35 protein-coding genes, 1 tRNA gene and 1 pseudogene (1 of these 37 running past the window's edge) are annotated in these 47,614 nt (G+C 58.2%); 30 read left to right on the top strand and 7 right to left on the bottom strand.

All coding sequences use genetic code 11. The annotated features are described in order from the left end of the window. Positions 1–300: 300 nt before the first annotated feature. From HMPREF2884_RS08110 to HMPREF2884_RS08010, 23 genes and pseudogenes are all read left to right on the top strand, one after another. Positions 301–1,422 carry a tetratricopeptide repeat protein gene (locus HMPREF2884_RS08110; RefSeq protein ID WP_070616650.1) on the top strand — a complete coding sequence of 374 codons (1,122 nt, stop codon included), beginning with the start codon at positions 301–303 and terminating at the stop codon, positions 1,420–1,422. A 189-nt stretch (positions 1,423–1,611) separates the two neighbouring features. Further along, positions 1,612–2,649 carry an HAD-IIA family hydrolase gene (locus HMPREF2884_RS08105; RefSeq protein WP_070616648.1) on the top strand — a complete coding sequence of 346 codons (1,038 nt, stop codon included), beginning with the start codon at positions 1,612–1,614 and terminating at the stop codon, positions 2,647–2,649. Continuing rightward, positions 2,642–2,809, top strand: coding sequence for a hypothetical protein (locus HMPREF2884_RS08100; protein ID WP_005506658.1), 168 nt, complete (start codon positions 2,642–2,644; stop codon positions 2,807–2,809). The genes HMPREF2884_RS08105 and HMPREF2884_RS08100 overlap by 8 nt, the downstream gene beginning before the upstream one ends. 90 nt (positions 2,810–2,899) lie before the next feature. Further along, a complete protein-coding gene (locus HMPREF2884_RS08095) occupies positions 2,900–3,628 on the top strand; it encodes a TlyA family RNA methyltransferase (RefSeq protein WP_070616645.1) in 729 nt (242 codons plus the stop codon). A 217-nt stretch (positions 3,629–3,845) separates the two neighbouring features. Next, positions 3,846–4,166: pseudogene (gene merR, locus HMPREF2884_RS09050) on the top strand (Hg(II)-responsive transcriptional regulator); the annotation flags it as partial. Between the two features lie 35 nt (positions 4,167–4,201). After that, a complete protein-coding gene (gene merA / locus HMPREF2884_RS09045) occupies positions 4,202–5,860 on the top strand; it encodes a mercury(II) reductase (protein ID WP_083309159.1) in 1,659 nt (552 codons plus the stop codon). A 312-nt stretch (positions 5,861–6,172) separates the two neighbouring features. Continuing rightward, positions 6,173–7,180, top strand: coding sequence for an NAD kinase (locus HMPREF2884_RS08090; protein ID WP_141752166.1), 1,008 nt, complete (start codon positions 6,173–6,175; stop codon positions 7,178–7,180). Between the two features lie 19 nt (positions 7,181–7,199). After that, entirely contained in the window at positions 7,200–8,918 is a 1,719-nt protein-coding gene (gene recN / locus HMPREF2884_RS08085) for a DNA repair protein RecN (RefSeq protein ID WP_005507692.1), read from the top strand. A 362-nt stretch (positions 8,919–9,280) separates the two neighbouring features. Next, complete coding sequence (locus HMPREF2884_RS08080) at positions 9,281–10,975, top strand: CTP synthase (RefSeq protein ID WP_005506644.1); 1,695 nt, start codon at positions 9,281–9,283, stop codon at positions 10,973–10,975. Between the two features lie 145 nt (positions 10,976–11,120). After that, positions 11,121–11,795 carry an NUDIX domain-containing protein gene (locus HMPREF2884_RS08075; RefSeq protein ID WP_070616643.1) on the top strand — a complete coding sequence of 225 codons (675 nt, stop codon included), beginning with the start codon at positions 11,121–11,123 and terminating at the stop codon, positions 11,793–11,795. Between the two features lie 86 nt (positions 11,796–11,881). Next, positions 11,882–13,216: a site-specific tyrosine recombinase XerD gene (locus HMPREF2884_RS08070; protein WP_070616641.1), complete on the top strand. Its 1,335-nt coding sequence runs from the start codon at positions 11,882–11,884 to the stop codon at positions 13,214–13,216. 94 nt (positions 13,217–13,310) lie between these two features. Next, on the top strand, positions 13,311–14,171 hold the full coding sequence (locus tag HMPREF2884_RS08065; protein ID WP_005506637.1) for a ParA family protein: 861 nt from the start codon (positions 13,311–13,313) through the stop codon (positions 14,169–14,171). Between the two features lie 192 nt (positions 14,172–14,363). Then, on the top strand, positions 14,364–15,371 hold the full coding sequence (locus HMPREF2884_RS08060; protein ID WP_070616639.1) for a segregation and condensation protein A: 1,008 nt from the start codon (positions 14,364–14,366) through the stop codon (positions 15,369–15,371). Then, entirely contained in the window at positions 15,364–16,440 is a 1,077-nt protein-coding gene (gene scpB, locus HMPREF2884_RS09040) for an SMC-Scp complex subunit ScpB (RefSeq protein ID WP_083309686.1), read from the top strand. The genes HMPREF2884_RS08060 and scpB overlap by 8 nt, the downstream gene beginning before the upstream one ends. An 81-nt stretch (positions 16,441–16,521) precedes the next feature. Next, a complete protein-coding gene (locus HMPREF2884_RS08050; RefSeq protein ID WP_070616637.1) occupies positions 16,522–17,682 on the top strand; it encodes a pseudouridine synthase in 1,161 nt (386 codons plus the stop codon). Positions 17,683–17,700: 18 nt separating this feature from the next. Beyond that, complete coding sequence (locus HMPREF2884_RS08045) at positions 17,701–18,870, top strand: prephenate dehydrogenase (protein WP_005507700.1); 1,170 nt, start codon at positions 17,701–17,703, stop codon at positions 18,868–18,870. A 54-nt stretch (positions 18,871–18,924) separates the two neighbouring features. After that, the gene (gene cmk / locus HMPREF2884_RS09310; protein ID WP_049358673.1) at positions 18,925–19,617 is read left to right on the top strand and encodes a (d)CMP kinase; all 693 of its coding nucleotides are present in this window, start codon (positions 18,925–18,927) and stop codon (positions 19,615–19,617) included. A 111-nt stretch (positions 19,618–19,728) separates the two neighbouring features. Further along, positions 19,729–21,309 carry a ribosome biogenesis GTPase Der gene (gene der / locus HMPREF2884_RS08035; protein WP_049353025.1) on the top strand — a complete coding sequence of 527 codons (1,581 nt, stop codon included), beginning with the start codon at positions 19,729–19,731 and terminating at the stop codon, positions 21,307–21,309. A 247-nt stretch (positions 21,310–21,556) separates the two neighbouring features. Continuing rightward, positions 21,557–21,630, top strand: a tRNA-Pro gene (locus HMPREF2884_RS08030). Between the two features lie 580 nt (positions 21,631–22,210). Continuing rightward, positions 22,211–23,848 carry an L-lactate permease gene (locus HMPREF2884_RS08025; RefSeq protein ID WP_070616635.1) on the top strand — a complete coding sequence of 546 codons (1,638 nt, stop codon included), beginning with the start codon at positions 22,211–22,213 and terminating at the stop codon, positions 23,846–23,848. 466 nt (positions 23,849–24,314) lie between these two features. Further along, positions 24,315–25,937, top strand: a complete 1,623-nt coding sequence (locus HMPREF2884_RS08020) for an L-lactate permease (protein ID WP_070616633.1) — start codon at positions 24,315–24,317, stop codon at positions 25,935–25,937. A gap of 577 nt (positions 25,938–26,514) precedes the next feature. Beyond that, complete coding sequence (locus HMPREF2884_RS08015; RefSeq protein ID WP_070616632.1) at positions 26,515–28,137, top strand: L-lactate permease; 1,623 nt, start codon at positions 26,515–26,517, stop codon at positions 28,135–28,137. Positions 28,138–28,412: 275 nt separating this feature from the next. Further along, on the top strand, positions 28,413–28,802 hold the full coding sequence (locus HMPREF2884_RS08010; RefSeq protein ID WP_070616630.1) for a DUF1304 domain-containing protein: 390 nt from the start codon (positions 28,413–28,415) through the stop codon (positions 28,800–28,802). 121 nt (positions 28,803–28,923) lie between these two features. On the opposite strand, the gene HMPREF2884_RS08005 is transcribed toward HMPREF2884_RS08010, so the two are convergent. Then, positions 28,924–29,712, bottom strand: a complete 789-nt coding sequence (locus HMPREF2884_RS08005; protein WP_070600460.1) for a DNA-3-methyladenine glycosylase I — start codon at positions 29,710–29,712, stop codon at positions 28,924–28,926. Between the two features lie 215 nt (positions 29,713–29,927). Then, positions 29,928–30,539 (bottom strand): methylated-DNA--[protein]-cysteine S-methyltransferase, encoded by a 612-nt coding sequence (locus HMPREF2884_RS08000; RefSeq protein ID WP_070600458.1) that lies wholly within the window; start codon positions 30,537–30,539, stop codon positions 29,928–29,930. 337 nt (positions 30,540–30,876) lie between these two features. Here HMPREF2884_RS08000 and HMPREF2884_RS07995 point away from each other — a divergent pair, with 337 nt between their 5' ends. Continuing rightward, on the top strand, positions 30,877–31,494 hold the full coding sequence (locus tag HMPREF2884_RS07995; RefSeq protein WP_070616628.1) for a hypothetical protein: 618 nt from the start codon (positions 30,877–30,879) through the stop codon (positions 31,492–31,494). Between the two features lie 94 nt (positions 31,495–31,588). Here HMPREF2884_RS07995 and HMPREF2884_RS07990 read toward each other — a convergent pair whose 3' ends face one another. From HMPREF2884_RS07990 to HMPREF2884_RS07975, 4 genes are all read right to left on the bottom strand, one after another. Next, entirely contained in the window at positions 31,589–31,894 is a 306-nt protein-coding gene (locus tag HMPREF2884_RS07990) for an N-acyl-D-glutamate deacylase (RefSeq protein WP_246827951.1), read from the bottom strand. A gap of 667 nt (positions 31,895–32,561) precedes the next feature. Beyond that, on the bottom strand, positions 32,562–34,118 hold the full coding sequence (glpK, locus tag HMPREF2884_RS07985; RefSeq protein WP_070616624.1) for a glycerol kinase GlpK: 1,557 nt from the start codon (positions 34,116–34,118) through the stop codon (positions 32,562–32,564). Positions 34,119–34,160: 42 nt separating this feature from the next. Further along, positions 34,161–34,958 carry an MIP/aquaporin family protein gene (locus HMPREF2884_RS07980; protein WP_005507711.1) on the bottom strand — a complete coding sequence of 266 codons (798 nt, stop codon included), beginning with the start codon at positions 34,956–34,958 and terminating at the stop codon, positions 34,161–34,163. A 346-nt stretch (positions 34,959–35,304) separates the two neighbouring features. Beyond that, positions 35,305–37,050 carry a glycerol-3-phosphate dehydrogenase/oxidase gene (locus HMPREF2884_RS07975; RefSeq protein WP_049354899.1) on the bottom strand — a complete coding sequence of 582 codons (1,746 nt, stop codon included), beginning with the start codon at positions 37,048–37,050 and terminating at the stop codon, positions 35,305–35,307. A 122-nt stretch (positions 37,051–37,172) separates the two neighbouring features. Here HMPREF2884_RS07975 and HMPREF2884_RS07970 point away from each other — a divergent pair, with 122 nt between their 5' ends. The 3 genes from HMPREF2884_RS07970 to HMPREF2884_RS07960 all read left to right on the top strand — a co-directional run bounded on the left by HMPREF2884_RS07970 (position 37,173) and on the right by HMPREF2884_RS07960 (position 40,573). Next, on the top strand, positions 37,173–38,120 hold the full coding sequence (locus HMPREF2884_RS07970) for a sugar-binding transcriptional regulator (protein WP_070616621.1): 948 nt from the start codon (positions 37,173–37,175) through the stop codon (positions 38,118–38,120). 261 nt (positions 38,121–38,381) lie between these two features. Then, positions 38,382–39,758, top strand: coding sequence for a hypothetical protein (locus HMPREF2884_RS07965; protein ID WP_005506593.1), 1,377 nt, complete (start codon positions 38,382–38,384; stop codon positions 39,756–39,758). A gap of 11 nt (positions 39,759–39,769) precedes the next feature. Continuing rightward, positions 39,770–40,573, top strand: coding sequence for a transcriptional initiation protein Tat (locus tag HMPREF2884_RS07960; protein ID WP_070616619.1), 804 nt, complete (start codon positions 39,770–39,772; stop codon positions 40,571–40,573). A 180-nt stretch (positions 40,574–40,753) separates the two neighbouring features. On the opposite strand, the gene HMPREF2884_RS07955 is transcribed toward HMPREF2884_RS07960, so the two are convergent. Continuing rightward, positions 40,754–41,680 (bottom strand): LysR family transcriptional regulator, encoded by a 927-nt coding sequence (locus tag HMPREF2884_RS07955; RefSeq protein WP_049354895.1) that lies wholly within the window; start codon positions 41,678–41,680, stop codon positions 40,754–40,756. Positions 41,681–42,193: 513 nt separating this feature from the next. Between HMPREF2884_RS07955 and HMPREF2884_RS07950 the strand changes: the two genes are divergently transcribed. The 3 genes from HMPREF2884_RS07950 to HMPREF2884_RS07940 form a co-directional block, all read left to right on the top strand. Beyond that, positions 42,194–45,685, top strand: a complete 3,492-nt coding sequence (locus tag HMPREF2884_RS07950; RefSeq protein ID WP_070616617.1) for a bifunctional proline dehydrogenase/L-glutamate gamma-semialdehyde dehydrogenase — start codon at positions 42,194–42,196, stop codon at positions 45,683–45,685. Between the two features lie 334 nt (positions 45,686–46,019). Further along, positions 46,020–46,412 (top strand): glycine cleavage system protein GcvH, encoded by a 393-nt coding sequence (gcvH, locus tag HMPREF2884_RS07945; protein WP_005507722.1) that lies wholly within the window; start codon positions 46,020–46,022, stop codon positions 46,410–46,412. 608 nt (positions 46,413–47,020) lie between these two features. Further along, positions 47,021–47,614: the 5' portion of a transcriptional regulator FtsR gene (locus HMPREF2884_RS07940; RefSeq protein WP_005507723.1), read on the top strand. 180 nt of this gene lie beyond the right edge of the window; 594 of the gene's 774 nt are visible here — the first part of the coding sequence; it begins with the start codon at positions 47,021–47,023; its stop codon lies beyond the right edge, outside the window.

The raw sequence follows: 47,614 nt of genomic DNA, 5'->3' as shown, positions 1-47,614 counted from the left end.
TACTGCACTTTTGTGGGTGTGGGAGAGTAGGTTATTGCCGCTTTATTATTCAATAGCCCCGGCTTCGCCGGGGCTATTTTTGTTTGGGGAGGCCGTTAGGCCTCCCCATTTGTCTTTAACATCCCATCAGTACGGGTGCACGGAAGGTGCTCTCTATACTAGAATGGTATGGCTTATGTTTAGGCATTAGCGGGTGTATCTAAAGCACCCCTCATAGAGTTGATGCCTCAGGCAGCGGTTCGCCCGAATCGACTGCATACCCTACCCGCCCACACTGGCGGATACCTCCCAAGGAGATTCATGTCTGAGACCCCCCGTCACGAGTCTAACGGCTCCGGCCCCCGCCAGCACCGCAAGAACAGCGGAGGAAAGGACTTCCGCTCCAAGAAGGGCGGCAAGAACTTTGGCGGCAAGGGCGGTTTCAAGCGTAACGACCGCGGAGGCAAGAAGTTCGACGGCCGTCGCTCCGACTCCCGTTCCAAGGCACCTCGCTCTAACGGTCCCGAGGCTGAAGCACCTCGCGAAGAAGTACGCAGCATTGGTGGCCGTGCAGGCTACCGTCCCGCAAAGCCCAAGGCGCCGGAAATTGATGACGACATCACCGGTCGCGAGCTGGACGGCGCAACCTTCCGTCAGCTGCGCGCCCTGGAACCGCGCAACGCAGAAACCGTCGCAAAGCACCTCGCCATGGCTGGTCGCTACCTCGACATCGACCCCGAATTCGCGCTGGAACACGCCGTCGCAGCATCCCGCAGCGCAGGCCGTATCGCCGCAGTACGCGAAGCCGTTGGCGTCGCCGCATACGTTGCAGAAGACTTCGAACTGGCACTGCGCGAACTGCGCACCCACCGCCGTATTAGCGGTGCCGTAGACCACCTGGCACTGCTGGTGGACTGCGAACGTGCGCTCGGCCGCCTGCCCAAGGCAACGGAAATGATTGCAGAATTCAAGAAGGAAGAACTGCCCGCCAACGTGCGCGTAGAACTCGCCATCGTTGAATCCGGCATCCTCAGCGATCAGGGAAAGAAGTCTGAAGCTGTCGTAGCGCTGCAGATTCCTCAGCTGAACCCCAAGCGTGCCTTCGAGTACAGCCCCCGTCTGTTCAGCGCATACTCCGACGCGCTGGCTAACGCAGGCCGTAACCAGGAAGCAGAACGCTGGGCACGCCTCGCATTCATGGCAGAAGCAGCACTGGGCCAGGGCAATTTCGCAGAACCTGAAATCTTCGATATGTTCGGTGAAGCAGGCCTCTTCGAACAGGAAGAGAAGTCCGTAGAACTCACTGAAACCGCAGAAGAAGCTGAAGAGACCGCAGAGGCTTCCGCGGAAGAGGACGCAAACGAAGCTCAGGAAGAGGTAGCTGAGGACGAGAAGACCGAAGCTCCCAAGACTGAAGAAGCAGAAGAAGTCTCCGCAGAATAAGACTGCAGAGAATCTAAGAATTCTAAAATATTTGACCTAAGTGTCAGCGTGAAACCGCTGGACGCCACACCCAAGCAGGGGAGAGCGTCCAGCGGTTTTCCACATAATCACCCGAAGGCACCAACGCTAGAATGTCTAACAGGTACGATTAATAGCGACAACCGCCAGAGACCCCGAGAGGAACACTCTATGACCACGAACGCACTCCTATCCCGCTACGATGCCCTCCTCTCCGATCTGGACGGCGTGGTCTACGCGGGTCCCTTCGCCATCGAAGGCGCACCCGAAGCGCTCAACCGTGCCGAAGAAGAACTCAACGTACCGGTCATCTTCGTCACCAACAACGCATCGCGCTCCGTAGAATCCGTAGCAGAGCACCTGCGTGAACTGGGTGTGCACACCCGAGCAGAACGAGTCGTCAGCTCCGCACAGGCAGGCGCCGCACTGCTCGCACAGCATGTACCCGCAGGCTCCAAAGTACTCATCACCGGCACCGAAGCACTTGCCGATTGCGTTCGTGCAGTAGGCCTCGAAACCGTACGTAAGGAAGAAGAAGGCCCCGTAGCCGTCATCCAGGGTTTCGACCCCAAGATCGGCTGGGAAGACCTTGCGGAAGCCGCCTACACCCTCGCAAACCCCGACATCCTCTGGATTGCCACCAATACCGACCAGAGCATCCCCAAGGAACGAGGCCAGGCACCCGGTAACGGCACCCTCGTAGCAGCCGTGGCAAGCGCAACCCGCCGCACCCCGCTTGTCGCGGGCAAGCCCGAAGCGCCCATCTTCCACACCGCAGCGCAGGCTGTGAACTCCAGCCGCCCCGTCATCGTGGGTGACCGCCTGGACACCGACATTCTCGGTGCAAACAATGCAAAGATGGACGGCGCCCTCGTCCTCACCGGCGTACAGACCTACCAGGACGTCATCGAGGCCGTGCCGAACCAGCGTCCGACCTATATTCTGCGCACCCTCGAGGACTTCTTCGCGCCCTACCCCGAAATTGAGGTGCTCTACGAAGGGTACGAAGTCATCGCAACCGGCCCCACCTGGCAGGCACGAGTTCGCGGTGAAAACCTGAGCCTGACCGGCCCCGAGATTGAAGACACCGAAGCATTCGCGGGCAGCGAGAGCGAAGCCGAAGCATGGCGCGTAGCCTGCGCAGCATGGTGGGCAGCAAACCCCGAACAGGGCGCACGCCCCAACATCCAGGGGATCCCCGGTGCCTAAAGAACCGGAGACTAATAGCACGGCAGAGGAAACCGCTGAGCTTGATGCAGAATTCGAGCGCCAACTCGCGGCGACCCTCGCCATGGACCCCGTAGAGCGTGTCAAGCGCCTCGAAACGATGAGCGAGCAACTGGAGAAGGACCTCGAAAACCTCTCCTAGTTCGCAGCAGTGATCCCTCAGAACAGCAATGCTCTGAGGAGCACTAGATAACCCGTCACCAGACGACGACAGAAAGAAGACAAGGACACCGTGCGCCTCGATAAATACCTGGTCGAAGCCGGATTCGTGAGCTCCCGAACCCTCGCCGCAAAACTCATCGCGGCAGGAGACGTGCAAGTCAACGGCAAGGTTGCGCGCAAAGCGTCCATGCTTGTGGGCCCGGAGGACACCCTCTACGTGCGCCAGAGCGAGCTGACCGAATACGTCAGCCGCGCAGGCCACAAACTCGCAGGTGCCCTCGACGCGTTCCCCGATATCGAGGTAGAAGGCAAGCGTTGCCTGGATGCGGGAGCATCCACCGGAGGCTTTACCGACGTGCTGCTTCGCCGAGGAGCAGCCCACGTAGCCGCCGTTGACGTAGGACACGGGCAGCTCGTGGACACGCTACGCGAAGAACCGCGAGTTGGCGTGTACGAAGGACTCAACGTTCGCTACATGAAGCCCGAAGACATTGGTGGGCAGGTCGAACTGACGGTTTCTGACCTCTCGTTCATCTCACTGACCCTGGTCATGGAGGCGCTAGCGAACGCCACCGAAACCGGCGGCGACCTGGTGCTCATGGTCAAACCGCAGTTCGAGGTCGGCAAGCACCGCATTGGACGCGGGGGAGTGGTGCACGAAGAATCTGCCCGCCGTGAAGCAGTGGAAAAAGTTCAGGCATCTGCGGTGAGCCACGGGTTGCGTGTGATGGGTATGGAACCCAGCCCGCTCCCCGGACAGGACGGCAACGTAGAGTACTTCCTATGGTGCAAAAAATAAAGGGTCTTCGGAATATATAGTGGAATTACTTTCTTAATAGTTTAAAAACAACTGGTGTTTAAATCGGATTTTCTGGTGGGATGTTAGGATAATCAATAGTATTATATAAAAGTATCAATCACATACGAGTGATACTTTGGGAAAAAATAAAATAGTCCAATTTACTTGACCGTGTACTATGGTACATGGTTTATAATATTCAGGGGGGTGAAATAAGATGATTTATCGCATTAGTGAGTTTGCAGATAAATGTGGAGTTAATAAAGAAACGATCAGATATTACGAGCGAAAAAATTTATTACAAGAACCTCACCGAACGGAAGCTGGTTATCGGATATATTCATATGATGACGTTAAGCGTGTTGGGTTTATTAAACGAATACAGGAACTTGGTTTCTCTTTAAGCGAGATTTATAAATTACTTGGTGTTGTAGATAAAGATGAAGTTCGTTGTCAAGATATATTCGAATTTGTTTCTAAAAAACAAAAGGAAGTGCGAAAACAAATAGATGATTTGAAACGAATTGAAACTATGTTATAATAGAAAAATTAACAAACGAAAGGAGCTTTTTTATGAATAAATTTAAGGTAAACATTTCAGGAATGACTTGTACGGGTTGTGAAAAACACGTAGAATCAGCACTTGAAAAGATAGGTGCTAAAAATATTGAGTCTAGTTATCGTCGTGGTGAAGCAGTATTTGAACTGTCCGATGATATTGAGGTTGAAAGTGCAATAAAGGCGATTGCTGACGCAAATTATCACCCGGGCGAAGCAGAAGAAATACAAGTGCAATCGGAAAAAAGGACAGATGTAAGTTTAAATGATGAAGGTAACTATGATTATGATTACATCATCATCGGTTCTGGTGGAGCTGCCTTTTCATCTGCCATTGAAGCCGTTACTTTGAACGCAAAAGTGGCTATGATTGAGCGTGGAACGGTGGGTGGAACTTGCGTTAATGTCGGATGCGTTCCTTCTAAGACCTTATTAAGAGCAGGGGAAATCAATCATCTAGCAAAAAATAATCCATTTGTAGGATTACACACTTCGGCTTCAAATGTTGATTTAGCGCCATTAGTAAAACAAAAGAATGATTTAGTAACCGAGATGCGAAATGAAAAATATGTGAATTTAATTGATGATTATGGTTTTGAATTAATAAAAGGTGAAGCAAAATTCGTAAATGAAAATACAGTTGAAGTAAATGGCAATCAAATCACAGCCAAAAGATTTTTAATAGCTACAGGTGCTTCTTCAACTGCACCTAATATTCCCGGATTAGATGAAGTAGATTATTTAACAAGCACTAGCTTATTGGAATTAAAGAAGGTTCCAAATCGTCTTACCGTAATTGGTTCAGGATATATCGGCATGGAATTAGGACAACTATTTCATAACCTCGGGTCAGAAGTCACTTTGATTCAAAGAAGCGAGCGTCTATTAAAAGAATACGATCCTGAAATTTCAGAAGCCATTACTAAGGCCTTAACAGAACAGGGAATTAATTTAGTAACAGGTGCAACCTATGAACGAGTTGAGCAAGATGGAGACATTAAAAAAGTTCATGTTGAGATAAATGGTAAAAAGCGAATTATTGAAGCAGAACAATTGCTAATTGCCACTGGAAGAAAACCAAATACAGAATCATTAAACTTACATGCAGCAGGCGTTGAAGTTGGTTCCCGTGGTGAAATTGTCATTGATGATTATCTTAAAACGACCAATTCCCGAATTTATTCAGCTGGAGATGTCACTCTCGGTCCCCAATTTGTTTATGTAGCTGCTTATGAAGGTGGACTTGCTGCTCGTAATGCAATCGGAGGACTAAATCAAAAGGTCAATTTAGAAGTGGTTCCAGGCGTTACGTTTACTTCTCCATCGATTGCAACGGTTGGTTTAACGGAGCAACAGGCAAAAGAAAAAGGATATGAAGTGAAAACATCGGTATTGCCGTTGGATGCTGTTCCAAGAGCGCTCGTTAATCGGGAAACAACAGGTGTTTTCAAATTAGTGGCAGACGCGAAAACATTGAAAGTGTTAGGGGCGCATGTAGTGGCAGAAAACGCAGGAGACGTAATTTATGCAGCAACATTAGCTGTGAAATTCGGTTTAACTGTTGGAGATCTGAGAGAAACGATGTGTCCATATCTAACAATGGCAGAAGGATTGAAGCTGGCTGTCCTAACTTTTGACAAAGATGTTTCGAAATTATCTTGCTGTGCAGGCTAAGGGAACTTTTTTACAACTCCCTATTCAACGGTGTCGAAAGTAAATATAGTGCCGAAAATAAATAGTGCTAAGGCAGTCTGAGAGAAACCGCTCGGTAACGCAGGACGCGTTGAGGGCGGGGCTTTCTCAGGCTGCCGCGCTATTCGCAGGTATTTTTACAGGTATTTTAGAGATACCCCAGCCGTACGCTATTCGAAATAATTTTCTAAAAATATAGCTCTTTAGAAAATCTTCGAGAACATATTCGGTATGATAGGTGTAGATACACCATCTCAACATCCCGATCTCAACACCCGATGGGAGAGAGTCGTTATGGCAGAACACGAAAGCCACGCACCGCAGGAAGCAACCGCGCAGGTAGCTACCGCAGGTGCGCGTCATGGTTCCGAAGACTCGGTGGAACAACGTCACCGTAAGATTCTCGTCTTCGCCCACGTGGGGCGCAAAGAAGCACGAGATGCCGCCCGACAGGCATGCACCCAGCTCTACGAAGCGGGACTCGCACCCGTCATGACTCGCTCCGATCTGGAGACCCTGAGTGAAAACTGGGACGAGCCCGTCCCCGTGCAGGTCGTCCACGAATCCGTGGCGCTCATCGATATTGAACTCGGCGTGGTGCTCGGTGGTGACGGTTCGATTCTTCGCGCCGCAGAAATGGTGCGCCGAACCAGTGTTCCGCTCATCGGTGTGAACCTGGGGCACGTCGGCTTCCTCGCCGAATCCGAAGAGAGCGACCTGACCGAAACCGTTCGCTGCATCGTCAACAACGAATACACCGTTGAAGAACGCATGGCAATCGACGTGGAAGTCTGGAACGACGGCAAGCGCGTGCACAGCGACTGGGCGCTGAACGAAGCTAGCGTCGAAAAGGGCAACCGCGAAAAAATGATTGAAGTCATTATTGAGGTGGACTGCCGCCCGCTCAGCAGCTTCGGCTGCGACGGCGTGGTCATGGGAACCCCCACCGGCTCGACCGCCTACGCTTTCTCCGGCGGCGGCCCGGTCGTCTGGCCCGAAGTTGAAGCAATTCTCATGGTGCCGCTCTCGGCTCACGCGCTCTTCGCGCGCCCGCTGGTAGCAGCGCCGACCTCCACCCTGGCGGTAGAAATGATGCCCGGAAACGGTGCCTCCGGCGTGCTCTGGTGCGATGGCCGCCGAACCGTAGAGCTGGACCCCGGCTCCCGTATTGAGGTGCGACGCTCCGAAAAGTCGGTGCTGCTCGCCCGTATCCACCCGGCTCCCTTCTCTGAGCGACTGGTGCGTAAATTTGAGCTTCCGATCCGTGGCTGGCGTGGCCCGCAGGACACCGAGAAGCACTAAAGAAAAGGAATGAACGTTCGTGATTGAGGAAATCCATATTCGAGACCTCGGCATCATCACCGATGCGAGGCTCCCCCTCGAACCCGGATTCTCCGTGCTGACCGGTGAAACCGGCGCAGGTAAAACCATGGTCGTCACCGCCCTCGGTATGCTCCTGGGCGCCCGATCCGACGCCTCCAGCGTGCGCAACGGTGCTAAGAGCGCCCTCGCCGAAGCAGTGATTCGCCTGCCCCACGGGCACCGCGCCCTCGAGCTTGCCGAAGAAGCCGGCGGTACCGCCGAAGACATCGACGAACAGACCTCCGAGCTGCTGCTGGCACGCACCGTCAACGCCTCGGGACGCTCCCGTGCCCACGTCGGCGGTTGCTCCGCACCCATCGGGACCCTGTCTCAGATTGGTCAGACTCTTGTTGCAGTCCACGGCCAGTCCGATCAGCTGCGCCTCAAATCAGCGGCAGAGCAGCGCCAGTCCCTCGACCTGTACGCCGGTGAAGAGCTCTCCAACCTGCTGGAGAAGTACCGCGAAAACTACGAGCGATACCGCGCCGCCGCCGCAGAGCTGAAGGAAGTACGCGAAAACTCGCGCGCACGAGCCCTCGAAGCGCAGACCCTGCAGGGAGCCCTCGAAGAAATCAGTGCCGTCAACCCGCAGGAGGGCGAAGAAGAAGAGCTCAAAGCCGAAATGGTGAAGCTCATGAACGTTGAAGCGCTACGCATTGCCTCGGCAACCGCCTCCGCGGCGCTCAGCGGTAGTGAATACTCTACCGGCGACGAGCAGAGCGTCATGAGCCTGCTCGATGCAAGCCGCTCCGCGCTCCAGGCGCAGGCAGACGCTGATGAAGAGCTTGCTTCTCTCGCCGCGCGCGTCAATGAACTGTTGATTCTTGCCACCGATATCTCCTCGGATCTGTCCTCCTACATGGCCTCCCTGGATGTTGAAGGCCCCGAACGTCTGGCGCAGGTGCAGACTCGCCGCGCCCAGCTGGCGACCCTCACCCGCAAATACGGTGCCGACATCGCCGAGGTTCTCGAATGGGCCGAAGAATCCCGTGCACGCCTTGAGACCCTGGTGGACGACCCGCAGCGACAGGAAACCCTGGAAACCGAGCTGGTACAGCTACGCAAGGTGCTCGGCGCCCAGGCAGAAGAGCTGACCGCCCTGCGCCGTGCCGCCGCACAGAAACTGGCAGACGCCGTCAGTGAGGAGCTCACCGCTCTTGCCATGCCGAACGCCTCCCTGGTCGTGGAAGTTGCTGAAGCCGAAAAGTTCTCGGTGCACGGCCGAGACACCGTGACCTTCATGCTGGCGCCCCACCGAACCGCCGTGCCGCGCCCGCTCGGTAAGGGCGCCTCCGGCGGCGAGCTCTCCCGCGTAATGCTCGCCCTGGAGGTAGTGCTTGCCGAAGTAGACCCCGTACCCACCTTCATCTTCGACGAGGTGGACTCCGGCGTGGGCGGTAAGGCCGCTATCGAAATCGGTCGCCGCCTCGCCATGCTCGCCCGACACGTGCAGGTTCTGGTGGTCACCCACCTGCCGCAGGTTGCAGCCTTCGCGGACCAGCACATCCTCGTGCTGAAAAACGATGACGCGTCCCTCTCAAAGGTCAAGGTACTTTCCGAAGAGGAACGCGTGGTGGAACTGGCGCGAATGCTCTCCGGGCACGATCAATCAGAATCGGCGCGAGAGCATGCCCGAGAGCTACTGGCAGCCGGTCGAGAAGTGCCGCAGGGGCGCTGAAACTGACGGCAAGCCGGCGGCAAGCCGGCGGCAAACCGGCAGAGAAAAGTATGAGGAAAGTGCTGGCAAAAGCGCCGAAAGGTGGCATCTTTCGCACCAAAGACCATCAAAGGGGCTGAAGTGTGCGAGCGTGCCTCAGAAAGTTGCCAGTACAGCCCGCGCCGGTGACCAATAGCGGTGCATGGATCCCAGAGGATGTGAGATACTCTGTGAATGCTCCTAGACCTGCTTCTACACGGCGCGGCGGGAATAATAAATCCCCAGCTCCGTTTACAGTGGTGATAAGGACAAATAGGGGAGGGAAAGCCGCCTGAGAGAATCCTCTCGCGGCAAAACCCTCTGCTTGGATAGCAGACAAGAAAATGGTAGGCTTGAATTCCGTGGTGAATGAAAAAAATAACGCTCTGAACGCGTCCTCTAACGACAAGGTAACCCGCCAGATTTTCGTGACCGGCGGCGTTGCATCTTCTCTCGGTAAGGGCCTGTCGGCCTCTTCCCTCGGTCAGCTTCTTCGCGCACGTGGCCTCTCTGTGACCATGCAGAAGTTCGACCCCTACCTGAACGTCGACCCCGGTACGATGAACCCTTTCCAGCACGGTGAAGTCTTTGTCACTGACGACGGTGCTGAAACCGACCTCGACATCGGACACTACGAGCGCTTCCTGGACGAAAACCTCGACCAGTCCGCTAACGTGACCACCGGTCAGGTCTACTCCTCCGTCATCGCAAAGGAACGCCGCGGCGAATACCTCGGCGACACCGTCCAGGTCATCCCTCACATTACCGACGAAATCAAGGCCCGTATGCGTCACGCAGCGGAAATTGACAACGCACCCGACATCATCATCACCGAAATCGGTGGTACCGTCGGCGATATCGAGTCCCTGCCCTTCATGGAAGCAGCACGCCAGGTACGCCGCGATGTTGGCCGCAAGAACGTCTTCTTCCTGCACGTCTCCCTGGTGCCCTTCATCGGCCCCTCCGGCGAGCTCAAGACCAAGCCGACCCAGCACTCCGTCGCAGCACTGCGCGGCCTGGGCATCCAGCCTGACGGTCTAATCCTGCGCTGTGAGCGTGAGGTCCCCGTATCGCACCGTACCAAGATTGGTAACGCATGCGACGTGGACAGCGATGCAGTCATCTCCTGCGCCGACGCACCCAGCATCTACGACATCCCCAAGACCCTGCACAGCCAGAAGCTCGACGACTACATCCTCGACTACTTCGGCATTGAGGCTCCCGCACCGGACTTCACCCAGTGGGACCGCCTGCTCGATGCAGTGCACCGCCCCGCAGCAGAGGTCAACGTTGGCCTGGTCGGTAAGTACATCGACCTGCCCGACGCATACCTGTCCGTCTCCGAGGCTCTGCGCGCCGGCGGCTTCGCAAACAACGTGAAGGTCAACATCAAGTGGGTTGCAGCCGACCTGTGCGCAACCGACGAAGATGCCGACCACCAGCTGCGCAACATGGACGCAATCCTCGTGCCCGGCGGCTTCGGCATCCGCGGCCTGGACGGCAAGATCGGCGCCCTCAAGTACGCACGCGAGCACAAGATCCCGACCCTGGGCATCTGCCTCGGCCTGCAGTCCATGGTCATCGAGTACGCACGCAACGTACTGGGTCTGACCGAAGCATCCTCCACCGAATTCGATCCGGAAACCTCCGTACCGGTCATCGCAACCATCGAAGAGCAGAAGCAGTTCGTCGAAGGTGCAGGCGACCTGGGCGGCACCATGCGTCTGGGCCTGTACAAGGCAAACCTGGTTCCCGGCTCTCAGGTAGCTAAGGCGTACGGTGCAACCGAGGTTGCAGAGCGTCACCGCCACCGCTACGAGGTGAACAACGAGTACCGCGAGCAGCTTGAAGAAGCAGGCCTGCGCATCTCCGGTACCTCCCCGGACTCCTCGCTGGTCGAGTACGTGGAACTGCCCGCAGAGGCACACCCCTACTACGTGGCAACTCAGGCACACCCCGAGTACCGCTCGCGTCCGACCCGCCCGCACCCGCTCTTCTCCGGCCTGATTAAGGCTGCTCTGGAGCGCCGCGGCGCCTAACATCTAGGCACAAACGTTCAGCATCCCGCTCACCCCGCGCAGGGGAGAGCGGGATGCTTTCGTTTAAACCTGAACGTGCCTTATTCCGTGCCCCTACCTGACGCGCCAAACGTAGCGGGACTAAGAAGCCGCCTACAATGAAAGAATGAGCAACAACCAGCAGATTATTGATGCACCCTCCGAACGCACCATCCGCACCCGCACCGTGAAGTACAGCGGCTACGTGATCGAAACGACCGTTGAAGAGTACGAACTCAACAAAAACACCGTGCTGACCCGCGACGTCGTGGAAATGCCCGGCGCCGTCGCTGTGGCGGTCCTCAACGACAACAACGAACTGCTGATGCTTAACCAGTACCGCCACCCGGTGCGCATGAACCTCTGGGAAGTACCCGCCGGACTGCTCGACATCGACGGTGAAGACCCCCTGGTCGCCGCGCAGCGCGAACTCGCCGAAGAGGCAGACCTGCAGGCAGACACCTGGAACGCTCTGACCGACTACTTCAGCAGCCCCGGCGCAACCAGCGAAGCAGGCCGCGTCTACCTGGCGCGTAACCTCTCGGAACTGCCCGCCGAAGAACGTAGCGAACGCACCGACGAAGAAGCAGAAATGACCTACCGCTGGGTGCCCCTCGCCGAGGCAGTACAGCTGGTGCTGGGCGGAAAGGTTCACAACGCGCTCGCTATCCAGGCGGTACTCGCCACCTACGCGGCCGCACAGAACAACTTTGAAGGCCTGCGCCCCGCCGAGGATGGCTGGGAGTTCCACCCCTACATGGGACAGCGCCGCGAAAAGCCGGAGAACTTCCGCAACCACTAGAACGGAACACAGAGCAGAACACAGGGCGGGGGAGTAGCCCGCCTAAGGTAAGTCCACATCCCAAGAGAACCGACAGAGGAGATAGAGTGAAGCAGGCTAAAAGCACGGTGAGCAAGACATCCCGCGGCGCGGGTCTGCTCGGTGCGCCCTCTTCAGCCGGTTCCTCCGTGCTGGATTCTTCTAGCCGGGGTTCTTCTGCTCTGGATTCTTCTAGCCTGGGTGCTTCCCACCAGGATGCACAGACCCCGCTCCAGAAAGCCATTGACCAGTACCTCATCCACCTGCGCGTGGAGCGAGGAAGCAGCGAGCACACCATCGCCTCCTACGCGCGTGATTTGCGACGATACAGCGCCTACATGGCGACCCTCGGCGTCATCGACCCCGAACGCATCACCACCGCGCAGGTGCGTTCCTTCATGCGGGAACTTGCCGCCCCCACCGTGCCCCTTGCAGGATTCGAGGCGGGGGATAAGAGCAACCAGAACGCGCAGGAATCTCAGGAAGTACAGGAAGAAGCCGCAGAATCGCTGGCACTGATGATCGCCTCCGAATCGGGGCGAGGTACTGGAAAAGGTCGTGCTGGGAAAGGTCATGCCGGGCAGCCGGAGAAAGCTGGGGCACCAGAAAAAGAAACGCCAACCGCTGAAGGCGCGCCGAGCCTGCCCCTGCCCTTGGGCCCGAACTCCATCGCCCGCACCATGGCGGCAGTCCGCGGAGCACACGCCTTCTGGGTCTCCGCGCTCATCGTGCCCACCGACCCGGCGGCACCGGTCACCCCGCCCAAGAACGTTAAACGCCTACCCAAAGCAGTCAGCGTAGAAGACATCCAGCGGCTACTCGCCGTACCCGACCGCGAAACCGCAACCGGGCTACGTAACCGAGCCATCCTCGAATTCCTCTACGCCACCGGCGCGCGCGTGAGCGAAATGCTCAACGCCGATATCGACGACGTGCACTTCGAAGGAACCCTCACCGATGAAGACGGCAACCAGATCACTCTGCCCGGCTACGTTCGACTCTTCGGCAAAGGAAATAAAGAGCGACTCGTACCTATTGGTAGCTACGCCCAAAAAGCAATCCAAGACTACCTGGTGCGTGCCCGCCCCTCCCTCGTAGCGCACGGTAAAGGCACCGCCGCGCTCTTCGTCAACGGACGAGGCAGCAGACTCGGACGCCAAGGCGCCTGGCTCATCCTCAAAGAAGCCGCCGAAGCCGCCGGGCTCAGCTCTGACTTCTCGCCGCACTCCATGCGCCATAGCTTCGCAACGCACCTGCTGCAGGGCGGTGCCGATATTCGCGTGGTGCAAGAACTGCTCGGACACGCCTCCATCGCCACCACTCAGGTGTACACCAAGGTCACGCCCGAGGGGCTCATGGAGGTGTACCGCATGGCGCATCCGCGTGCCCACGAACGGGGATAAAACCCCGTCAATCCGCGGAACAGCCGCTCTTGAGGTAACCTTATAGACAACGCTTAAACTTTAAAACTTCGAATTCATTGATGAAGGTGAACCATTGACTGAAGCTCAGGCTCAAGAACTCGGCCCCACCGGTCGACCCCTGCGCGTATACCCCGACCCGGCTCCGCTGAGCAGCCACGGTCCCGCCCGCATTATCTCTATGGTGAATCAGAAGGGCGGCGTGGGTAAGACCACCTCCACCATTAACCTGGGCGCGGCGCTGGCAGAATGCGGCCGTAAGGTGCTGCTGGTCGACTTCGACCCGCAGGGTGCTCTCTCCGCCGGTTTCGGTGCGAACCCGCACGAACTGGACCTGACCGTCTACAACGTCATGATGGACCGCAAGGTCGACATCAAGGACGTCATCCTGCCTACCGGCGTGGAGAACATCGACCTGCTGCCCGCCAACATTGACCTCTCCGCAGCTGAAGTCCAGCTGGTCAACGAAGTGGCTCGCGAGCAGGTTCTCGCCTCGGCACTGCGCAAGGTCCGCGACGAATACGACGTCATCCTCATCGACTGCCAGCCCTCCCTGGGCCTGCTGACCGTCAATGCACTGACCGCTTCCGAAGGGGTCATCATTCCGCTGATTTGTGAGTTCTTCGCGCTGCGCGCCGTCGCACTGCTGGTCGACTCCATCGAGAAAGTTCAGGATCGACTGAACCCCGACCTCGAAATCTCCGGCGTACTTGCCACCATGTTCGATGCGCGCACCATCCACTCCAAGGAAGTTCTGGCACGCATCGTGGACGCATTCGGCGACAAGGTCTTCGACACCGTCATCAAGCGCACCGTGAAGTTCCCGGACGCATCGGTGTCCGCTGAGCCGATTCTCAGCTACGCCTCCAGCCACCCCGGCGCGGAAGCATACCGCCAGGTGGCACGCGAACTAATCTACAAGGGCGGCGCACGTTAAAGCCCCCACACCTATACGCCCTCTGCTGAGGTGATTCTCACCCTTGAGTCACACCGGCAGAGGGCGTATAATTGTGTGGATTCTAAAGACCCCGCACACTGCTTACGCCGAAAAAGTAGGCGAAGTAAAAGCCGCATCTGAGACGGCACCAACAAAGCCGGGGAGAATAAACCTAAGGAGAATAGGTCGTTTATGACCACGAACGTCGCTGCCGTGAGGGTACCGACACCGAACGCAGACATTGCCGCGAACGCCCGGACTGAGGGCCGCGGCCTGCAGAACCCGGAACGCGGTTTCACCCTCACCCTCAGTAATTTTGAGGGTCCCTTTGATCTTCTACTGACCCTCATTTCGCGCCGCAAACTCGACATTACCGAGGTGGCGCTCGCAGAGGTCACCGACGAGTTCCTCGCATACCTGCACGCCCTCTACGCTGAAGGCACCGAACGCGCACTCGACGAAGCCAGCGAATTTCTGGTCACCGCCGCAACCCTGCTGGAACTCAAAACCGCACGCCTGCTCCCGCAGCATCGTGAACCCCTCGAAGAGGACGTTGCACTGCTGGAGGCACGCGACCTGCTTTTCGCCCGTCTGCTGCAATACCGCGCCTACCGCGAAGTCGCCGATATTTTTGCTGAACGCTGGGCACAAGAAGCGCAGCGTTTTCCCCGTGCGGTAGCCCTCGAAGAACGATTCGCCCAGGCGCTACCCGAGCTGGTCTTCACCGGAGGCGCCGAAGAGTTCGCCCGCATCGCCGCAGCAGCGCTGAGTCGAACCCCCAAAGAGCCCGAACCGGAACCCGAAGAAATCGTTGAAGAACTCAACGAGCACCTGCACGTTCCGCTAACCACCATCGCGGCTGAAGAACACTACATTTTGCACAGCCTGCTCGATACCGCGGCGCGGGAACTGAGCTTCGCCGAACTGGTTCAAGGATCCGGCGAACTAGAAATCGCGGTGGTTCGTTTTCTCGCCCTGCTTGAGCTCTACAAAGAAGGTGCCCTGCACGTGGAACAGGACGCACCGCTCGGAGCCATTCGGGTACGTGCAAGCGCGAGCGCGGCACAGTTCGTGATCCGCGAAGAAACTGCAGACACCGCAGGCACACAGGATGCGCACGAAACCAGCGAAGCACCTGAACCACCCCAAGTGAACGAATCTGAAGCTAACACGGGACCGGTAGAGGAGGATTATGAGTAATCACGGCTCAGGCTTTGACCGTGAATTCACCCCCGACGACCTTGCCATCGTGAACATGGGCTACTGGGATCCGAACGCAGACGAAGATTCGGAACAGGCTGACTCGGCGCCGGTAGAGGCGGTAGAGGCTGAAATCTCAAAGCCTGCTGAGGCGGACGCTGAACCGGCTGAGCACGAGGTAGCGGCAGCTCCTCTGGAGGCTGAGATTCCCGAAGAAGCTGAGGTTACCGAAGAAGCTGAGGTTCCCGAAGAAGCTAAGGAGGCTGAAGCCGCTGAAACGGTAGGGGACTCCGATGGTTCCGACATTTCCGACATTTCCGACAGCTCCGAGGAATCGCAGGAACCTGCATCCCGCGAGTCGGAGGAATCGGTAACGAAACCGGTAGCGAAATCGGTAAAAACTCCGGCGAGAGGCCCCTCCACCGCACCCAGCGTGGCGGTCGATGCCGAAGCCGAATTCTCGAAGGTCGAGGCAATCCCCGGAGGCGTCAAAAGCGCCATCGAAGCGATCCTCGCCGTTGCCGAAGCGCCCGTGAGCGTGCGTGAACTCTCCGCCGCGCTCATCGTCAGTGAACGAGCTGTTGAGCACTCGCTCGACCAGCTGTACCGCGAGTACAACGGCGAAGAAAGCGGCTACGGAGAAGACGAAAACCGGGTGGCGCCCGAACCGCGCGGATTCCAGCTACGGAACATCGCAGGAGGCTGGAAGCTCTACGCCCGCGACGACTTCGCCCCCTGGGTGGCACGCTTCGTGACCCGCTCCAAGAGCGCGACCCTCAGCAAACCCGCCTACGAGACGCTCGCCGTGATTGCCTACCAGCAGCCGGTGACCAGGGCGAGGGTAGCCTCCATTCGAGGCGTAAACGCGGACGCGGCAATCCGTCAGCTGTTGCAACGGCAGCTGATTCGTGAAGCAGGGCGAGAAGCCGGAAGCGGCGCGACCCTCTACGAAACCACGGAGCTGCTGCTGGCGAAGCTCGGGTTGAACTCCCTGGAGGAGCTACCGGCGCTCGCGCCCTTCCTGCCCGATGACACGGAAGCCGCAGTGCTTGCCGAGGGCAACGACTAAGACAACGAATCAATAAGACGAACGAACGTTCTGGAAAAGCCTGAAACGTTCGCACTATACGACAGAAAAGAGAAGAACACCATGGCATATGGAAACTCCTCCCGCGGCGGCCGCTCTGCATCCGGTCGCCCCCAGAACTCCCGCGATGGCCGTCCCGGCGCTGCTCGTCCCGGTCAGGGCGGTAAGCCCGGCGCTAAGGGCGCCTCCGCACGCGGCGGTCGCCCCGGTGCACCGAAGAGCGGCGCAGGCAAGGGCGGCGCAAAGGGCTTCGGCGAGAAGAAGTTCGGTGACAAGAAGTTTGGCGAGAAGAAGTTCGGCGCAGGCCGCGCAGGTTCCGGCCGAGGCCGCGGCACCGAACTGCCCAAGCGCGAACGCCGCGCACCGGGCCGCCCCTACCGCTCCGGCGAAGCCTTCGCAAACGAGCGCGGTGAATACCGCGTCAGCAACTACGCTGGTCCGCACCGCCCCCGCCGCCCCCGCAACGCCCCGGTAGACCACTACGAGTTCTACGACCACGACGGCGTGCGCCTGCAGAAGCTGCTGGCTCAGGCCGGTGTGGCATCCCGCCGCGTCTGCGAAGAAATGATTACCGAAGGCCGCGTCACCGTCAACGGTGAAGTCGTGACCGAGCTGGGTGTGCGCGTGGACCCCTCCAAGGTGACCGTGCAGGTGGACGGCATGACCGTTCAGACCAACGACAAGCTCGTCTACATGGCATTCAACAAGCCCGCCGGCGTGGTCTCCACCATGGAAGATCCCGAAGGTCGCCCCTGCATCTCTGACTTCCTGCGTTCCTCCATGAGCGAGCGCGTGTTCCACGTGGGCCGCCTGGACGTCGAAACTGAGGGTCTGCTGCTGCTGACCAACGACGGTGAACTGGCGAACCGTCTCACCCACCCCTCCTACGAGGTGCCCAAGACCTACCTGGTGCAGGTTCCCGGCCCGATGGAGCCCGGCGTCGGCGCAGCCATGAAGAAGGGCATTCGCCTGGAAGACGGTGTGACCCGCGTGGACGAGTTCAAGCTGGTGGACTCCACCCCCGGCCACGTGCTCGTTGAAGTGACCATCCACTCCGGTAAGAACCGTATCGTGCGCCGCCTCTTCGACGCCGTCGGCTACCCGGTCGAGCGCTTGGTCCGCGTTGAAATGGGCCCGATCCGTATCGGTTCGCAGAAGCAGGGTACCGTCCGTAACCTCTCCAAGGTCGAGATCGGTCACCTGCTCGCTTCGGTGGACATGTAATAACGCTAAGGAGTTGTCATGAGCTCGCCCGCTGAGCTTTCCGCATCTGAGCTGCCCATCGACTCAACACTGACCGGACCGGTGCTCATTATCGGCTCGGGTCTGCTGGGTGCCTCCATTGGTTTGGGGTTGCGTGCGGCAGGATGCGAGGACGTGTACGTCCAAGATATTTCACCCACCGCCGAGGCTGTGGCGCAGGATATTGGTGCAGGTACAAGCTTCTCCACCCTGTCGGAGCAGGAGCGCGCCGCCTTCGCCCCGCAGCTGGTGGTGGTGGCGGCGCCTCCGGATAGTGCCGGTGCCGTGTGCGCTCGCGCGTTGAACACCTATGCGCCTCGACCGGAGGCGGGCTACCCCGGCGCCGTGGTGACGGATGTTGCCTCGGTGAAGGTGCAGCCGCTGGCTGATGTGCTTGCTTCGGGTGCGGATGCGTCCCGTTACGTGGGTTCGCATCCGATGGCTGGGCGTGAGAAGTCGGGCCCGGTGGCTGCTCGCGGTGAGCTGTTCCAGGCGCGTCCGTGGATTATCTGCGAGCACGATTCGGTTCGCCCCGAGTGCGTGCGTCTGGTGCGTTCTGTGGCGGTGGAGCTGGGGGCGATTGTGACTTCTCTGAGCGTTGAGGAGCATGATCAGACGGTTGCCCTGATCTCTCATGTGCCGCAGGCGATGAGTTCGCTGTTGGCTTCGCGTCTGCAGGACACTCCGTTGTATGCGCTGTCCCTGGCGGGTCAGGGTTTGCGCGATACGGTGCGTATCGCAGCTTCGGACCCGACGCTGTGGGTGCAGATTTTTGCGGCGAACGCTGACCCGATTGTGCAGACCCTCTACGGGGTGCGTGATGACCTGAACCGCCTCATTGCGACGCTGGAGAACCCGACGGCATCCGGTGCTCGCCTGGATTTGGCGCAGCTGATGAGCGAAGGCAACGCGGGCGTGAGCCGTATTCCGGGTAAGCACGGTACTGCCCCCGCCGCGTTCGCAAAGATGACGGTGCTGGTGGACGACACCCCCGGCACGCTGGCTCGTTTGCTTGCCGAGATTGGTGAGCTGGGCGCTAACCTTGAGGATTTGCGTCTGGAGCACTCGACGGGTGCCCCGGTGGGTATGGCTGAAATCTCGGTCAATCCGTCTATTCATGAGGCGCTGGTCCGCGATTTGTCGGCTCGCGGTTGGCGTGTTGTGAAGTAGAGTTAAAGCTGTATTTTCCGGCATAAAGTTTGAGACGAATTTGAAGGAGTGCTGATGCACGAGAACCCTAAACTGACGATTGCTATTGACGGTCCCTCCGGTTCCGGTAAGTCGTCTGTGTCGAAGGAAGTTGCACGCCACTTTGGCCTGGCGTACCTGGACACCGGTGCAATGTACCGTGCCGCAACCTACCGTGTGCTGGAACTTGGCATTGACCTGAACGACGCTGAGGCGATCGCGAAGGCTGTCGAGGAGATGCCCCTGGTGTTCGGTACGAACATTAAGGAAGAAGAGATTCTGATGGGCTCGACCGATATCCGTGAGGAGATTCGTAGCGAGCGCATTTCTTCGGCCGTTTCTGCTGTGGCTTCGGTTCCGGCGGTTCGTGAGCACCTGATTGGCCTGCAGCGCTGGATGATTAACCACGCTATTAACGGCATGGTCGCTGAGGGTCGCGACATCACCACCGTAGTTGCCCCCGACGCTGATGCGCGCATCCTGCTGACTGCTTCTGAAGAGGTGCGCATGGCGCGCCGCGGCCTGGAGAACTCCGAGAAGTCCGGCGCTTCGGGTGACTTGAGCAAGCAGATCGCTGAGCGTGATGCGAAGGATTCGAAGGTCAATAACTTTATGGAAGCTGCCGAGGGTGTGACCCTGGTGGACAGCTCGGATCTTGATTTTAATGCGACGGTCTCTGCAGTGATTAACGCTGTGAATGACCAGTTGAAGGCGAAGCGCGCGGGCTAGGCCCCGCCGAAACGCTGGGGGAGTGGTGCATCCGCTCCCGATAAGACGTTGAGCCGCGCTCGCGTGCTGACCCTCGGGTTGGGCGTGGGGCGGGTAGAGAAAGGAATGCGCATGGCTGAGGACGCTATCCGCGACGATTACGAAGATAAGTACCTGGGCGGTGGCGAGGACGACGTTATCGAGCGCCTCGCTGAGATTGATGATGAGACCGCTGATCAGCGTGCTCAGGCTCTTCTTGAGGGTCTTGAGGACTACGACCTGGATGAAGAGGACCGCGCCCTGCTGGGTGCCTGGGGCTTCGACATTGAGGATGAGGAAGAGCAGCTTGCTGATCCGGTAGTGGCGATTGTTGGCCGCCCGAACGTGGGTAAGTCGACCATCATTAACCGTATTCTGGGCCGCCGTGAAGCGGTGGTTGAGGATAAGCCGGGTGTGACTCGTGACCGCGTGTCCTATAAGGCTGAGTGGCTGGGTAAGAGCTTCACCCTGGTTGATACCGGTGGTTGGGAGTCTGACGCTCGCGGTATTGATGCTCAGGTTGCTGAGCAGGCTGAGATCGCTGTGGAGCAGGCCGACGTTGTGGTCCTGGTGGTGGATGCCCGCGTGGGTGTGACCGCTTCGGACGAGCAGATTGTGCGTATGCTGCGCCGCGTGAAGAAGCCGATCATTCTGATTGCTAACAAGATTGACGACGCTCACCTGGAGCCGGAGATTTATAACCTCTGGTCGCTGGGTATGGGTCAGCCGTTCCCGGTGTCGGGTCTGCACGGTCGTGGCCTGGCGGATGCTCTGGACGAGATCCTTGAGGTCATGCCGGAGCACTCGCAGTTTGCTCAGCCGGAGGCGCTGGGTGGCCCGCGTCGTGTGGCTCTGGTGGGTCGCCCGAACGTGGGTAAGTCGTCGCTGCTGAATAAGCTGGCTGGTTCTGAGCGTGCCGTGGTGAATGACCTGGCTGGTACGACTCGTGACCCGATTGACGAGATTATTGAGCTGGGCGGCTACCCTTGGCGTTTTGTGGATACCGCGGGTATTCGCCGTCGCCAGCATATGGCTAAGGGTGCGGAGTTCTACTCTTCGCTGCGTACTCAGACTGCTCTGGAGCGCTCTGAGGTTGCCGTGGTGCTGCTGGATGTTTCCGAGCCGATCTCTGAGCAGGACGTGCGTATCGTGCAGACCGTGATTGATTCGGGTCGTGCGATGGTCCTGGCATTCAATAAGTGGGATACCCTCGATGAGGATCGCCGCTACATGCTTGAGCGCGAGATTGAGCGCGACCTGGCCCACGTGCAGTGGGCGCCTCGCGTGAACATTTCGGCGAAGACCGGCTGGCACAAGGACAAGCTGGTGCCCGCTCTGGAGCACTCGCTGGAGTCGTGGGATTCGCGTATTCCGACCGGTCGCCTGAACGCGTTCCTGGGCGAGATTGTGGCCGCGCATCCGCACCCGCTGCGTGGTGGTAAGCAGCCGCGTATTCTCTTCGGTACTCAGGTGTCTTCGCGCCCGCCGAAGTTCGTGCTCTTTACTACCGGTTTCTTGGATCCGGGTTACCGTCGCTTCATTATGCGTCGTCTGCGTGAGACTTTTGATTTCACGGGTACTCCGATTGAGATTTCGATGCGTGTGCGTGAGCGCCGCTCCCTGGGTGAGCGTCAGAGCGCGAAGGCTAAGAAGGGTAAGGGCGGCCGCCGTTAGTAGCGGGGTGTGTCTGCCTGATGCCGTGTTGCTGGGCTGGCCCCTTGCTAGGCTGGCTTGGCCCCTTGTTAGGGTTGGCCCCCGCGCTGGATTCTGTGCGGAAAATCTGCGAGGAAAATCCGTGAGGAAAAGATTTTTAAGATTTTTTCTAAAAATGGGGATTCTGGCTTGCGCGGGGGTTAAAAGCCCGGTATAGTTATTCGAGTGTTCAGGGGAAACCTTGAAAACAATATCGTGAATAACGAATCGGGTTGTGGCGCAGCTTGGTAGCGCACTTGACTGGGGGTCAAGGGGTCGCAGGTTCAAATCCTGTCAACCCGACAGATAAAGCTCCGGAAGGTTTTTCCTTCCGGAGCTTTTTTGTCTGCCGTTTAGTGGTTTTTGTTTTGCTTGCTTGGACGGGGAAATACGGGAGTCGGCGCCAAAAACACGGCTGGAAGCACCGAAGTGCGCTCTCTTCCTTGGGATGGCGGGGGAGGGGCCGGCATTGCACCTGTAAAGCGGTGGGGCTTTAGGTTAGGTTGCAATTATGAGCTTCGATCTAAATGTTGGAATATGCCCGATTTTGTGGGTGTTCAGTGGTACATTGGGTACACAAGGAATCGCGTTTTAGCGGTCAGAAATTTTAGCTTTGGCACTGAATTTCCCTTGACAAATCAAGGAATATTTAGGTTTCTGTGACTAAAACACGACTTCATACACACTGAATTTCATAGCCGCAAAACCAACACGAACCCAAGTGAAGGCAAATATCCCGGTGGGATAGCCTCCCCAACGCACAAGACGACAGGGAGCCAGGCCTTATGCACACGGCACACACACCGCCACGCGCACCATTGGGTAGGCTTTACGGCACAACTCGATCCCGCCCCTCCGGGCGTGGAAAGGAACGCAATACACTATGTGGCAGCAAGTCTACGACCCGCTGAACTCGAGCGCACTCTCCGCACTCGTGGCAGCAGTCCCGATTATTTTCTTCCTTCTGGGCCTCACCGTCCTGAAGCTCAGCGGTATTAAATCTGCCGTTATCTCCCTCGTCATTGCACTGGTCATCGGTTGCGCTATCTTCGGTATGCCCATCACTGCCGGTGCAGGCTCCATCCTCTACGGCTTCCTCTCGGGCATGTGGCCCATCGGCTGGATCGTGCTCATGGCAGTGTGGCTCTACCGCATTTCTGTGCGTTCCGGCGGCTTCGAAATTGTTCGCTCCTCCATCTCCTCCATCTCTACCGACCAGCGCATCCAGATGCTGTTGATCGCATTCTGCTTCGGCGGCTTCCTTGAAGGCGCTGCAGGCTTCGGTATCCCGATTGCTATCTGTGCTGCACTGCTCGTGTCCCTGGGCTTCAACCCGCTCAAGGCCGCAATGTTCGCACTGATTGCTAACGTGAGCTCCGGTGCATACGGCGCTATCGGTATCCCCGTGACCACCGCAGCAACCCGCGGCGGCGTGGACCTGCATGCACTGTCCATCGAAATGGTCCTGGTTATCCAGATCATGGCGGCTCTCATCCCCGTACTGCTTGTTGCTATTCAGGACGGTCTGCGCGGTATCCGCGAAGTCGGTCTGGTAGCACTGATTGTTGGTCTGATTTACTCTGGCGGCCAGTCTGTCCTGCTCGCAGGCCTCGGTAACCCCGAGCTCGTCGACATCATCCCGCCGCTGCTGGCTCTGATTGCCCTGGCACTCATCATGCAGAAGTGGCAGCCCAAGAACATCTTCCGTGAGCCCACCGCTCCCTCCCTGGAAGAGGTTGAGGCTCAGCAGAGCGTCAAGCACACCGGTGGCGAAATCCTCAAGGCATGGAGCCCCTTCGTCTACCTGTCCGTCGTGATTCTGCTCTGGTCCACCGCGATGAAGCCGCTCTTTGCTAAGGGGGGTCTGCTGGCCTTCAGTAACATCACCTTCCCCGTTCCGTGGCTGCACCAGACCATCCAGCAGACCGCACCGATCGTTGCAACCCCCAAGGCAATTGACGTGACCTACACCTGGAACATCATTGGTGCTTCCGGTACCGCAATTCTGGTGGCTGCAATCATCACCATCCTGACCTCCTCCATCAGCTGGGGCGAGGCTATCGAGGAACTCGGTGCAACCTGGAAGCAGCTGCAGACCCCGATCATCATGATCTGCCTGGTCATGTCCGTTGCTAACGTCATGAACTACGCGGGTATGATTACCTCCATCGCACTGGCTGTTGCCGCTGTGGGCGCAATCTTCCCGCTGCTGTCCCCGATCATCGGTTGGATCGGCGTGTTCGTGACCGGCTCTGTGGTGAACAGCAACATCCTCTTCGCTGGCCTGCAGGCTACCACCGCACATCAGATTGGTGTCAGCCAGACCCTGCTGATTGCATCTAACACCGCCGGTGGTGTGATGGCGAAGATTGTTTCCCCGCAGTCCATTGCAATTGCAGCTGCTGCAGTAAACAGCGCCGGCGAGGAATCCAAGATTACCTCCATGGCAATCAAGTACAGCGCAATCCTGCTGGCTATCACCTGTGTTTGGAGTTACGTTCTGTCCCTGGTTGTTTCCTAAACAGCGTGAAGCTCCGATGCGTGTAACCTGCCTTCCCTGAAAGGTGAGGTACCGCGACACGGTTTAGCGAAAGCCCCCTTCTACTTCGGTAGGAGGGGGCTTTCGCGTTTCTGTATTTGTGGGCTGGGGGAGGTGTAAATATGCATATAAGTTTCATTTGTGCACACTTAAGGTCATCCTATCCTGAAGTCTTGGGAGAGACCTGTTAGCTTAAACAGATAAAGTCATGAGCACCTAGTGAGTGGGAAAGACTTCGTTCACCACCGTCTCGCTAGGGTGTATCGCCGCGGCAAATCACCAGGCAGTCAGAAGCTCAAGACCATCACGCTTCACCGATGGGCCCATCCACGACGCAAGGATCGGGCCCATCGGTTTTTATGCGGCCCAAACGCTTCCATACAGCGCAGACGCCGTACCGGAAGAAGCGACCGCTAATACACACAGACCGAAAGGAACACCCGCCCCAATGTGGCAGCAAACCTACGACCCGCTGAACTCACCGGTGCTCTCCGCGCTGGTTGCCGCAGTGCCCATCATCCTCTTCCTGCTGGGCCTGACCGTCCTGAAACTCAGCGGCCTCAAATCAGCACTACTGACCCTCGTCACCACCCTCATCATCGGTTGTGCCATCTTCGGCCTGCCCATCACCGCAGGTGCCGGTTCCATCCTCTCCGGCTTCCTCTCGGGCGCATGGCCCATCGGCTGGATCGTGCTCATGGCTGTGTGGCTCTACCGCATCGCCGTACGCGCCGGTAACTTCGACATCGTGCGCTCCTCCGTCTCCTCCATCTCGAACGACCAGCGCATCCAGGTGCTGCTGATTGCCTTCTGCTTCGGTGGCTTCATCGAAGGCGCGGCAGGCTTCGGCATCCCGATCGCTATCTCTGCTGCACTGCTGGTATCCCTGGGCTTCAACCCTCTCAAAGCATCCATGCTGGCGCTGGTAGCTAACGCCGCATCCGGCGCATACGGTGCTATCGGTATCCCCGTGACCACCGCAGCTAAGGTCGGCGGCCTGGACACCGCACACCTGTCCGCAGGCATGGTTCCGGTACTGCAGATCTTCGTCGCTTTCGTGCCGCTGCTGATGGTCGCAATCCAGGACGGTATGCGCGGCATCCGCGAAGTCGGCCTGGTCGCACTCATGACCGGCATCATCTTCTCCGGCGGTCAGGCAGCTATCCTGATGCTGCTCGGCTCGCCCGAACTGGTCGACATCATCCCGCCGCTGCTGTCCCTGGTAGCACTGGCGCTCGTGATGCAGAAGTGGCAGCCCAAGCACATCTACCGTGAACCCACCGCACCCAGCCTCGAAGAAGCCCAGGCTCAGCAGAACGTCAAGCACACCGGTGGCGAGATCGTTAAGGCGTGGAGCCCCTTCATCTTCCTCTCCGCAACCATCCTGCTCTGGTCCACTGCCCTGAAGCCGATTTTCGCAACCAACGGCCTGCTCGGTGCTGCAACCCTGGCGTTCCCCATCCCCGGCATTCACGAAGCCATCACCACCGGTGCCGGCAAGACCGTGACCGCGATGTTCTCCTGGAACACGCTGGGCGCATCCGGCACCGCAATTCTGGTGGCGGCACTCATCACCATCCTGACCTCGAATATCAGCTGGGGCGAAGCCTTCGAAGAACTCGGCGGTACCTGGAACCAGCTGAAGATGCCGATCCTCATGATCTGCCTGGTCATGTCCGTCGCAAACGTCATGAACTATGCCGGTATGACCACCTCCATCGCTCTGGCGCTCGCGGCAGCCGGCCCGGTCTTCCCGCTGCTGTCCCCGATCATCGGTTGGATTGGCGTGTTCGTGACCGGCTCCGTGACCAATGCTAACGTGCTCTTCGCGGGCCTGCAGTCCACCACCGCAGCCCAGATCGCTGTTGACCCGACCCTGCTTGTTGCCGCAAACACCGCCGGTGGCGTGATGGGTAAGATTGTCTCCCCGCAGTCCATCGCGATTGCGGCGGCGGCTGTGAACAGCGCAGGCGAGGAATCGAAGATTACCTCCATGTCCATCAAGTACAGCGCTATTCTGCTGGGCCTGGTCTGCGTCTGGTCCTTCGCCCTCTCGCTCATGGCTGGCTAAAGCCATTCGTGAGCCTCACACCAGGGCAGATAGCGGCATGACGCTGAACCCCTGATGATTCTGATGCAAAGCCCCCTTCTCGACCCGTGCGGTCGGGGAGGGGGCTTCATTCTTACCTGCCGCCGTATAGATTTAGGTCGGGTAGTAGAAAAGGGTCTAGCCGGAGAAAATAACTACCGACAAGGATTAAATCGTAATGACTCTTAACTAGCGTTTCATACTGTAAAAGCGCCCAGTACCTAGCAAAGGGCCCACCTGCCGCAGTGATACAGTTCTCAGTGGGCATTGGCGCCGTAGGCGAGAGCACGAGCTAAGGAACTTTTAGCTTCGAGGCCTCCAACGAGAGAACCAACGCCCCGCATCGTGGAAATATCCTTCCCCGCGCCCCCTGCCTTCAGCCAAGGCTACAACACAGACACATGATGTTGCTACGCCTTTCACGTTCAGGGACCCTCAGCGGTAGATGCGTCGTGAGGCTACGCCTCGTACTACCCCATAAGGGCAGGCGGACGCACCCTACAGCGGCATCCAAACCGCTGTAGGTACACCCTGCGGCGAGGAAGGACATACCACTCTCATGTGGTCGCAGACCTACGATCCCCTCAACTCCCCGGTGCTCTCTGCACTTGTAGCAGCATCCCCCATTATTCTTTTTCTACTCTGCCTCACGGTTTTCAAACTCAGCGGCATCAAATCAGCGCTAATCACCCTAGCCCTGACCCTGTGCATCGCACTCGGAGTCTTCCACCTGCCCTGGACAGCAGCCGCAGGTTCTATTTTCTACGGATTCCTCTCGGCACTATGGCCTATTGCATGGATTGTGCTCATGGCAGTGTGGCTCTACCGCATCGCGGTGCGCAGCGGAAAATTCGCCATCGTGAGGTCCTCTGTCTCCTCAATCTCAGCGGACCAGCGCATCCAGGTGCTACTCATCGCCCTCTGCTTTGCCGGGTTTATTGAGGGTGCGGCGGGCTTCGGCATCCCGATTGCTATTTCTGTAGCGCTACTGGTTGCCTTGGGCTTCAACCCCCTCAAAGCCGCTATGCTTTCCCTGGTCGCTAACGCCACCGTGGGCGCCTACGGTGCGGTCGGTATTCCTGTGACCACCGGTGCCGCTATCGGTAACGTAGACCTGGGGCACCTATCCAACCAGATGGTTTGGGTCCTGCAGATCTTCGCGGCCCTCGTACCCGTGCTCGTGGTAGCTATTCAGGACGGTCTGCGCGGCATCCGTGAGGTAGGCTTAGTAACGCTCGCAACCGGTATCGTGATTTCTGGCCTGCAGAGCATCATGCTGTGGGTCCTGCAGGACCCCGAGCTCATCGGCATTTTGCCGCCCCTTGTCGGCCTGGTGTTCCTGGCAGTCGTGATGCGTTTCTGGCAGCCCAAGAACATCTATCGCGAGCCCACCGCACCGACTCTGGAAGAGCTCTCCGCGCAGGACGAACCGACGTACAGCCTGCGCGAAGTTGCGAGCGCCTGGAGCCCCTTCATCTTCCTTTCCATCACCATCCTGCTCTGGTCCACCGTGCTGCGCCCCGTCTTTGACCATAACGGAGCCCTGGGCTTTGCAAACCTGAGCTTCCACGTGCCCGGTATCCACCATCAGATTGGCGACGGTGAAGGTCTCGCTATCCACGCGGTCTTCAACTGGAACATCCTGGGTGCGGCGGGTACCGCCATTTTGGTGGCGGCTCTGCTCTCTGCATTCACCTCGAAAATTACCGTCCGTGAGACTCTGCAGGAGCTTAACGGCGCATGGCAGCAGTTGAAGAAGCCCATCTACATGATTTGCCTGGTCATGTCCGTAGCAAACCTCATGAACTACGCGGGCATGACCTCCTCCATCGCTCTGGCGGTAGCTACAGCCGGTGCGCTCTTCCCGCTCTTCTCGCCCGTAATCGGCTGGGTCGGTGTGTTTGTGACCGGTTCGGTGACCAACAACAACGTGCTCTTCGCCGGTCTGCAGGCAAGCACCGCGCATCAGATTGGTGTAGACCCCGCCATGCTGGTTGCGGCCAATACCTCCGGTGGTGTGATGGGCAAGATTGTGTCCCCGCAGTCGATTGCGGTGGCGGTTGCCGCCGTGAACGAGGCAGGGCAGGAGTCGAAGGTTACCTCCATAACCATCAAGTACAGTCTCTTCCTGCTGGTACTGCTGTGCATTTGGACGTACCTGCTCACGCTCATCGTGCACTAGGCTTTTTAAGCGACTTTTCCTGTCTTCGAGGAAGAACCGGAGAGATACGCAGAACGCTCGTTGCGAGGTCATGTCGCGGCGGGCGTTCGCCGTATCTGAGGTACCCAATGTCATACGATGCGGATAATCCACCCGGCAGGAGTAGAATTAGTGTTTGTGCCCACACACCGGAGACGTGCACAGGAGAGGCTGCCCGGCTGTTATCTGTGCGTTACTCTCTCGCCCGCTGCGTGAGACACACGGCTAACAGATGACCTACTACTCAAGGAGAAACAATGCAGGCACTCGCAACGGTCACCACCGTTTTTGCCTTCGTAGCAATCGCTATTCACGTGTACATCTGGATTATCGAATCCTTCCTCTGGACTAAGCCCAAGGGTCGCGAAACCTTCGGAATGACCGAAGAATTCGCCGAGTCCACCAAGGAGATGGCAGCAAACCAGGGCCTGTACAACCTGATGCTCGCCTGGATCGCCGCAACCGGTCTGCTCGCTTTCTGGTTCGGCTCCCCGCAGGTGGGTGTGGCACTCATGTTCGCAGGCCTGGGCTCCATGGCGATTGCCGGTGTCTACCTGTTCCTCACCTCCCCGAATAAGCGTAAGCCGGCACTGATTCAGCTGACCCCGCCGCTGCTGGCGCTGATTTTCCTCTTCGTGATGATCTAACCCTGTGACAATCTAATTCAGAGCGGAACCTCTCAACGTATAGAAGCCGCGTGCTTACTCCACTGAAGTAACACGCGGCTTTTCTGCGCCCTTGGACGCGAGTACGCCAAGCGAGGGGAGCTTAGGTGAAGAGCCCCGAACAGCCTCGCCGATGCGAACCCACCAGGTGAGCGTCGACCATACCGACCGCACACATAAGCGCATAGGCGGTCACCGGACCCAAGAACACACCTCCTAGAGCTTTAAAAGATTTGGCAAGAAGCGCAGACTCGGGTGTATCTGTCGGAATATCCTCCAGGGTATGCGGCACGATAGTCTCGTGCGGCGCGAAGGACCACAGCCACGCCGACAACCCGCCCGGTACACGCGTGCCGTCGGATAGGGTGCGCTCGCGCATCCGGTTAAGATCTTCATCGCGGAGCGTACGAACTCGACGGCGGCGGGCATTCGGCGCCTCAACGCTATCCGTATTGGGTGGGGTAGAAGAGTGGGTGATAAGAGGAAGATGAACATCCTCCGCGGACGCGTCATGCGGCGTGGCGGCAAGCTCACGCATCCGAAGGGTCAGCTGTGCATTGGAGATGACCGCGCGAATCTTCCGCTCGTTACGGATAATCTCTTCGTCCTGGAGGAGTCGCGCAACATCCTGGTCGGTGAACGCGGCCACGCGTTCGGGATTGAACCCTTCGAAAGCGCGACGAAATGCCTCACGGCGGGCAAGAATCGTGCGCCAGGAGAGGCCCACCTGAAAAGCTTCGAGGCTCAGGGCTTCGAAGAGTCCCCGCTCATCGGTGACGGGCATGCCCCATTCGGCGTCGTAGTAGTCGCGCAGAAGCTTATCGGCCACCCATGTGGGGTAGCTCGGGGTGTTTTCGAGGGGGTTGGCGGGAATAGTAGGTTGCGAGGTCACGGTTTCTCCTCTATGAGATTGCTGTGCTCATCCGAGTATTTCGGAAGCATGTTCTACTTAAACACTAGCCCTAGCGTGAGTAAATCGCAAGTATATTCGATTATGTGTCGTGGTGCAGAGCAACGAAACCGAAAACAGGTACGACAGAGGGCGGAGCCTGCATCCGATGCACGCTCCGCCCTCTGATAAGTCTCAATCACTGCCGGGTGACATCGCTAGAAGAGCCGCGCCTCCCGCACCTCTTCCGGCTCCTCCAAATCGAGGAGGAACTGCTTACGCTCAACACCGCCAGCGTAGCCGGTCAAACTACCGTCAGCACCAATAACGCGGTGACACGGAATCATAATAGAAACCTTATTGCGGCCGACCGCCTGCCCCACAGCCTGCGCCGGAGCACCGGGGCCAACCGCACGCGAAATCTCACCGTAAGTGGTGGTGTACCCGGCAGGAACAGTCTTCAGGTGCTCCCACACAATCAGCTGAAAATCGGTGCCCTCAGGATCTAGCGGCAACGTAAAAGAAGTGCGCTTGCGCTCAAAATACTCGGAGAGCTCTGCCGCAGCACGCGACAGCAGCTGTGCCGCAGCATACTTGCCGGTAGGCTCTTCACCTTCAGTAGCGCTGTGATCCCGCAGGTAGGCGTCAGGATTCTCAATCAGTCCACCAAGCTCATGAGGGAGCGGAAAATGCGCCTGGTCCTCGTACCAGATGCCGACAACCGCATCCGCGCGGGCGGCGATGTAGAGAGTGCCCACGGGGCTTGCGTAGCGCGTGTACCAGCGCGCGAGCGCTTCCGGCGGCTGCGGCGAATCGGTCGCTTTGGTCATGCTCTTCCTCGTTGGTTCGTGGGCGTGTATTGCAGATGGTATTAGAGGTAAATATCCCTTTCAACCATCATAGGGGAGGGGTGCCTCCGTACCGTACCCGTAGTGGGTTTTGTCTATAACTGACCGCTATATATGAGATGTATGCACCGCCGTTGAAGCATCTCAGGATGCCCCGTCAATTTTGCCTGAACCTGAAGAGCTGGCATTCTGTGAAGTACACACCGATACACCGCAATTCAATACTCCGGCTTCTCCACCCCGCAGCGGGTAGGGGATGGCCTGTGTTTCTCGTGCCTCAACGATGGGCTCAACGACGACTGAAATTGCAAGGAGAAACATGGAAGACCTGAAAGACATCCGCCGGCAACTCAAGGAAAACCCGGAGAGCCGAGAACTCAATAACCGTTACGCGCAGGTGTGCCTCGACATCGCGAAAGAATATACCGTTACGTCCCAGAGACATATCTTTATTTGCTCGCCCTCAGATTTCGAAGCCGTACAGTATGTCATGGCCAAGATCCCAAACGCTTCGCTTCTAGACGGCGAAACCTTGCAGGAATACAAACGCCTGAAGAGAGCCGTTACCCAGGCTCGTATGAATAGAGGTAGGCCCGGTAGCATGATGGGCATTTACTATGCCATCATCCTTTTTATGGTGATGCCTATAATGGCGGTACCAATCCTTGCGCTGTGGGAGCTCACCGCGGGGAGCACCTCAGACCACACCCGCGACCCGAGAGCCCTCATTTTTCTGATTCCTGTCGCTCTCATTACCGCTGCGCTTCTCTGGGTTGGGTGGCTTTTTGAACGAATCCCCGGCTGGAAATATAACGCTCTGATCGTCGAAAAGAACAAAAAGATAGAACTAGCCAGAGCCGAAGCTGAAACGCGTCAAAGTACTGACTCAAACCGTTCAGACATGGTTGCAGTACCGGACTCTGAACCGCAATCTTAAAGTAAATGTGCCGCCTCACCGGTATCAGTGAGGCGGCACATTTATGCTGTCTAGGGGATGAGGAGCTCGCTACTTAGCGGCTGCCATGTCAGAGTTACGCTCCGTCAGCGTTGCCCTCGGCGTGGTGCAGATGCGGCAGGTGAGTCGAGTGCAGGTCGTGACCGAGCACATCGTGCGCGTCCGGGTCCTCGTTCGGGAGCACGTGCGAGTACTTGGAGTAGTAGCGGTACAGTGCGTAGGCGCCAATCACCGTCAGCACGATAGCAATGCCCAGAGCCCACGGCACAGCGGCGGCAGAATACATAACAGAGAAGAGCACCAACAGCCAGGAGAGAGCAGCTGCAAGAACCGAAACGTTCATAGCAATAATTGCAAGCTTGCGGCGACGGACATCAACCATAATCGGTGCGGGAAAACCCGCTCCCTCCTTCCAACGGAGCCTCTCTCCGTTCTCACGACCACCGGAAGGTGCCAGATGCGTAACTAACCGCCATCTTCGGTGGTCAGAATAGAATCATAAGCCTATATATCTATGATACGGCGCTTGAAGTGGACATCAAAGGCAAACAAGCGCCGTTAGACCAAACCCACACAACATGTGAACGGGTATCTCAACAAGGGGCATAAAACCAGTGATTTTTACAGCGAGATCTGCAACACGAAAAGCGAACCCCACTCATCGTTAACGCAGAGAACCCAGTAACAAGAGATAAAAGTCCGTCCGCCGCGGTACGGGAAGCACCACGGCGGACGGGAACGTAAATAAAGTATCAGCGCGAACCGTCAACTCCTGTCAGGACAGCGCATGAATATGTCGCGTACGCGTCCTGTGCGGTACTGACACCTCACGAACAACACCGCGCCAGGTGATCGGCGGAAGATACCAAATTTACAAAAACCAACGGTACCCCCAGCACTAATTTTTGTAGAAATTACGCCGCAATAAACGCTGAATTGAGCGTCATAAAACAGCGAAAAGCCCCGGCTACTTCAACCCCATAGCGGGGGAGAAGCAGCCGGGGCGTCGCTAGTACGCGGGCCGTGCCGTTAGGCAACGGGTGCTGCGATTAGGCGGTCGGAACGTCCTCGTCAACCCACTCGAGGGTGCGGGAGACAGCCTTCTTCCACAGGCGGTACTGGCGGTCGACCTCTGCAGGCTCCATGGAGGGCAGCCAACGCTTGTCTTCAACCCAGTTGTCCACAACGTCCTGCTCGCCGGTCCAGAAACCAACAGCGATACCTGCAGCGTATGCTGCGCCCAGAGCGGTGGTCTCAACAACCTTCGGGCGGATCACGGGAACGCCGAGGATGTCAGCCTGGAACTGCATTAGGAACTCGTTAGCGGTCATGCCGCCGTCCACGCGCAGCTCGGAGAGCTCAACACCGGAGTCAGCGTTCATTGCGTCCAGAACTTCACGGGTCTGGAATGCGGTTGCTTCCAGCGCCGCACGCACGATGTGTGCACGGTTCACGTAGCGGGTCAGACCAACGATGACGCCGCGAGCGTCGGAACGCCAGTGAGGCGCGAACAGGCCGGAGAATGCGGGAACAACGTAGCAGCCGCCGGAGTCCTTGACGGAGGTAGCCAGTTCCTCAGACTCTGCAGCGTGCTCAATCATGCGCAGGTTGTCGCGCAGCCACTGGATCAGGGAGCCGCTCATTGCGACCGAGCCTTCCAGAGCGTAGACGGGTGCTGCATCGCCAATCTTGTATGCGACGGTGGTCAGCAGACCATTGTTGGAGAAGACAGGCTCATTGCCGGTGTTCATGAGCATGAAGTTACCGGTACCGTAGGTGTTCTTCGCCATGCCCTTCTCGAAGCAAGCCTGACCGAAGGTTGCAGCCTGCTGGTCGCCGAGGATACCCGCGATAGGGGTGCCTGCGAGCAGACCGGTCGCGCGGCCGAAGCCGTACACCTCGGAGGAGGACTTGATCTCGGGCAGCATGCTCATGGGGATACCCATATCTGCAGCAATCTGCGGATCCCATTCGAGGGTGCGGATGTTCATCAGCAGGGTGCGGGATGCGTTGGTTACGTCGGTGACGTGCACGCCGCCGTCAACACCACCGGTCAGGTTCCAGACCAGCCAGGTGTCGGTGTTGCCGAAGAGCAGGTCGCCGCGTTCTGCGCGCTCGCGTGCGCCTTCAACGTTGTCCAGGATCCACTTGATCTTGGGGCCGGAGAAGTAGGTGGAGAGGTTCAGGCCGACGATGTCGTGGTACTTGCCAACGCCCTCTTCGCCTGCGAGCTCTTCAACGATTTCCTGGGTGCGGGTGTCCTGCCAGACGATTGCGTTGTAGACGGGCTCGCCGGTGTTCTTGTCCCATACGACGGTGGTTTCACGCTGGTTGGTGATGCCGACTGCAGCGATTTCGTGGTGGTTGACTTCGCCGTTTGCCATAGCGGTTGCTACGACCTTACGGACGTTCTGCCAAATTTCGGTTGCGTTGTGCTCGACCCAGCCTGCCTTGGGGAAGATCTGCTCGTGCTCGAGCTGACCGTGCGCTACGTTCTCGCCCGCCTTGTTGAACAGGATCGCGCGGGAGCTCGTCGTGCCCTGGTCAATGGAGAGGATGTACTTGCGCTCGACGTTGAGGGTTGCGGAGTGCAGAGAAGTCGTCATTGATTTTTCCTTAGAACAAAAGAACGGGGGTATTAGAGAGGTTTAGAGGGGCAGAACTGCCGGAACGATCAGGCCTGCGAGGATAGCGCCGATGATCGGGCCAACAACCGGAACCCAAGCGTAAGACCAGTTGGAACCGGTCTTACCGGGGATGGGCAGGAAGGTGTAGGCGATACGGGGGCCGAGGTCACGGGCGGGGTTGATAGCGTAACCGGTTGCGCCACCAAGGCTCATACCGATAGAAACAACGACCAGGGCAACAGCCAAGGGGCCAATCTGGGCGGGGGTCTTACCGGATGCGATGATCCAGCCAATCAGGACGAAGGTGCCGATAATCTCGGTGAGCAAGTTCCAGCCGTAGGACTTGATAGCGGGGCCGGTTGCGAAGATGCCGAGGCGGTCCCCCGGGTCCTCATCGAAGTGCTTCTTGTAAGTCAGGTAGGCTGCGGTTGCACCAGCCATTGCGCCGAGCATCTGAGCGACGATGTACAGGGTGATGTTCAGCGGGGTTGCGGGAACGCCAGTTGCCAGGTCGCGGCCTGCAGTTGCCAGGCCAACGGTCACAGCGGGGCTCAGATGTGCACCGGAGTGGAAGGAGAGGTATACGGCGGTGAACACTGCCAGACCCCAACCGAAGGTGATAACAACCCAGCCTGCGTCCTTAGCATAGGACTTCTTGAGGGTCACTGCGGCGCATACGCCGGCACCGAGCAGAATCAGGATGAAGGTGCCGAAGAACTCGGAAAGTACAAAACCAAGAGTGGTGGGGGCACCGGATGCATCCACGAGTGCGGATGAGCCGGCTGCAAGTACAGTTCCTGCGGAAGCAAGAAGAGACATTGATGCTCCTTGAAGACGAAGCGTCTGGAAGGCAAGCGAACCGATGCTTGTTTGTTCCTGTGCCGTCCTCCCCGCAATGCGGTTTTGGGGGCACAACGCTGTGCTGAAATGTGTAGCGGATTGCTACGAAAAATTGATAGATGTTTTTGGATGAGAAGCAGATCGTACCAGTGGGTTAACCCTGTATTTAGCTCGCTGCTTCTTATGCAGGGGATTATCGTAAACGGTTATTTAACCTCTCGTCCACCCCTCACCGAAAATATGAGATAACCCATGCTCGGTGAGGGGCGAACGGTCGGTTCGTACCGGATAACCGGTCACGAAAGGTGCGTGGAATCTCTAAGGATTAGAGCTTTACGCGGGGTGCCACGGGGGTGACAGCCTCAATCTTTGCCGATGCCTCAGCGTCGGTGGAAGTGGACTCTGCCTCGCGGATAGCCTGTACGCGTGCGGTGTAGAGGTCGAGTTCCTCCTTGACCTTCTTGTCGTCCCAGCCGAGCTCGGCACGCAGGATGTCGAGGATCTCGTCTGCTGCTGCCAGGCCGCGGTCGCGCTGCTCAAGGTCGAGGCGTACGCGGCGGACCAGAACGTCCTCCAGGTGCAGTGCACCTTCGTAGCGGACAGCGAAGACGACGTCTGCACGCAGGAACTGGGGTGCCTTAGCCAGGGGAGCACCGAGGGAGGGGTCAGCGTCGATGAGAGCGCCGAGGTCCTCAATCTGCGCGCCGTAACGCTCGAGCAGGTGGGTGATACGGTCCTCATCCCAGCCGTAACGCTCTGCGTAGCGTGCACGGTTAGCAGCGATTGCGTGGTAGCCGTCTGCACCGACCAGGCCGATGGTTGCGGTTACGGAGGGGTTCTGCTTAGCCTGCTCGCCCAGCGCGAAGTCGACAGCGTCGGCAGCCATGACACGGTAGGTGGTGAGCTTGCCGCCTGCGATGGCGCTCATGCCGGGTGCAACCTCGGTCACGGTGTGCTCGCGGGAAACCTTGGTGGATGCTGCGCCGTCCTTGACCTTGGGCTGCAGCAGCGGGCGCAGGCCGGTGTAGGTGCCGATGATGTCTTCGCGGGTCAGCGGGTTAGCGATCAGCTTGTTCGCCTGCATCAGGACGTAGTCGATGTCCTTGCTGGTTGCGACGGGGCGCTCGCGGTCCTCGGTGTAGGGGGTGTCGGTGGTACCGATGATCCAGTAACGCTGCCAGGGGATGATGAAGAGAACGGACTTCTCGGTCTTGGTGAAGATACCGCTGGTTGCGTTGATGCGGTCGCGGGGAACCACGATGTGGATACCCTTGGATGCCAGAACCTCCAGGCCACCCTCGGGGTTAGCCAGGGATTCGGACTCTTCGGTCCACACGCCGGTTGCGTTGATGACGTGCTTTGCGCGCACGTTCAGGCGCTCGCCGGTCTCCAGGTCTGCCAGCTCTGCGCCGATGACGCGGCCGGATGCGTCCTTGGTGAAGCCGACAACCTGGGTGCGGGATGCAGCCAGTGCGCCGTAGCTTGCAGCGGTGCGGACGACGTCGATGACGAGGCGTGCGTCGTCAACGCGTGCGTCGTAGAACTGGATTGCGCCGCTGAATGCGGAGTCCTTGATATCGGGGAAGACGGTCTTGGTGCCGGCCTTGGTGAAGTGACGCTGGGAGGGGACGCCCTTGTTGCCGCGGGAGCCGAGGAATGCCAGGGTGTCGTACATGCCGATGCCGATTGCGGAGTATGCGCGCTCGATGACGGGCATCTTCAGGGGCCACAGGAAGGGCTGTGCGTGCACGAGGTGGGGTGCAATCTTGTTCAGCAGCAGGCCGCGCTCGGTGAGAGCTTCGGTCACGAGCTTGAAGTCGAGGTTGTAGAGGTAGCGCAGGCCGCCGTGAACGAGCTTGGAGGACCATGCACTGGTGCCTGCAGCCCAGTCACCTGCTTCGACGATACCGGTGCGCAGACCGCGGGTTGCTGCGTCGAGGGCAATACCTGCACCGGTAATGCCGCCGCCCACAACCAGGATGTCGAGTTCTTCGTTGACCATGCTCTTGAGTGCCTTGGCGCGGGACTCAGCGGTCAGCTGGGACTGCTGTGCAATGTGCTGGGAGCTCATGTAGTGCTCTTTCTTGTCGTGCCGCGTGCGCGGCGTGGGGTTTCATCTTGCAAATAGTAAAACCCAATGGTGAAATAATAACCAAGTAGTTTGAACGGATTTTCACTGGGGGTCTGGGGTCGATGAACGAACGCGCTAACCACACTTACGAGGCGGCGCAGCTGTACTACATCCACAACATGACGATGGATGCTATCGCGGCTCGTCTGGGGGTTTCTCGAGCCACGGTGTCGCGTCTGCTTAAAAGTGCTCGTGAGAGCGGCATGGTGCAGATCCGTCTGGATGATTCCTTCCGTGCCCGCAGCGAGCTTGAGCGCCGCATCGGCGAGCGCTATAAGGTGCGCGTTACTCTCGTGAATGTCCGTTCGGACGCCACCCCTATTGCCCGTATGAGTCAGGTATCCCGTACTGCGGCGGCTCTACTTGATTCCCTGATTGATAATGGAACGAGCCTGGGTGTGGCGTGGGGTTCAACGATGACTGAGATTTCTCGTCATCTGCCGCGCCGCCCTCTGAAGGGCGTGACGGTGGTTCAGCTGAATGGTGCCGGTAACGCGCACCATTCGGGCATTCCGTACCTGGGTTCCTTGCTGGGGCAGTTGGTGAATGCCTATGATGCGCAGACTATCCATTTTCCGGTTCCCGCGTTCTTTGACTATGCGGAGACGAAGACCGCCATGTGGCGTGAGCGTAGCGTGCAGAAGAATCTGCATGCCCAGCAGAATGTTGACCTTGCTATTTTTGGCGTGGGTGCTTTTGGCGGGCCTATTCCTTCTCACGTGTACTCGGGCGGCTATTTTGAGGTGCAGGAGCAGCGTCAGTTGCGTGAGCTGGGCGTTGTGGGGGATATGTGCACGATTCTTCTGCGTGAGGACGGCTCGTGGGCTGATCTTGAGTTGAATAAGCGTGCGTCCGGTCCGACTCCGAAGGAGCTGGCTCGTATTCCGCGCCGTATTTGCGTTGCGTCCGGTACTCACCGTGTGCGTGCTTTGCGCGGCGCGTTGCGTACGGGTGCGATTACTGACTTGGTTCTTGATGATGCTCTGGCAAAGGCGCTCATGGAGAAATAGCTATAAATTATCGCCTCGAGTGCGAGAGTCTGTGGCGATGGGTTAAAGGGGCACCTTGAATCTGAAAGGGTAGTGCTGAGAGTTTTCCTGGTGAAGCTCTCAAGCGTCGCCTGAACAATGTTTCAAGGTGCCCTTTAGTGTCGTCAAAAACTGCTTTCTGACCCTACAATGTGAAACGTTTGCGCATGTAAAAATGCATATTAGTGCACTCCGTTGAATCCAATGAAGGTGTGCGCCACTCACCGTTAGAAAGAACCAACCATGACCCCCACCTATAACGCCCAGGCGAATCCGCACCTGGGCGCTCCCGGCATCACCACGATGCACGGTGATGCCCAGTCCTCTGACGCTACTCCTCTTGCCGGCCCCGGCGCTGGCGACTGGAAGATTACCGGCACAAAGCTTGGCGGCGCCTGCCCGACGATTCTTGCCGGACGCGACGGCTTCATTCAGGTGCTCTGCACCCAGGTCTTCGCCCACGGCGAGTTCATTACCCCGAAGCTCTCTATTCTTGATCCGCATACCGGCCGCGAGCTCTCCCACCTGGACATCCCGAAGGGTGCACTGCTCGGTGGCGTGTACGCCTACCTTGACGCGCAGGACCGCATGGTTCTGGTGGATGGCTCTCAGTGCCTGCTGCGCCTCTCCCACTCTGCTGACGGACGCAGCATCCGAGTTGATGAGCGTATTGACCTGAGCCGCATGCTCGCCCAGAGTGCCAATGACGCTGTGGTTGGTCTGGTGCCCGACTGGTCCGGTCGCATTTGGGTTGCGACGAAGAACGGCTACATCGCGGTGATTGATTCTGCCCGCGGCACGATTCGCTCGATGCGCCTGAATAAGGCGTCGATTGCGGGTGAGCGTATTGATAACTCGATTTCGGCGTGCCCGCAGGGCGTGAGCGTGGTGACTTCTCACGCTATTTATATGCTGAACGCTACTGCAACCGGCGCGCCCACCCTCAAATGGTGGCATGCGTACGACCGCGGTAGCGCCCGCAAGCCGGGTAAGCTCGCGTGGGGTTCCGGTGCCTCCCCGACGTTCTTTGGCCCGAACGGTTCGGATTACGTGATGCTGACCGATAACTCTGATATTCAGGAGTCGGTCATTGTGTACCGCACCGATAACGGCGCGAAGGTCGGTAGCGCCGGCCTGTTTACTGCCGGTACCTCTGGCACTGAGAACTCCATGATCGGTGTGGGTAACACGATGGTCGGCGCAAGCACCTACGGCTACCCCTACCCGAAGTACCCGGAGGGTGCCGGCCCGTCGGTTCCTGCGAATGCGCTTTTTGCTCCCGGTATGGAGCGTTGGGATATTACCGACCGCGGTCTGCGTAAGATTTGGGACCGTAAGGACGTGTACTCTTCGGCTGTTCCTCGCTATTCCACCGCTGACGGTCTGATTTACACCTGTGAGCGTCGCCGAGGCCCGGCTGGTTTGGCGAATGGCGCCTACGCGTGGGCTGTCGCGCTGGACATGGAAACCGGTAAGACGATGCACGAGCAGCGCCTGCCTCAGCATGTGAGCCTGCTGCTTGGCGGTGGTGACACTCTGCAGATGGTGGGCACGATTGATCGTTACGGCACCTGGTGGCAGGGCACGATTAGCGGCGTGTACCGTATCGCGAAGGCTTAGGGGAGTAGAAAATGACTAAGAATAATCTGATGAACGCTTCTCGCCGTACCGCGTTGAAGGTTGCGGGCGCTTCGGCTGCCCTGGTGGCTGGCGGCGTGAGCGCTGCGGAGGCGGCAACTCGTTCGGGCGGTAAGCGCGCTCGCGTGACCCCCGTGACCCAGCGTCCTGGCGGACAGCGTGGCGGGCAGCGCGGTCAGCGCGGCGGTGGACAGCACGGCGGCGCGGCGAGTTCTGCGCTGGTGCAGGTTCCGATGCGCTATAACGAGTCGTGCATCCGCCTGGAGTTGAAGGCTGCTAACGGTGTGCAGGCTGTGCCTTTGCAGAGTCAGCCGGCGCGTACTGTTGCTTTCCGGAACCTGCCGACTCGCCTGAGCATTATTAATGAGGGCAATTCGACCCTGCCGGTGGGTACTCGCCTGATGGTGCGTGCTCGCGCGCAGGACCCGAAGACTGGTTTGTTGTTGAAGCCAGCGGTGACTCTTCGTGTTTCCTCGGGTCAGGCGGTGCTGCCTTCGGGTAGCCTGGGTGCTTCGGCCCTGGTGGCTCCTGTGGATGCTCTGAATCTTGATGCGGTGCGCCGTAGCGAGCAGACCGGTCAGGCTGGTGCCGGTAGCGAGAACGTTCTGGAGTTGCGCACTGCTATTCCTCGCGGTCATCGCCTGGATATTCAGCTGAATTATCAGGTGGCTTCGGGTGTTGCCGGTTCTGCGTTGAAGCAGGTTCATGTGAGCGCTGTGCTGGATATGGCGGCGGCTGGTTTGTCCTCTTCGTTCTACGAGGTGCAGAGCTCGGCTGTGGTTGCTTCGCTGAACTAGCAGTTGGGCTGGCTCCTGTGAAGGATGGGCACGGCGGGGGAGTAGCTCCGTTGTGTGTTTTTATACCTTATATATAGGCGCCTGTTCAAAAAGGTATGTTGAAAGGTCGGGGTCGTTCGTGGGAACGGCCCCGACCTTTGCATTGTCTAGTCTGCCGGCATGGCTGGCAGTTAATTTTTCTTATGCGGTTTCGCTCCTGTCGTGTTCGCCGAATGCCACCTGCACCGCGTGGTGCAGTGCTTCGCGCACCATGGCGATGGCGGGGTTGGCGGCGGACTCTCGGCGTACGGCGGTAAAGATTTTGCGGCAGGGCTTGCCGGGCAGCTCCACGATGCGTAGCCCCTCGGTGGTGGAGAGGGAGGAGAGGATGAAACCGGGCACGATGGTGACGGCGAATCCTGCTTTGACGAGGTTGGAGTTCGTAATCATGTCATTGGCGCTGTAGCGGATGACCGGCTCGAATCCTGCGGTGCGGCACTGGTTGAGCGCCCAGCTGCGGGAGGTGTTCTGTTCCATTTCGAGAACCCAGGGCAGTGCGTGCGCTTCCTCAATCGAGGTGATGGTGGAGGTGCTGGGCACGATGAGGCTGAGCGGGTCTTCGGTGAGTAGCTCGGAATGCAGTTCGGGGTATTCGGGGATGTGGTGGTGCGGGTAGGCTTCGGAGAGCACCATGTCGTATTCGCGGCTTCGGGTCAGGGAGGTTCCGGTTTCGGGGTCGATTTGCAGTACTTGCAGGGTGAGTGAGGGTGCGTGTTCGGCAAGGTAGCTGAGGGTTTCCGGTAGCAGTGCGAAGGCCGCGGACTGGAAGATGGCGAGGCGGACCATGCCTGCGGGTTCGCCGGTGAGGTTGGCGACGGAGGTTTGCATGCGGTCGAGTTCGCGCAGGATGCTGCGGGCGCTGTCGACGATGATGAGTCCGGCGCTGGTGAGCTGTACGCGCCTGCCGATGCGCTGCAGAAGCGGGGTGCCGGTTTCTTTTTCGAGGGTGGCAATCTGCTGGGAGACGGCGGAGGGGGTGAGGCTGAGCGCTTCTGCGGCAGCGATGACGGTGCCGCGTTCTTGGATTTCGAGGAGCATTTGCATGCGTCGGATGTCGTAGATTGACATGTGTTTCCTCCCTGGCGCGCCCGGTTGTTCTGCAGATTGTGCCTCTGAGTTCTTCCGTGGTGCGTCTCTCATCGTGGACTCTTGTCTATGGTACCGCGTGGGCTTCCGGCTGGCTCTTTTTGAGACGCCTGAAGTGGGGTGCCGGCATGTTGGCTTGTGTAGCGAGTATTTTCGCGCTGAATGTGATGATTCTTAGAGCCGAAGATGCTTTTGGGACTGGTTTTGAAGTGTTCGATTGTTACGAAATCGGTTCGGTATTTGCTTTCTGAAAGTGCTAGCCTGAGAGAGATGGATAGCGATGTCGCTACAAACTTCACCTTGTCTCTTCGAACAGGAGGTTCGGAGGGGGCGCGGGGTGAAAACCTCACCGCACAATCATTTAGAAAAACTAAATGGATTTTGGAAAAAACATTCAGTTTTTCTAATGAGGTATTTATTACCCTTTTGTGGTGAAATAGAGACATCGCCAAACGTGGTGTGCACCGCACACAGTGAGATAGTTAGGAGTCAAGGATGACCCATCCTTTCGCATCTGAGCACTACCAGAAGATGGCTCTGGAAGCTCGTCAGCTTGTTCGTCAGTGGGTAAATGAGTCCCAGTCGATCAAGCCCACCTTCGCGGCTGAGCAGCTCGCCGGTGTTCTGAAGGACCCCAATGGTCTTCCCTTCACCGTCGGCTTTGTTGATGGCGTTATTCGCCCCGAAGACGACAACGTCTCCGGCCGCAACCTTTCCCGTATTTCCGGCCTGGCACCTTCCTTCCTGCCCTGGTACATGAAGTCCGCTGTTGGCTTCGGTGGCAAGCTGGCTGGCAAGGTCGCATGGCCCACCGTTCCCGTTGCACGCCGCGTGCTGCGCGAGATGGTCGGTCACCTGATTGTCGACGCTTCCGAGGAGAAGCTGGGCGACGCAATTGCAGAGCTGACCAAGACCGGTAACCGCCTGAACGTCAACCTGCTCGGTGAGGCAGTTCTGGGTGACAAGGAAGCAGAGCACCGCCTGGCTGAGACCAAGCGCCTGCTGGCACGTGACGACGTTGACTACGTCTCCATCAAGGTGTCCGCTGTTTCCGGCCCCCACCAGCACTGGGCATTCGACGAGGTCGTTGAGACCGCTGTTCGCCGCCTGACCCCGCTGTACGAGCTGGCTGCATCCAGCTCCCCCAAGAAGTTCATCAACCTGGACATGGAGGAGTACAAGGACCTGGACCTCACCATTGAGGTGTTCACCAAGATCCTGGACCAGCCCCACCTGAAGGACCTGGAAGCCGGTATCGTGCTCCAGGCATACCTGCCCGACACCCTGGCTGCAATGCAGCACCTGCAGGAGTGGTCCGCAAAGCGCGTTGCTGCTGGCGGCGCAGGCATCAAGGTCCGCCTGGTTAAGGGTGCAAACCTCTCCATGGAAATCGTGGAAGCTGTTATGCACGGCTGGCCGCTGACCACCTGGGACACCAAGCAGGCTGCTGACACCAACTACAAGCGCGTTCTGGACTACGCACTGCGCCCCGAGCACGTGAAGAACATCCGCCTCGGTATTGCAGGCCACAACCTCTTCGACGTTGCTTTCGCACTGTTGCTGTCCGAGGACCGCGGCGTGAAGGACCGCGTCGAGTTCGAGATGCTGATTGGTATGGCTGAGCAGCAGGCAGAGATTATCCGCCGTCGCGTTGGCCACCTGCTGCTGTACGTGCCCGTCGTGAACCCCAAGGAATTCGACGTTGCTATCGCATACCTGATCCGTCGTCTCGAGGAGAACGCTTCCTCCGAGAACTTCATGTCCGGTATCTTCGACCTGGCAACTGACGAGTCCATCTTCAAGCGCGAAGAGGACCGCTTCATGCGTGCACTGAACTCCGTCACCGACGAGGTTCCCGCATCCAAGCGCACCCAGAACCGTCTGACCGAGAACGAGGACAACGTCTTCGTCCCCGCAGGCCGCTTCGAGAACACCCCCGACACCGACCCCGCACTGGCAGGTAACCGTGAGTGGGGCCGCGCAATCCTCGAGCGCTCCAAGACCACCAAGCTGGGCATCGACACCCTCAAGGCTAACGAGCTGACCAGCGAGGCTGAGGCTGAGAAGCTGATCAAGGAAACCGAAGAGGCTGGCAAGGCATGGGGTAAGCTCTCCGGCCACGAGCGTGCAGAGATTCTGCGCAAGGTCGGTAAGGCTATCGCACTGCGCCGCGGTGACCTGCTGGAGGTTATGGCAGCTGAGGCTGGCAAGACCCTGGAGCAGGGCGACACCGAGGTCTCCGAGGCAATCGACTTCGCATACTACTACGCAATGCTGGCTGAGGACCTCGAGAAGATCGACGGCGCAAAGCCCAAGTCTGTTGACCTGACCCTGGTTGTTCCCCCGTGGAACTTCCCGACCGCTATCCCCGCCGGTGGTGTTCTGGCAGGTCTGGCTGCAGGTTCTGCTGTCATCTTCAAGCCCGCAACCATCACCGCTCGCACCGGTGCCCTGATCGCAGAGATCATGTGGGATGCAGGCGTTCCCAAGGAAGTTCTGAAGCTCGTCAAGGTTGTTGACCGCGCTGCAGGTAAGCTGCTCATCTCGCACCCCGAGGTTGACCGCCTGATCCTGACCGGTGGCTACGAGACCGCTGAGCTCTTCCGCTCCTGGCGTGATGACCTGCCCCTGTTCGGTGAGACCTCGGGTAAGAACTCGATCATCGTCACCCCGAACGCTGACATCGACCTCGCCGTCAAGGACGTCGTCTACTCGGCATTCGGTCACGCAGGTCAGAAGTGCTCCGCTGGTTCGACCGTCATCCTGGTTGGCTCCGTGGCACAGTCTGAGCGTTTCCGCCGTCAGCTGCTTGACTCCGTCAACTCGCTGCACGTGGCACACCCGCAGGACATTGAGTCCCAGATGGGCCCCGTTGTTCAGAAGCCGGAAGAGAAGTTGCTGCGCGGTCTGACCACCCTCGGTCCGGGTGAGCGCTGGCTCGTTCAGCCCAAGGAACTGGACGAGACCGGTCGCCTCTGGAGCCCCGGTGTTCGCGAAGGCGTCAAGCCCGGTTCCGAGTACCACATGACCGAGTACTTCGGCCCCATCCTGGGTATCATGACCGCTGACACTCTGGAAGAGGCAATCGAGCTGCAGAACGCACCCGATTACGGTCTGACTGCAGGTCTGCACTCGCTGGATGCTGACGAGCTCGAGCTGTGGCTCTCCAAGGTGCAGGCAGGTAACCTGTACGTCAACCGTGCAATTACCGGTGCAATCGTTCAGCGTCAGCCCTTCGGTGGTTGGAAGAAGTCCACCGTTGGCTCCGGTACCAAGGCTGGTGGCCCCAGCTACCTGATCGCTCTGTCCGATTGGGAGCCGGCACAGGCAACCGCAACCGCTGTCACCCAGTCCGTGACCGTCCGCGAGACCCTGGCTACCATCGAGAACTCCGAGCTGGGCAAGCGCGAGGACTTCGCATTCATCAAGCGCGGTGTCTCCTCTGACGCACACGCTTGGGACACCGAGTTCGGCTTCGGTCACGATCCCTCGAAGCTGGGCGTGGAGCGCAACATCCTGCGCTACGTACCCACCCAGGTTCTGGTTCGTGCAGACGAGTCCGCATCCGCAGCAGAGACCCTGCGCGTTGTGCTCGCCGGTCTGGCAGCTAACGCACCGGTTGCTCTGTCCGTCGGTAAGGACCTGCCGGTCGACGTCCGTGGCGTCCTCGAGAACAAGGGCATCAAGTACGAAGTCAAGTCGGACGCTCAGTTCCGCGAGTACCTGGCTTCGAACGCTAAGACCCCGGTTCGCGCACTGGCTGGTACCCCGCTGGAAGGCACTCGTATCCGCTACATCGGTAACGACGTGAAGTCCCTCTACACCGCACTGGGTGGTCGCCCGGACGTTGCAGTGTACTTCGCACCGGTCACCGAGGCTGGCCGTATCGAGATGCTGCCCTTCCTCCGCGAGCAGGCTGTTTCGATTACCGCACACCGTTTCGGTAACCCGAACCGCTTCTCCGAGCGCGTCATTTCTTCCCGCTAAGGCGCTGTGAGAGTTTAGCTCTCTAGCCTAAGGCTCAGGGCCCTGCACCTTTCATGGTGTGGGGCCCTGAGCCTTTTGGTGTGTCTGATGGCTGTCTGCTGGAGGTGAGTAATAGGGGTGCTTCTAGGGCCTTGGGAAGGGGTGATTGTTGAGCGGCTAGATAGGATAAGGAAAATATAGTGTCTTAGAAGTGGTACGGGGGTGTTTGGACGTGCCCCGCATTACTTCTTATGTGATAATTGGTGTAGGACGTTCCGTCATCCCACATACGGAACGACACCGTGCGCGGGACGGTCCGCGCTACGCAAGAACACACTGAAAGGACACCGCTGCTATGAGCAACGTTCCCGCAGAACTCTCTTACACTTCTGAGCACGAGTGGGTTTCCGCTCTCACCGCCGAGGGCACCGTACGTGTTGGTATTACCGACCACGCTCAGGATGCACTGGGTGACGTCGTCTACGTCGACCTTCCCTCTGTCGGCGATTCTGTAGCTGCTGAGGATAGCTTCGGTGAGATTGAGTCCACCAAGTCTGTCTCCGATCTCTTTGCTCCCATCGCTGGCGAGATTGTCGCAGTGAACGAGGGCCTGGAGGATGACCCCGCACTGGTCAACTCCGATCCCTACGGCGAGGGTTGGATCATTGAGATTCGCCCCGAGAACGCTGATGATCTGGCTAACCTGCTGGATGCAGAGGCGTACAAGGCTGAGCTGGCTAAGCTCTAAGTCGATAGTCTAGCTCGATAGACTCTATAGCTCTGGCGTCCCTCGTGTTAAGAGGTACGTACTGATGAAACGGCGAGACCGATTGGTCTCGCCGTTTTTCATTAATAGTGCACACAAACGCAAATAGTTGGGCGCATTTAAGGTTCGTCTTGAAGGTGTAGGAATTCACTAAAGGGGCTTGAAGGATGACTAAACCCCTAGTGGGGGCCTCTTTCAAGTTAAATGTGATGAAAACTTCAACTATCGCGAGAAGATAAAATTTTCCTCGTAAAGCAGTCCAATATGAGATATATGTGTTCGAAGTATTGGAATTTTGCTAAAATTGGTACTGTCTCTACTGATTAATGTTTGATTGTGTGGCTATTTTTGGGTTCAAAAAGCCTCTGAAAAGGGCGAACTAAATAGCAAAATGCCTTGTGAGGCTATAAGATTGTCTCGAAGGTTTGCGGTTTATCATTTCGTGATAAACAACTAAACTTATCTATCACACTCTCAACACTAAGCAAAGATGTTCGGCACGGAGCGAGACCCCCGACCGGGGGAACGAGCCACTCACTCAAATTTCGGCTCGTATCGACATCGGCTGAACAAGTACCCGAAAGACATAGATGACCTCACGCATCGATGAAAACCTCACTAACGCTGAGGTTCAACTAGAGGACGTGGAGAACGGCGACTCTGACCGTAACCCGCGTGACGTTAAGAGCCGGACCATCGGTCAGGTTCTTAGTCAGCTCGACCTGGAGTTCCCCGGAATTAGCGCATCCAAGATTCGCTTCCTGGAGGAGCGCGGCCTGGTGCACCCCAGCCGTACCGAAACCGGTTACCGCAAGTACTCCCAGACTGACATTGAGCGTCTGCGCTACATCCTCACTATGCAGCGCGATCACTACATGCCGCTCAAGGTAATCCGTCAGCATCTGGAGGATCTGGAAGCCGGTCGCGTGCTGAACTCCATGCCCGCCACCGTAAGTGAAGACGTCCTGGATACCGTCCTCGGACCGGACGAGCAGGAAGGCCGCACCTACAGCCTCCGTGAGCTGGCAGAATACGCTAACACCACTCCCGAACTGATTCGCGAGCTGATTGACTTTGGACTGCTCGAAGACGGCTCGGATGTGGAGTACACCGATTACGACGTGCTGATTGCCCGCGTGAGCGCAGAGCTGACCCAGCACGGCATTCAGCCCCGTCACCTGCGC

Source organism: Rothia sp. HMSC073B08 (genome assembly GCF_001812975.1).
Classification (GTDB): domain Bacteria; phylum Actinomycetota; class Actinomycetes; order Actinomycetales; family Micrococcaceae; genus Rothia; species Rothia mucilaginosa.
The sequence above is the reverse complement of the archived record's forward strand: the minus strand, read 5'-3'. Positions and strand labels throughout refer to the sequence as shown.

What these genes read in the sequence shown, in the direction of transcription:
- HMPREF2884_RS08060 (WP_070616639.1), top strand. Translation starts at nt 14,364, where the DNA reads ATGACCACGAACGTCGCTGCCGTGAGGGTACCGACACCGAACGCAGAC.
- HMPREF2884_RS07970 (WP_070616621.1), top strand. Translation starts at nt 37,173, where the DNA reads ATGAACGAACGCGCTAACCACACTTACGAGGCGGCGCAGCTGTACTAC.
- merA (WP_083309159.1), top strand. Translation starts at nt 4,202, where the DNA reads ATGAATAAATTTAAGGTAAACATTTCAGGAATGACTTGTACGGGTTGT.
- HMPREF2884_RS08050 (WP_070616637.1), top strand. Translation starts at nt 16,522, where the DNA reads ATGGCATATGGAAACTCCTCCCGCGGCGGCCGCTCTGCATCCGGTCGC.
- HMPREF2884_RS08090 (WP_141752166.1), top strand. Translation starts at nt 6,173, where the DNA reads ATGGCAGAACACGAAAGCCACGCACCGCAGGAAGCAACCGCGCAGGTA.
- HMPREF2884_RS08045 (WP_005507700.1), top strand. Translation starts at nt 17,701, where the DNA reads ATGAGCTCGCCCGCTGAGCTTTCCGCATCTGAGCTGCCCATCGACTCA.
- scpB (WP_083309686.1), top strand. Translation starts at nt 15,364, where the DNA reads ATGAGTAATCACGGCTCAGGCTTTGACCGTGAATTCACCCCCGACGAC.
- HMPREF2884_RS07960 (WP_070616619.1), top strand. Translation starts at nt 39,770, where the DNA reads ATGACTAAGAATAATCTGATGAACGCTTCTCGCCGTACCGCGTTGAAG.
- HMPREF2884_RS07975 (WP_049354899.1), bottom strand. Translation starts at nt 37,050, where the DNA reads ATGAGCTCCCAGCACATTGCACAGCAGTCCCAGCTGACCGCTGAGTCC.
- HMPREF2884_RS08075 (WP_070616643.1), top strand. Translation starts at nt 11,121, where the DNA reads ATGAGCAACAACCAGCAGATTATTGATGCACCCTCCGAACGCACCATC.
- HMPREF2884_RS08020 (WP_070616633.1), top strand. Translation starts at nt 24,315, where the DNA reads ATGTGGCAGCAAACCTACGACCCGCTGAACTCACCGGTGCTCTCCGCG.
- HMPREF2884_RS08010 (WP_070616630.1), top strand. Translation starts at nt 28,413, where the DNA reads ATGCAGGCACTCGCAACGGTCACCACCGTTTTTGCCTTCGTAGCAATC.
- HMPREF2884_RS07995 (WP_070616628.1), top strand. Translation starts at nt 30,877, where the DNA reads ATGGAAGACCTGAAAGACATCCGCCGGCAACTCAAGGAAAACCCGGAG.
- HMPREF2884_RS07955 (WP_049354895.1), bottom strand. Translation starts at nt 41,680, where the DNA reads ATGTCAATCTACGACATCCGACGCATGCAAATGCTCCTCGAAATCCAA.
- der (WP_049353025.1), top strand. Translation starts at nt 19,729, where the DNA reads ATGGCTGAGGACGCTATCCGCGACGATTACGAAGATAAGTACCTGGGC.
- HMPREF2884_RS08015 (WP_070616632.1), top strand. Translation starts at nt 26,515, where the DNA reads ATGTGGTCGCAGACCTACGATCCCCTCAACTCCCCGGTGCTCTCTGCA.
- HMPREF2884_RS08080 (WP_005506644.1), top strand. Translation starts at nt 9,281, where the DNA reads ATGGTAGGCTTGAATTCCGTGGTGAATGAAAAAAATAACGCTCTGAAC.
- gcvH (WP_005507722.1), top strand. Translation starts at nt 46,020, where the DNA reads ATGAGCAACGTTCCCGCAGAACTCTCTTACACTTCTGAGCACGAGTGG.
- cmk (WP_049358673.1), top strand. Translation starts at nt 18,925, where the DNA reads ATGCACGAGAACCCTAAACTGACGATTGCTATTGACGGTCCCTCCGGT.
- HMPREF2884_RS08025 (WP_070616635.1), top strand. Translation starts at nt 22,211, where the DNA reads ATGTGGCAGCAAGTCTACGACCCGCTGAACTCGAGCGCACTCTCCGCA.
- HMPREF2884_RS08105 (WP_070616648.1), top strand. Translation starts at nt 1,612, where the DNA reads ATGACCACGAACGCACTCCTATCCCGCTACGATGCCCTCCTCTCCGAT.
- HMPREF2884_RS07990 (WP_246827951.1), bottom strand. Translation starts at nt 31,894, where the DNA reads ATGGTTGATGTCCGTCGCCGCAAGCTTGCAATTATTGCTATGAACGTT.
- HMPREF2884_RS08000 (WP_070600458.1), bottom strand. Translation starts at nt 30,539, where the DNA reads ATGACCAAAGCGACCGATTCGCCGCAGCCGCCGGAAGCGCTCGCGCGC.
- HMPREF2884_RS07980 (WP_005507711.1), bottom strand. Translation starts at nt 34,958, where the DNA reads ATGTCTCTTCTTGCTTCCGCAGGAACTGTACTTGCAGCCGGCTCATCC.
- glpK (WP_070616624.1), bottom strand. Translation starts at nt 34,118, where the DNA reads ATGACGACTTCTCTGCACTCCGCAACCCTCAACGTCGAGCGCAAGTAC.
- HMPREF2884_RS08110 (WP_070616650.1), top strand. Translation starts at nt 301, where the DNA reads ATGTCTGAGACCCCCCGTCACGAGTCTAACGGCTCCGGCCCCCGCCAG.
- HMPREF2884_RS07950 (WP_070616617.1), top strand. Translation starts at nt 42,194, where the DNA reads ATGACCCATCCTTTCGCATCTGAGCACTACCAGAAGATGGCTCTGGAA.
- HMPREF2884_RS07965 (WP_005506593.1), top strand. Translation starts at nt 38,382, where the DNA reads ATGACCCCCACCTATAACGCCCAGGCGAATCCGCACCTGGGCGCTCCC.